Origin of the sequence: Streptomyces sp. NPDC059499 (assembly GCF_042749285.1) — a bacterium.
GTDB lineage: Bacteria > Actinomycetota > Actinomycetes > Streptomycetales > Streptomycetaceae > Streptomyces.
Window position 1 is genome coordinate 80,908 of record NZ_JBHYTT010000006.1, and the last position, 56,651, is coordinate 137,558.

53 protein-coding genes (1 of these 53 running past the window's edge) are annotated in these 56,651 nt (G+C 70.9%); 30 read left to right on the forward strand and 23 right to left on the reverse strand.

Translation table 11 applies throughout. The features are described from left to right. Positions 1-144: 144 nt before the first annotated feature. Genes ACFW9O_RS16320 through coxB form a run of 3 tightly spaced genes read right to left on the reverse strand, consistent with a single transcriptional unit; the run spans position 145 to position 3,241 of the window. Positions 145-543, reverse strand: coding sequence for a cytochrome c oxidase subunit 4 (locus ACFW9O_RS16320; RefSeq protein WP_384609790.1), 399 nt, complete (start codon positions 541-543; stop codon positions 145-147). Continuing rightward, positions 540-2,276, reverse strand: coding sequence for a cytochrome c oxidase subunit I (gene ctaD, locus ACFW9O_RS16325; RefSeq protein WP_384609793.1), 1,737 nt, complete (start codon positions 2,274-2,276; stop codon positions 540-542). Before ctaD ends, ACFW9O_RS16320 begins: the two co-directional genes overlap by 4 nt. Next, entirely contained in the window at positions 2,273-3,241 is a 969-nt protein-coding gene (gene coxB, locus ACFW9O_RS16330) for a cytochrome c oxidase subunit II (protein ID WP_351181630.1), read from the reverse strand. Before coxB ends, ctaD begins: the two co-directional genes overlap by 4 nt. A 271-nt stretch (positions 3,242-3,512) precedes the next feature. Here coxB and ACFW9O_RS16335 point away from each other — a divergent pair, with 271 nt between their 5' ends. After that, positions 3,513-4,895, forward strand: coding sequence for a cysteine desulfurase/sulfurtransferase TusA family protein (locus tag ACFW9O_RS16335; RefSeq protein WP_384609796.1), 1,383 nt, complete (start codon positions 3,513-3,515; stop codon positions 4,893-4,895). A gap of 7 nt (positions 4,896-4,902) precedes the next feature. On the opposite strand, the gene ACFW9O_RS16340 is transcribed toward ACFW9O_RS16335, so the two are convergent. Then, positions 4,903-5,877 carry a carbohydrate kinase family protein gene (locus ACFW9O_RS16340; protein ID WP_384609799.1) on the reverse strand — a complete coding sequence of 325 codons (975 nt, stop codon included), beginning with the start codon at positions 5,875-5,877 and terminating at the stop codon, positions 4,903-4,905. Positions 5,878-6,037: 160 nt separating this feature from the next. On the opposite strand from ACFW9O_RS16340, the gene ACFW9O_RS16345 reads away from it, so the two are divergent. Both ACFW9O_RS16345 and ACFW9O_RS16350 read left to right on the forward strand, forming a co-directional pair. Then, the gene (locus tag ACFW9O_RS16345) at positions 6,038-6,235 is read left to right on the forward strand and encodes a hypothetical protein (RefSeq protein WP_351181621.1); all 198 of its coding nucleotides are present in this window, start codon (positions 6,038-6,040) and stop codon (positions 6,233-6,235) included. A gap of 140 nt (positions 6,236-6,375) precedes the next feature. Further along, positions 6,376-7,845, forward strand: a complete 1,470-nt coding sequence (locus tag ACFW9O_RS16350; protein ID WP_384609802.1) for a hypothetical protein — start codon at positions 6,376-6,378, stop codon at positions 7,843-7,845. A gap of 71 nt (positions 7,846-7,916) precedes the next feature. On the opposite strand, the gene ACFW9O_RS16355 is transcribed toward ACFW9O_RS16350, so the two are convergent. After that, entirely contained in the window at positions 7,917-8,273 is a 357-nt protein-coding gene (locus ACFW9O_RS16355) for an iron-sulfur cluster assembly accessory protein (protein ID WP_056784314.1), read from the reverse strand. Between the two features lie 230 nt (positions 8,274-8,503). Here ACFW9O_RS16355 and nadA point away from each other — a divergent pair, with 230 nt between their 5' ends. Continuing rightward, positions 8,504-9,691, forward strand: a complete 1,188-nt coding sequence (gene nadA, locus ACFW9O_RS16360; RefSeq protein ID WP_351173656.1) for a quinolinate synthase NadA — start codon at positions 8,504-8,506, stop codon at positions 9,689-9,691. 139 nt (positions 9,692-9,830) lie between these two features. Here nadA and ACFW9O_RS16365 read toward each other — a convergent pair whose 3' ends face one another. From ACFW9O_RS16365 to ACFW9O_RS16385, 5 genes are all read right to left on the reverse strand, one after another. Then, entirely contained in the window at positions 9,831-12,986 is a 3,156-nt protein-coding gene (locus ACFW9O_RS16365) for an efflux RND transporter permease subunit (protein WP_384609806.1), read from the reverse strand. A gap of 176 nt (positions 12,987-13,162) precedes the next feature. Then, positions 13,163-13,855 carry a response regulator gene (locus ACFW9O_RS16370; RefSeq protein WP_384609809.1) on the reverse strand — a complete coding sequence of 231 codons (693 nt, stop codon included), beginning with the start codon at positions 13,853-13,855 and terminating at the stop codon, positions 13,163-13,165. Beyond that, a complete protein-coding gene (locus ACFW9O_RS16375) occupies positions 13,852-15,138 on the reverse strand; it encodes a histidine kinase (protein ID WP_384609812.1) in 1,287 nt (428 codons plus the stop codon). Before ACFW9O_RS16375 ends, ACFW9O_RS16370 begins: the two co-directional genes overlap by 4 nt. 205 nt (positions 15,139-15,343) lie before the next feature. Beyond that, positions 15,344-15,622 (reverse strand): hypothetical protein, encoded by a 279-nt coding sequence (locus ACFW9O_RS16380; protein ID WP_383173433.1) that lies wholly within the window; start codon positions 15,620-15,622, stop codon positions 15,344-15,346. Between the two features lie 10 nt (positions 15,623-15,632). Then, positions 15,633-16,406, reverse strand: a complete 774-nt coding sequence (locus ACFW9O_RS16385; RefSeq protein WP_384609816.1) for a PspA/IM30 family protein — start codon at positions 16,404-16,406, stop codon at positions 15,633-15,635. 296 nt (positions 16,407-16,702) lie between these two features. Between ACFW9O_RS16385 and ACFW9O_RS16390 the strand changes: the two genes are divergently transcribed. The 3 genes from ACFW9O_RS16390 (at position 16,703) to ACFW9O_RS16400 (ending at position 19,268) form a co-directional block, all read left to right on the forward strand. Continuing rightward, positions 16,703-17,302: a DUF3043 domain-containing protein gene (locus ACFW9O_RS16390; RefSeq protein ID WP_351173638.1), complete on the forward strand. Its 600-nt coding sequence runs from the start codon at positions 16,703-16,705 to the stop codon at positions 17,300-17,302. 59 nt (positions 17,303-17,361) lie between these two features. After that, a complete protein-coding gene (locus tag ACFW9O_RS16395) occupies positions 17,362-18,096 on the forward strand; it encodes a class I SAM-dependent methyltransferase (protein WP_384610394.1) in 735 nt (244 codons plus the stop codon). A 98-nt stretch (positions 18,097-18,194) separates the two neighbouring features. Further along, positions 18,195-19,268 carry a S1C family serine protease gene (locus ACFW9O_RS16400; protein ID WP_384609820.1) on the forward strand — a complete coding sequence of 358 codons (1,074 nt, stop codon included), beginning with the start codon at positions 18,195-18,197 and terminating at the stop codon, positions 19,266-19,268. Between the two features lie 72 nt (positions 19,269-19,340). Here ACFW9O_RS16400 and ACFW9O_RS16405 read toward each other — a convergent pair whose 3' ends face one another. Then, positions 19,341-19,544, reverse strand: a complete 204-nt coding sequence (locus ACFW9O_RS16405; protein ID WP_327119322.1) for a hypothetical protein — start codon at positions 19,542-19,544, stop codon at positions 19,341-19,343. A gap of 87 nt (positions 19,545-19,631) precedes the next feature. Between ACFW9O_RS16405 and ACFW9O_RS16410 the strand changes: the two genes are divergently transcribed. Both ACFW9O_RS16410 and cobT read left to right on the forward strand, forming a co-directional pair. Further along, positions 19,632-20,834, forward strand: a complete 1,203-nt coding sequence (locus ACFW9O_RS16410) for a bifunctional adenosylcobinamide kinase/adenosylcobinamide-phosphate guanylyltransferase (RefSeq protein WP_384609824.1) — start codon at positions 19,632-19,634, stop codon at positions 20,832-20,834. A gap of 148 nt (positions 20,835-20,982) precedes the next feature. Then, a complete protein-coding gene (gene cobT, locus ACFW9O_RS16415; RefSeq protein ID WP_384609827.1) occupies positions 20,983-22,113 on the forward strand; it encodes a nicotinate-nucleotide--dimethylbenzimidazole phosphoribosyltransferase in 1,131 nt (376 codons plus the stop codon). Between the two features lie 4 nt (positions 22,114-22,117). Here the strand turns inward: cobT and ACFW9O_RS16420 are convergent, their stop codons facing one another. Then, positions 22,118-22,885: a hypothetical protein gene (locus ACFW9O_RS16420; RefSeq protein ID WP_351173625.1), complete on the reverse strand. Its 768-nt coding sequence runs from the start codon at positions 22,883-22,885 to the stop codon at positions 22,118-22,120. An 87-nt stretch (positions 22,886-22,972) separates the two neighbouring features. Between ACFW9O_RS16420 and cobS the strand changes: the two genes are divergently transcribed. Next, on the forward strand, positions 22,973-23,752 hold the full coding sequence (gene cobS / locus ACFW9O_RS16425) for an adenosylcobinamide-GDP ribazoletransferase (protein WP_384609831.1): 780 nt from the start codon (positions 22,973-22,975) through the stop codon (positions 23,750-23,752). Between the two features lie 6 nt (positions 23,753-23,758). Here cobS and ACFW9O_RS16430 read toward each other — a convergent pair whose 3' ends face one another. After that, positions 23,759-24,574 carry an endo alpha-1,4 polygalactosaminidase gene (locus ACFW9O_RS16430; RefSeq protein ID WP_384610396.1) on the reverse strand — a complete coding sequence of 272 codons (816 nt, stop codon included), beginning with the start codon at positions 24,572-24,574 and terminating at the stop codon, positions 23,759-23,761. 237 nt (positions 24,575-24,811) lie between these two features. Here ACFW9O_RS16430 and ACFW9O_RS16435 point away from each other — a divergent pair, with 237 nt between their 5' ends. The 7 genes from ACFW9O_RS16435 to ACFW9O_RS16465 all read left to right on the forward strand — a co-directional run bounded on the left by ACFW9O_RS16435 (position 24,812) and on the right by ACFW9O_RS16465 (position 35,283). Continuing rightward, a complete protein-coding gene (locus ACFW9O_RS16435) occupies positions 24,812-26,365 on the forward strand; it encodes a leucyl aminopeptidase (RefSeq protein WP_384609833.1) in 1,554 nt (517 codons plus the stop codon). 325 nt (positions 26,366-26,690) lie between these two features. Further along, positions 26,691-28,079, forward strand: coding sequence for a dihydrolipoyl dehydrogenase (gene lpdA, locus ACFW9O_RS16440; protein WP_351173616.1), 1,389 nt, complete (start codon positions 26,691-26,693; stop codon positions 28,077-28,079). A 59-nt stretch (positions 28,080-28,138) separates the two neighbouring features. Then, positions 28,139-29,920: a 2-oxoglutarate dehydrogenase, E2 component, dihydrolipoamide succinyltransferase gene (gene sucB, locus ACFW9O_RS16445; RefSeq protein WP_384609837.1), complete on the forward strand. Its 1,782-nt coding sequence runs from the start codon at positions 28,139-28,141 to the stop codon at positions 29,918-29,920. A gap of 148 nt (positions 29,921-30,068) precedes the next feature. Next, entirely contained in the window at positions 30,069-30,692 is a 624-nt protein-coding gene (locus ACFW9O_RS16450; protein ID WP_329211843.1) for a GntR family transcriptional regulator, read from the forward strand. Positions 30,693-30,982: 290 nt separating this feature from the next. Next, positions 30,983-33,652: a pyruvate dehydrogenase (acetyl-transferring), homodimeric type gene (gene aceE, locus ACFW9O_RS16455; protein ID WP_384609840.1), complete on the forward strand. Its 2,670-nt coding sequence runs from the start codon at positions 30,983-30,985 to the stop codon at positions 33,650-33,652. 79 nt (positions 33,653-33,731) lie between these two features. After that, on the forward strand, positions 33,732-34,700 hold the full coding sequence (locus ACFW9O_RS16460; protein WP_351173607.1) for a YafY family protein: 969 nt from the start codon (positions 33,732-33,734) through the stop codon (positions 34,698-34,700). A 61-nt stretch (positions 34,701-34,761) separates the two neighbouring features. Further along, the gene (locus tag ACFW9O_RS16465) at positions 34,762-35,283 is read left to right on the forward strand and encodes a DUF4240 domain-containing protein (RefSeq protein ID WP_384610398.1); all 522 of its coding nucleotides are present in this window, start codon (positions 34,762-34,764) and stop codon (positions 35,281-35,283) included. 39 nt (positions 35,284-35,322) lie between these two features. Here the strand turns inward: ACFW9O_RS16465 and ACFW9O_RS16470 are convergent, their stop codons facing one another. Continuing rightward, positions 35,323-35,850, reverse strand: a complete 528-nt coding sequence (locus ACFW9O_RS16470) for a GNAT family N-acetyltransferase (RefSeq protein WP_384609843.1) — start codon at positions 35,848-35,850, stop codon at positions 35,323-35,325. Between the two features lie 62 nt (positions 35,851-35,912). Between ACFW9O_RS16470 and ACFW9O_RS16475 the strand changes: the two genes are divergently transcribed. Then, the gene (locus ACFW9O_RS16475; protein WP_384609846.1) at positions 35,913-36,812 is read left to right on the forward strand and encodes a TIGR01777 family oxidoreductase; all 900 of its coding nucleotides are present in this window, start codon (positions 35,913-35,915) and stop codon (positions 36,810-36,812) included. 277 nt (positions 36,813-37,089) lie between these two features. Next, on the forward strand, positions 37,090-38,403 hold the full coding sequence (locus tag ACFW9O_RS16480) for an NAD(P)/FAD-dependent oxidoreductase (RefSeq protein ID WP_384609849.1): 1,314 nt from the start codon (positions 37,090-37,092) through the stop codon (positions 38,401-38,403). Positions 38,404-38,409: 6 nt separating this feature from the next. On the opposite strand, the gene ACFW9O_RS16485 is transcribed toward ACFW9O_RS16480, so the two are convergent. Then, the gene (locus ACFW9O_RS16485) at positions 38,410-40,077 is read right to left on the reverse strand and encodes a regulator (RefSeq protein ID WP_384609852.1); all 1,668 of its coding nucleotides are present in this window, start codon (positions 40,075-40,077) and stop codon (positions 38,410-38,412) included. 277 nt (positions 40,078-40,354) lie between these two features. On the opposite strand from ACFW9O_RS16485, the gene lipB reads away from it, so the two are divergent. The 4 genes from lipB to ACFW9O_RS16505 all read left to right on the forward strand — a co-directional run bounded on the left by lipB (position 40,355) and on the right by ACFW9O_RS16505 (position 43,476). Further along, positions 40,355-41,158 (forward strand): lipoyl(octanoyl) transferase LipB, encoded by an 804-nt coding sequence (gene lipB / locus ACFW9O_RS16490; RefSeq protein ID WP_384609855.1) that lies wholly within the window; start codon positions 40,355-40,357, stop codon positions 41,156-41,158. Between the two features lie 122 nt (positions 41,159-41,280). Next, positions 41,281-42,234, forward strand: coding sequence for a lipoyl synthase (gene lipA / locus ACFW9O_RS16495; protein ID WP_383173484.1), 954 nt, complete (start codon positions 41,281-41,283; stop codon positions 42,232-42,234). Between the two features lie 300 nt (positions 42,235-42,534). Further along, complete coding sequence (locus tag ACFW9O_RS16500; protein WP_351173588.1) at positions 42,535-42,735, forward strand: hypothetical protein; 201 nt, start codon at positions 42,535-42,537, stop codon at positions 42,733-42,735. Positions 42,736-42,765: 30 nt separating this feature from the next. Further along, positions 42,766-43,476, forward strand: coding sequence for a DUF4191 domain-containing protein (locus tag ACFW9O_RS16505; RefSeq protein WP_329211824.1), 711 nt, complete (start codon positions 42,766-42,768; stop codon positions 43,474-43,476). 70 nt (positions 43,477-43,546) lie between these two features. Here ACFW9O_RS16505 and ACFW9O_RS16510 read toward each other — a convergent pair whose 3' ends face one another. Next, positions 43,547-44,014 carry an RDD family protein gene (locus ACFW9O_RS16510; protein WP_384609859.1) on the reverse strand — a complete coding sequence of 156 codons (468 nt, stop codon included), beginning with the start codon at positions 44,012-44,014 and terminating at the stop codon, positions 43,547-43,549. A 223-nt stretch (positions 44,015-44,237) separates the two neighbouring features. Here ACFW9O_RS16510 and glnA point away from each other — a divergent pair, with 223 nt between their 5' ends. The 3 genes from glnA to ACFW9O_RS16525 all read left to right on the forward strand — a co-directional run bounded on the left by glnA (position 44,238) and on the right by ACFW9O_RS16525 (position 47,419). Next, the gene (gene glnA / locus ACFW9O_RS16515) at positions 44,238-45,647 is read left to right on the forward strand and encodes a type I glutamate--ammonia ligase (protein WP_351173582.1); all 1,410 of its coding nucleotides are present in this window, start codon (positions 44,238-44,240) and stop codon (positions 45,645-45,647) included. Between the two features lie 155 nt (positions 45,648-45,802). Beyond that, entirely contained in the window at positions 45,803-46,594 is a 792-nt protein-coding gene (locus ACFW9O_RS16520) for a leucine-rich repeat domain-containing protein (protein WP_384609862.1), read from the forward strand. Positions 46,595-46,723: 129 nt separating this feature from the next. Then, complete coding sequence (locus tag ACFW9O_RS16525) at positions 46,724-47,419, forward strand: class I SAM-dependent methyltransferase (protein WP_384609865.1); 696 nt, start codon at positions 46,724-46,726, stop codon at positions 47,417-47,419. 31 nt (positions 47,420-47,450) lie between these two features. Here the strand turns inward: ACFW9O_RS16525 and ACFW9O_RS16530 are convergent, their stop codons facing one another. The 5 genes from ACFW9O_RS16530 to ACFW9O_RS16550 all read right to left on the reverse strand — a co-directional run bounded on the left by ACFW9O_RS16530 (position 47,451) and on the right by ACFW9O_RS16550 (position 52,412). Beyond that, complete coding sequence (locus tag ACFW9O_RS16530; protein WP_384609868.1) at positions 47,451-49,259, reverse strand: choline/carnitine O-acyltransferase; 1,809 nt, start codon at positions 49,257-49,259, stop codon at positions 47,451-47,453. A 39-nt stretch (positions 49,260-49,298) separates the two neighbouring features. Beyond that, a complete protein-coding gene (locus ACFW9O_RS16535) occupies positions 49,299-50,099 on the reverse strand; it encodes a class I SAM-dependent methyltransferase (protein ID WP_384609871.1) in 801 nt (266 codons plus the stop codon). Between the two features lie 58 nt (positions 50,100-50,157). Then, the gene (locus ACFW9O_RS16540; protein WP_384609874.1) at positions 50,158-51,021 is read right to left on the reverse strand and encodes an arpA protein; all 864 of its coding nucleotides are present in this window, start codon (positions 51,019-51,021) and stop codon (positions 50,158-50,160) included. 104 nt (positions 51,022-51,125) lie between these two features. Next, positions 51,126-51,932 carry a hypothetical protein gene (locus tag ACFW9O_RS16545; RefSeq protein WP_384609877.1) on the reverse strand — a complete coding sequence of 269 codons (807 nt, stop codon included), beginning with the start codon at positions 51,930-51,932 and terminating at the stop codon, positions 51,126-51,128. A gap of 210 nt (positions 51,933-52,142) precedes the next feature. Then, positions 52,143-52,412 carry a hypothetical protein gene (locus tag ACFW9O_RS16550; RefSeq protein ID WP_351176071.1) on the reverse strand — a complete coding sequence of 90 codons (270 nt, stop codon included), beginning with the start codon at positions 52,410-52,412 and terminating at the stop codon, positions 52,143-52,145. Between the two features lie 119 nt (positions 52,413-52,531). Here ACFW9O_RS16550 and ACFW9O_RS16555 point away from each other — a divergent pair, with 119 nt between their 5' ends. Together ACFW9O_RS16555 and ACFW9O_RS16560 are read left to right on the forward strand one after the other, a co-directional pair. Then, the gene (locus ACFW9O_RS16555) at positions 52,532-52,891 is read left to right on the forward strand and encodes an arsenate reductase family protein (protein ID WP_384609880.1); all 360 of its coding nucleotides are present in this window, start codon (positions 52,532-52,534) and stop codon (positions 52,889-52,891) included. Further along, positions 52,888-53,862, forward strand: coding sequence for a hypothetical protein (locus ACFW9O_RS16560; RefSeq protein ID WP_384609883.1), 975 nt, complete (start codon positions 52,888-52,890; stop codon positions 53,860-53,862). The genes ACFW9O_RS16555 and ACFW9O_RS16560 overlap by 4 nt, the downstream gene beginning before the upstream one ends. A gap of 5 nt (positions 53,863-53,867) precedes the next feature. Here ACFW9O_RS16560 and ACFW9O_RS16565 read toward each other — a convergent pair whose 3' ends face one another. After that, a complete protein-coding gene (locus ACFW9O_RS16565) occupies positions 53,868-54,365 on the reverse strand; it encodes a carboxymuconolactone decarboxylase family protein (protein ID WP_384609885.1) in 498 nt (165 codons plus the stop codon). Positions 54,366-54,412: 47 nt separating this feature from the next. Between ACFW9O_RS16565 and ACFW9O_RS16570 the strand changes: the two genes are divergently transcribed. Next, positions 54,413-55,822, forward strand: a complete 1,410-nt coding sequence (locus ACFW9O_RS16570) for a PLP-dependent aminotransferase family protein (RefSeq protein ID WP_384609888.1) — start codon at positions 54,413-54,415, stop codon at positions 55,820-55,822. Between the two features lie 110 nt (positions 55,823-55,932). Next, positions 55,933-56,601, forward strand: coding sequence for a hypothetical protein (locus ACFW9O_RS16575; protein WP_351176063.1), 669 nt, complete (start codon positions 55,933-55,935; stop codon positions 56,599-56,601). Between the two features lie 18 nt (positions 56,602-56,619). On the opposite strand, the gene ACFW9O_RS16580 is transcribed toward ACFW9O_RS16575, so the two are convergent. After that, positions 56,620-56,651, reverse strand: partial view of a Gfo/Idh/MocA family protein gene (locus tag ACFW9O_RS16580; RefSeq protein ID WP_384609891.1) — the 3' portion only. It continues 925 nt past the right edge of the window; 32 of the gene's 957 nt are visible here — the last part of the coding sequence; the start codon falls outside the window, past its right edge — the gene reads right to left on this strand; it ends in the stop codon at positions 56,620-56,622.

Here is a 56,651-nt window from a genome sequence, read left to right on the forward strand (position 1 = left end):
CGGGGTTTTTGTCAAATCACAACACTACAACCATATAAACACACAGCACGTTGTAGGGCCGCTCAATGGGGCGCCCCCCCCCCATCATCACTGAGCGGGGCGGGCCCCCGTAAGGGTGTAACGGGTCCTACGGTCGGCGCGGTCTCACTGGGTGCGGTTCTCACCGCGGTAGTACTCGAAGACCCAGCCGAAGAGGCCGATCAGCAGCAGCGGGGCCGAGAAGTAGGCCAGCCACCAGCCGAAGACGACGCCCAGGAAGAGCAGGGCGCCACCGACGGCCAGGGAGAGCGGCTGCCAGCTGTGCGGGGAGAAGAAGCCCACTTCACCGGCTTCGTCCGCGACATCGGCTTCCTTGTTGTCCTGGGCCATCTTGTCGACCCTGTTGGCCGTGAAGGCCAGATAGAAGCCGATCATGACGGTCAGTCCGAAGGACAGGACGAGCGCGGTGGTACCCACCGGCTCCTTGGACCAGACGCCGTACGTGATGGCCATGGCCAGCATGAAGACGCTCAGCCAGATGAACAGCTTGCCCTGGATCTTCACTTGCCGGCCTCCTTGCCGCCGACGAGGACCTTGTCACCGTCGGAGTGGTGCTCCAGCAGCTCGAGTGCCGCGATCTCCGGGTGGTGCAGGTCGAACGCCGGGGATTCGGAACGGATCCGCGGCAGCGTGAGGAAGTTGTGCCGCGGCGGCGGGCAGGACGTCGCCCATTCGAGCGAACGGCCGTAGCCCCACGGGTCGTCGACCTCGACCTTCTTGCCGTACTTGGCGGTCTTCCACACGTTGTAGAAGAACGGCAGCATCGACAGGCCGAGCACGAAGGAGGAGATCGTCGAGATCGTGTTCAGCGCGGTGAAGCCGTCCGCCGCGAGGTAGTCCGCGTAACGACGGGGCATACCTTCCGCGCCGAGCCAGTGCTGCACCAGGAACGTGCCGTGGAAGCCCACGAACAGCGTCCAGAAGGTCATCTTCCCGAGTCGCTCGTCCAGCATCTTGCCGGTGAACTTCGGCCACCAGAAGTGGAATCCGGCGAACATCGCGAAGACCACGGTGCCGAAGACGACGTAGTGGAAGTGCGCCACCACGAAGTACGAGTCGGAGACGTGGAAGTCCAGGGGCGGCGACGCCAGGATCACGCCGGTCAGACCACCGAAGGCGAAGGTGATCAGGAAGCCGACGGACCAGAGCATCGGTGTCTCGAAGGACAACGACCCCTTCCACATCGTGCCGATCCAGTTGAAGAACTTCACACCGGTCGGTACCGCGATGAGGAATGTCATGAAGGAGAAGAACGGCAGGAGTACGCCGCCCGTCACGTACATGTGGTGCGCCCACACCGTCACCGAGAGGCCCGCGATGGAGATGGTCGCCGCGATGAGACCGATGTAGCCGAACATCGGCTTCCGGCTGAAGACCGGAATGATCTCGGAGACGATTCCGAAGAATGGCAAAGCGATGATGTACACCTCTGGATGGCCGAAGAACCAGAAGAGGTGTTGCCAGAGCAATGCTCCGCCATTGGCCGAGTCGAAGATATGCGCACCGAATTTACGGTCCACCTCCAGCGCGAAGAGCGCGGCGGCCAGGACCGGGAAGGCCAGCAGGACCAGAACACCGGTCAGCAGGACGTTCCAGGTGAAGATCGGCATGCGGAACATCGTCATGCCGGGGGCGCGCATGCAGATGATCGTGGTGATGAAGTTGACCGAGCCGAGGATCGTGCCGAAGCCGGAGAAGGCCAGACCCATGATCCACATATCGGCACCGACACCCGGCGAGCGGACGGCGTCCGAGAGCGGGGAGTAGGCGAACCAGCCGAAGTCGGCCGCACCCTGCGGGGTGAGGAAGCCGGCCACGGCGATGATCGAGCCGAAGAGGTAGAGCCAGTACGCGAACATGTTCAGCCGCGGGAACGCCACATCGGGCGCGCCGATCTGCAGCGGCATGATCCAGTTCGCGAACCCGGCGAACAGCGGCGTCGCGAACATCAGCAGCATGATCGTGCCGTGCATCGTGAACGCCTGGTTGAACTGCTCGTTCGACATGATCTGCGTACCCGGCCTGGCCAGCTCGGCGCGCATGAAGAGCGCCAGGAGGCCACCGATGACGAAGAAGGCGAACGACGTGATCAGGTACATCGTGCCGATGGTCTTGTGGTCAGTGGTGGTCATCCACTTGACGACGACACTCCCCGGCTGCTTGCGCCGTACCGGCAGCTCGTCCTCGAACGAGTCGTCTGCTGCCGCGGCACCCTGGGATTCATTGAGGATGCTCACAGTTTGTTCGTCTCCGCATTCCTGGCCGGGTCCGTCTGCTCGATGCCTGCCGGCACGTAGCCCGTCTGACCCTTCTCCGCCAGCTCCTTGAGGTGCTGCTGGTAACGCTCCGGAGAGACGATCTTGACGTTGAAGAGCATCCGGGAGTGGTCGACGCCGCAGAGCTCGGCGCACTTGCCCATGTAGGTGCCCTCCTTGTTCGGAGTCACCTCGAAGGAGTTCGTGTGGCCCGGAATGACGTCCTGCTTCATGAGGAACGGCACCACCCAGAAGGAGTGGATGACGTCACGCGAAGTCAGAACGAAGCGGACCTTCTCGCCCTTCGGCAGCCACAGGGTCGGACCCGGGTTGCCGTTCTGCGGGTTCCTCGTACCGGGGATGCCCACGTCGTAGACGCCGCCGGCGTCCGCGGGGAAGTCCTTGCGGTACTTGTCGGGGATGGCGTCGAGTTCCTTCGGGATCTCGCCGTCGGTGGAGGGCGAGCCCTCCACGTTCTCGATGTAGTTGAAGCCCCAGCTCCACTGGTAGCCGACCACGTTGATGGTGTGGGCGGGCTTCGGTGTGAGCTCGAGGAGCTTCGATTCATCGCGTGCGGTGAAGTAGAAGAACACCGAGACGATGATGAGGGGTACCACTGTGTACAACGCCTCGATGGGCATGTTGTACCTGGTCTGCTGAGGTACCTCCACCTTGGTCCGGCTACGCCGGTGGAAGATGACACTCCAGATGATCAGCCCCCAGACAAGGACACCCGTGGCGAGCGCTGCCGCCCACGAGCCCTGCCAGAGGGACAGGATGATCGGGGCCTCTTCCGTTACCGGGGTGGGCATACCGAGGCGTGGGAAATCCTCCCAGTTGTATGAACAACCGGAGGCCGTCGCCAGGACCAGGCCCGCAGTCAGCACCTGCGGCAGCTTCCGCCGCATCGGGCGCCGCGACAAGCGGTCGGAGCCGTTGGGACTCACGTAGCGCCTTCCCGAGAGTCTCGCCCGCACGGTCGGCGCGCCCGTCTCACTTGGTCGGTCGCCGGCCCTGACGCGGGCAGGGGTTTGGATGTTTATGCGGACCAAACCCTACTGGACGCTATTTGGGGTCGCGCGGGGAGGGTGCCCAACGCGCCGCCCGACTCCCCGAAGGGGTGGAATCCGGCCCTCCGGCGGTCATCTGACGCCCCCTCTCCCGGCTCGGACGGCGGCCCGCCCCCAGGTGGGCGCCGGTGCGGGCTAGCGTGGCGGTGTGTCCTACTTCGATACCGCCTCCTCCGCCCCCCTGCACCCCGTCGCCCGCCAGGCGCTGCTTGCCTCGCTGGACGAGGGCTGGGCCGATCCCGCCCGCCTGTACCGCGAGGGGCGGCGGGCCGGACTGTTGCTGGACGCGGCCCGGGAGGCAGCGGCGGAGGCGGTCGGATGCCGGCCGGACGAGCTCGTCTTCACCTCCTCGGGGACCCGGGCGGTGCACACCGGGGTGGCCGGGGCCCTCCACGGACGTCGGCGTGTCGGCCGCCATCTGGTGGTCTCCGCAGTCGAACACTCGTCGGTGCTGCACTCGGCCGCGGCGCTGGAGGCGGCGGGCGGGTCGTTCACCGAGGTGGCGGTGGACCGGGCCGGTGCGGTGGATCCTTCGGCGTACGGCCGGGCGCTGCGGGCGGACACGGCGCTGGCCTGCCTGCAGTCGGCCAACCATGAGGTGGGGACCGTACAGCCGGTGGCCGAGACCGCCGAGGTCTGCGCCGCCGCGGGCGTGCCCCTGCTGGTGGACGCCGCGCAGTCCCTGGGGTGGGGGCCGGTGCCCGGAGGCTGGTCCCTGCTGACCGCCAGCGCCCACAAGTGGGGCGGACCCGCGGGGGTCGGCCTGCTCGCCGTCCGCAAGGGGGTCCGGTTCGCCCCCCAAGGCGCCGCCGACGAACGGGAGTCGGGGCGCGCCGCGGGCTTCGAGAACATCCCGGCGATCGTGGCCGCGGCGGCCTCACTGCGCGCGGTGCGCGCCGAGGCGGCGGCGGAGTCCGTACGGCTGCGCGCCCTGGTGGACCGTATCCGCACCACGGTGGCCCGCGTGGTGCCCGATGTGGAGGTGGTCGGCGATCCGGTGCGGCGGCTGCCGCACCTGGTGACGTTCTCCTGTCTCTATGTCGACGGAGAGACTCTGCTGCACGAGCTGGACCGGGCGGAATTCTCTGTTTCATCCGGTTCGTCCTGCACGAGCAGCACGCTGACTCCCAGCCATGTCCTCAAGGCCATGGGCGTGCTCACGGAGGGGAACATCCGCGTGTCGCTCCCCGCCGGGACCACCGACGCGGAGGTCGACCGTTTCCTCGAGGTGCTTCCCGGGCTGGTGGCGGGGGTACGGGAGAAGCTCGGGGCTCCCGTCGCGGCGGCCCCCTCCCCCGCCCCGCGCGCCTCGCTCGTCGTCGACGCGCTCGGCAGGCGCTGCCCGATCCCGGTGATTGAACTCGCAAAGGTGATCGGAGAGGTACCCGTGGGCGGCACGGTGACGGTCCTCGCCGACGACGAGGCCGCCCGGCTCGACATTCCCGCCTGGTGCGAGATGCGCGGGCAGGAGTACGTGGGCGAGGAGCCGGCGGACCGGGGTTCGGCCTTCGTGGTCCGCCGGCTCCTGTGAGCCCGTCCTAGGAGAGGTGCGCCCGGACCTCGGTGGCGGCCTCGTCGCCGTACGCCTTGGTGAAGCGGTCCATGAAGTGGGTGCGGCGCAGGGTGTACTCCTGGGTGCCGACCGTCTCGATGACCAGGGTCGCGAGCATGCAGCCGACCTGGGCGGCACGCTCCAGGCCCACGCCCCACGCGAGGCCGGAGAGGAATCCGGCCCGGAAGGCGTCGCCGACGCCGGTGGGGTCGGCCTTCCGCTCCTCCTCGGCGCAGCCGACCTCGATCGGGTCCTGACCGGCCCGCTCGATGCGGACGCCGCGGGCGCCGAGGGTGGTGACGCGGTGGCCGACCCGGGAGAGGATCTCCTCGTCGCTCCAGCCGGTCTTGGACTCGATGAGCCCCTTCTCGTACTCGTTGGAGAAGAGGTACGTGGCGCCGTCGAGGAGGATCCGGATGTCGTCGCCGTCCATCCGGGCGATCTGCTGCGAGAAGTCCGCGGCGAACGGAATGCTCCGCGAGCGGCACTCCTCCGTGTGGCGGAGCATCGCCTCGGGGTCGTCGGCCCCGATGGAGACGAGGTCGAGGCCGCCGACGCGGTCGGCGACGCTCTTCAGCTCGATCAGCCGCGCCTCGCTCATCGCGCCGGTGTAGAAGGAGCCGATCTGGTTGTGGTCGGCGTCCGTCGTGCAGACGAAGCGGGCCGTGTGCAGGACCTCGGAGATCCGGACCGAGTCGGTGTCGACGCCGTGCCGGTCGAGCCAGGCGCGGTACTCGTCGAAGTCGGCCCCGGCGGCGCCGACCAGGATCGGCCGGGCGCCCAGCATGCCCATGCCGAAGGCGATGTTGGCGCCGACACCTCCGCGGCGCACGTCGAGGTTGTCGACCAGGAAGGAGAGCGAGACCGTGTGCAGCTGGTCCGCGACGAGCTGGTCGGCGAATCGGCCGGGGAAGGTCATCAGGTGGTCGGTGGCGATGGAGCCGGTGACTGCAATGCGCACGGGGAGGCTGCTCCTGCGGAAGGGCGAAGGGAACGCGTGAGCGCGCCCTCCGGGACGGCGTGACAGTTCACGCTACCCGGTGGCACCACCGGACCCGAAGGGGAAAACTACCCGATAGTAGGTCTTTCTACCTGAGCTCCACCGTGCGTACGGTGCGGATATGTCGAACAACATCGTTTCGCGTGAGTCCGAGATGAGCCTGGCCGAGCTGCGGGGTGACTGCGCGCGGATGGCGCCCCACTGGGTCGTACCCGTGAAGACTGCCACCGATCCGGTGACACCCTCCCTGATTCACGGGGTCACGGTGCCGCCGTCCTCGGCCCGCCTCATCGACGCCATGTCCGAGTACGGGGACTGACCGGGGCACGTGTCCGGTAGGGGCGGCTCCCCCGCGCACCGCGGTGGAACCGCACGCTCCCCTGCTCCGTCCCACCGTTGTCCCCACTCGGGGGACAGGCGTTGAGCCAGTGGCGGCCATGCAGGCGAAGGAGCGATCCGGTGAGCACCGAGAAACCCGAGAATGATGTGACCGGCCCCCGGCGGCGGCGTTCACCGCTCGCGGTGGCCTCGGTGGCGGCGGCCGTGCTGATCGCCGGCGGCGGCGGTGCGTACTGGGCCTCGACCGCCGCGGACGGCGGCGGGGACGCGAGCAGCCCTGCCGCCGGCGACGGCTCTCCGCCCCTGCTCTCCCTGGACACGGCGGCGGACAGCCCCTCGGCGCCTCCGGAGGGCATCGCGCCGGGCGAGCCGGATCCGCATGGCAGCGGAACCGTCTACCGCGCCTCGGGAGACCTGCCCGACGGCCCCGGCAAGGCCGCCGTCCACCGCGCGACGGGGACGGTGACCTCGGCCGAGGTGGCGCGCCTCGCGAAGGCCCTCGGGGTGCAGGGAACACCGCGTGCCGAAGGCACCTCCTGGAAGGTGGGCGTCGACGGGGACGGGTCGGGACCGATCCTGCGGGTGACCAAGCAGGCTCCGGGCACCTGGACCTTCGCCCGGTACGGCTCCGGCGGCCCTGACGCGTGCGAGTCGACCACGGTCTGCTCGAAGGACACGGCACCGGGGCCCGGCACCGGCTCGCCGGTGAGCGAGAAGGCCGCCAAGGCCGCGGCTGTTCCGGTGCTCAAGGCCGTGGGGCAGGACGATGCCGCACTCGACGCGCGCCAGGTGATGGGCTCCGTACGGGTGGTGAACGCCGATCCGGTGGTCGGCGGGCTGCCGACCTACGGCTGGTCCACCGGGATCCAGGTGGGCGCCGGGGGTGAGGTGGTCGGCGGCAGCGGGCAGGTGAAGGGCCTGGCGAAGGGCGATACCTACCCGGTGATCGGTGCGGACGAGGCGCTGAAGCAGCTGAACGCGGAGAGCCCGCAGAACACGAAGCCGTCCGTCGGCGGCTGCGCGACACCCGTACCGCTGGAGGGCGACCTGTCCTCGCCGAAGACCGGCTGCGCTTCGCGGAGCGGGGCGCCGGTGACCACCACCATGACGGTCGACAAGGCCGTGCTGGGACTCGCGGCGCGGTACGTGGACGGGGAGCAGACGCTCGTCCCGTCGTGGGTCTTCTCCGTACGGCCCGAAGGGGGCGGCCCGGAAAGCACCGTCACCCAGGTGGCCGTGGACCCGGACTACCTGGCGAAGAAGAGCGGCACGGAGCCGGCGCCCGAGCCCACGAAGGACCCGGGGACGGACCCGGGTGACGCGACCGGCAGCGGGCGCCAGATCATCTCGTACAGCGCCGACGGGCGGAAGCTGGACGTGACGTTCTGGGGCGGCGTGTGCAGCACGTACGCGGCACATGCCAAGGAGAGCGGGTCCACTGTCCGGGTGACGGTCACGGAGTCGAAGCCGGAGCCCGGTAAGGCCTGCATCATGATCGCCAAGGAACTGACCCGGACGGTGACGCTGGACGCACCGCTCGACGGCCGGAAGGTGCTCGACGCGTCGGGCGCGACGGTGCCGCGCGGCTGAAGCCGCACCGCACGCGCACGACAGCGGCGGCGCTCCCGGGGCCCGGGAGCGCCGCCGCTGTCGTATCAGGCTTAGCTGAAGGAGTCACCGCAGGCACAGGAGCCGGTGGCGTTCGGGTTGTCGATCGTGAAGCCCTGCTTCTCGATCGTGTCCACGAAGTCGACCGAGGCGCCGCCCAGGTACGGGGCGCTCATCCGGTCGGTGACAACCTTGACGCCGCCGAAGTCCTTCACGACGTCCCCGTCGAGCGAGCGCTCGTCGAAGAAGAGCTGGTAGCGCAGGCCGGAGCAACCTCCGGGCTGAACGGCGACGCGCAGAGCGAGGTCGTCACGGCCCTCCTGCTCCAGCAGGGTCCTGACCTTGTCTGCGGCGGCGTCGGACAGGAGGATGCCGTCGCTCACGGTGGTGGTCTCGTCCGATACGGACATCTGCTTCTCTCCCGGGTTGTACGGAGTGCTTGCCGACGGTCCAACCATCGGGGCCTCGGATTCATTCCGGGCCGGGCGCTTGTCTGTTCCCTTCATGCTCGCACACCGCACCCTCGGCGGGATGCGTCACATCGACGCTATCGGCATCGTCAATCTGACGTGAGCCGGTTATGATAGATAGCGTCAATTAGACGAAAAGGCTTGTTCGCAGAGTTCGCAGAAAAGAAAGGGTGCGTGTCGTGACCACCGCCCAGCCCCTGGATGTCCAGCCGACACCCCTCGCCCTGCTGCTGCTCGGCCGCGAGGCCGACCCGAGGAGTGAGCGCGGCGTCGAATGCCCCGGCGACCTGCCCTCCCCGTCCGACCCGGACCTCGTGGAGCGTGCTCGCGCAGCCAAGGAGAAGCTCGGGGACAAGGTCTTCGTCCTCGGACACCACTACCAGCGCGACGAGGTCATCCAGTTCGCGGACGTCACCGGCGACTCGTTCAAGCTCGCCCGGGACGCGGCGGCGCGGCCCGAGGCGGAGTACATCGTCTTCTGCGGCGTGCACTTCATGGCGGAGTCCGCGGACATCCTGACCGGTGACGACCAGAAGGTCGTCCTGCCGGACCTGGCCGCGGGCTGCTCGATGGCCGACATGGCCACCGCGGAGCAGGTCGCCGAGTGCTGGGACGTGCTGACGGAGGCGGGCGTGGCCGACCGGGTCGTGCCGGTCTCGTACATGAACTCCTCCGCCGACATCAAGGCCTTCACCGGTCGGCACGGCGGGACGATCTGCACCTCGTCCAACGCGAAGCGGGCGCTCGAGTGGGCCTTCGAGCAGGGTGAGAAGGTGCTCTTCCTGCCGGACCAGCACCTGGGGCGCAACACGGCCGTGCGGGATATGGGGATGACCCTGGAGGACTGCGTCCTCTACAACCCGCACAAGCCGAACGGCGGCCTCACCGCCGAGGAGCTGCGGAACGCGAAGATGATCCTGTGGCGCGGGCACTGCTCGGTGCACGGCCGCTTCTCGGTGGAGTCCGTCAACGACGTGCGGGAGCGGATCCCGGGTGTCAACGTGCTGGTCCACCCGGAGTGCAAGAACGAGGTCGTGGCGGCCGCGGACTACGTGGGCTCGACGGAGTACATCATCAAGGCCCTGGAGGCGGCCCCGGCCGGTTCGAAGTGGGCCATCGGTACGGAGCTGAACCTGGTGCGCCGCCTGGCGAACCGTTTCGCCGCGGAGGACAAGGAAATCGTCTTCCTCGACAAGACGGTGTGCTTCTGCTCGACGATGAACCGGATCGACCTGCCGCACCTGGTGTGGACGCTGGAGTCGCTGGCCGAGGGGAACCTCGTCAACCGGATCCAGGTCGACCCGGAGACGGAGAAGTACGCGAAGCTGGCGCTGGAGCGGATGCTGGCGCTGCCGTAGGGGGTGGCGGGGGCGGACCCGGCCGCGGCGGGAGCGCCTGCCGACCCGGCCGTGGCCGTTCCCACGCATCACCCGAAGGGGAAGGCCCCCGATGCCGTTGTACGGCGTCGGGGGCCTTCCTGTGTCGCTACGAGGGCCGTCAGGCCTTCGCGGGCTCCGGCTCGTCGGAGGTGGCTTCCTCCGGCGCCTCGGAGGCGGCGACGCCCGCCTTCGCCTCGCGCTTGGCCGCCTTCTTCTTGGCGCGGCGCTCCTTGCGGAGCTCGACCATCGCGTACAGCGTCGGCACCAGGAGCAGCGTCAGCAGCGTGGAGGTGATCAGACCGCCGATCACCACGACCGCCAGCGGCTGGGAGATGAACCCGCCCTCGCCGGTGACGCCGAGCGCCATCGGGAGCAGGGCGAAGATCGTCGCCAGTGCCGTCATCAGGATCGGGCGCAGACGGTGGCGGCCACCCTCGACGACTGCCTCGACGACGCCCATTCCCTGCGATCGGTACTGGTTGATCAGGTCGATCAGCACGATCGCGTTCGTCACCACGATGCCGATCAGCATCAGCATGCCGATCATCGCCGGGACGCCCATCGGCGTGCCGGTGATGACGAGGAGGCCGATGGCACCGGTCGCCGCGAACGGGATGGAGACCAGCAGGATCAGCGGCTGGATGAGCGACCGGAAGGTGGCCACCAGCAGCATGAAGACGATCGCGATGGCCGCCAGCATGGCGAGGCCCAGCTTCATGAACGCGTCGTCCTGGTCCTGGGAGACGCCGCCGATGGATGCGGTGGCGCCGTCCGGGAGGTCCAGGGCGTTGATCTTCGTCTGGAGCGAGGCGCTGACCGCGCCCGTGTTGTCGCCGGTCGGCTTGGCGGTGATCGTCGCCGCGCGCTGCCCGTCGATCCGGGTCATCGTGACCGGGCCGGGGACCAGCTTCACGTCGGCGATCCGGCCGAGCTCGACCGGGCCGAGCTTCAGGGCCTTCAGCTCGGCCATGGTGGTGGCCGGGCTGGACGACTTCACGATGACGTCACGCTCGGTGTCGTCCATGATCGCCTTGCCGGACGGGGTGCCGCGCACCGCTCCGGCGACCGCCGCGCCGAGCGTGGCCTCGCTGAATCCGGCGTCCGCGGCCTTGTCGTTGGCCTTGACCGAGATGCGCGGAACGCTCTGCGCCAGGTCGCTCTGGACGTCGGTGACGTCGTCGAGCTTCGCGACCTCGGTCCGCACCGCTTCGGAGGCCTTCTTCAGGATGTCCGCGTCCGCGGCCTTCACCACGACGCTCAGGTCCTGGCTGCCGAAGCCGTCACCCGCGGCGATCGTCGTGTCGCCGATGCCGTCGAGCTTGCCGAGGGCCTCGTCGATCCGGTCCTGGGTCGCGTCGAAGTCCGCCGAGCTCTTCAGGGTGACCTGGTAGGAGGCCTGGTTGGCTCCCGTACCGCCGCCGAAGGCCGCCATGAAGCCGGAGGAGCCGACGGTGACCTGGTAGTCCTTGACGCCCTCGTCGGCCGCGAGGACCTTCTCGACCTTCTGCGCCGCGGCGTCGGCCGCCTCCAGGCTGGTGCCGGGGGTCAGCTCCTGCTTGATGGAGAGGACCTCCTGCTCACCCTGGTCGAAGAAGTTGGTCTTCAGCAGGGGCGCCATGCCGAAGGTGCCGAACAGCACGACGAAGGCGATGAGGATGCTGGTGATACGGCGCCGTGTCGCGAAGCGCAGCACGGGGACGTAGAGCCGCTGGAGCCGGCTCGCGGCTTCCTTCTCCTCGGCCTTGCGGCGCGCCTCGTCCGGGTTCTCGGCGGTGCCCTTGGGGGCGCGCAGGAACCAGTACGAGAGGACCGGGACCACGGTCAGCGAGACCAGCAGGGAGGCCAGCAGGGCCGCGGTGACGGTCAGGGAGAACGAGCCGAAGAGCTGGCCCACCATGCCGCCCACCAGACCGATGGGCAGGAAGACCGCGACGGTGGTGAGCGTGGAGGAAGTAACAGCGCCAGCCACTTCCTTGACCGCGGTGATGATCGCCGAATGGCGCTCCTCGCCGTAGCCGAGGTGCCGCTTGATGTTCTCCAGGACCACGATCGAGTCGTCGACGACCCGGCCGATCGCGATCGTGAGGGCGCCGAGCGTGAGCATGTTCAGCGAGAGGTCGCGGGTCCAGAGCACGATCAGTGCGAGGACCACGGACAGCGGGATGGAGACCGCGGTGACCAGGGTCGAGCGAATCGACGCGAGGAAGACCAGGATCACGATGACCGCGAAGAGCAGTCCGAGCGCGCCCTCGGTGGTCAGGCCGGAGATCGCCTTGGAGACGGCCGGTCCCTGGTCCGAGACGACGGTCAGCTCCGCGCCGGAACCGAGGTCCTTGCGCAGGTCGGGGAGCTTGTCCTGGACGGCGTCCGAGATGGCGACGGCGCTGCCGTCCTTGTCCATCGTGGCCATCACGGCGAGGCTCGGCTTGCCGTTCGTACGGGTGATGGAGACCGCGGTGGAGGGCTCCTGCTTCACCGTGGCGATGTCGCCGACGCGGACCGGCTTCCCGGACTTGCCGGTGGCGGGATTCTGGGCGGAGACCTTCAGGTCCTCGATCTGCTTCAGCGAGGTGAAGGAGCCGCCGACCTGGATGGTGCGGCTCTTGCCCGCCTCGGAGAAGGAACCGGCCGGGACCGTGGCGCCGCCGGCCTGGAGGGCCTGGGCCAGCGAGCCGGCGTTCAGACCGGCGGCGGCGAGCTTCCTGTCGTCGGGGACGACGGAGACCTGGAGTTCCTGGACGCCGTCGACCGCGACCTGGCCGACGCCGTCGATGTCCTCGAGGGCCGGGACGACCGTGCGGTCCAGCTGGTCGGCGAGCGCCTGCTGGTCCTTGTCGGACGTGACGGCGAGGACGACGGTCGGGATGTCGTCCGTCGAACCGGCGATGACCTGCGGGTCGACGTCCTCGGGCAGCTGGATGCGGGCGCGGTTCACGGCCTGCTGGATGTCCGCGACGAGCTGCTTGGTGCCTTCGTCACCGAAGTCGAAGCTCGCCATGATGACGGCGTTGCCCTCGCTGGCGGTCGAGGTGATGCCCTCGACGCCGTCGACGGCCTTGATGGCGTTCTCGAGCGGTTCTACGACCTGCTTCTCGACCACATCGGGGGACGCACCCTGGTAGGGGGCCAGCACCGACACCATCGGGAGTTCGATGGTGGGCAGCAGCTGCTGCTTGAGCTGCGGGATCGCGATCGCTCCGAAAACGAGCGCGACGATCGAGATCAGCCCGATAAGGGCCCGTTGCGCGAGGCTGAATCTGGACAGCCAGGACATGGGTGGGTCTCTCTTCTGTGGCTTACGCGGCAGATGGGCGGCTGCTCAGGGAGCAGAAAGGGGGACACAGCCCGCCCGTCTATACGATCGCCGATCCCGGGGACGGATTCGTCGCCCCCCGGGTTGCATTCTTATGCCGCGCATACCGCAGGTGGAGTACGCCGGATCTCCACCCGTCAGTCCGCCCTGGGACGCACCAGGCCCGATTCGTACGCAATAACAACCAGTTGGGCCCGGTCCCGGGCGCTCAGCTTCGCCATGGCCCTGTTCACATGGGTCTTCACCGTGAGCGGGCTGACCGCGAGCCGCTCGGCGATCTCGTCGTTGGAGTGCCCGCCCGCGACCAGGACGAGCACCTCGCGCTCCCGCACCGTGAGCGCGCCGAGCCGCTCGGCGTACGCCGCGGCGTCCGGGCCCTCGCCCGCGCTGCCACCCTGGGCGAGGAACGTGGCGATGAGCCCCTTGGTCGCGGCCGGGGAGAGCAGCGCCTCCCCTGCGGCGGCGATGCGGATGGCGTTGAGCAGCTCGTCCGGTTCGGCGCCCTTGCCGAGAAAGCCGGACGCACCGGCGCGCAGGGACTGCACCACGTACTCGTCCACCTCGAAGGTGGTCAGCATGACGACCCGTACACCCGCGAGATCCGGATCGGCGCTGATCATCCGGGTGGCGGCGAGCCCGTCGGTGCCGGGCATCCGGATGTCCATCAGCACCACATCGGCGCGGGTCGAGCGGGCCAGTTCGACCGCCTGGGCGCCGTCCGCGGCCTCACCGACGACCTGCATGTCGGGCTCCGAGTCGACCAGCACCCGGAACGCGCTGCGCAGCAGCGCCTGGTCGTCGGCGAGCAGCACCTTGATCGGTGTCGTCATGGGCGTCCCCCCGTGCTGTCCGCCGTGCCCGGCCTCTCCGGCTCACCCGTGCGCGTCATGACGGGCAGGATCGCATGGACGCGGAATCCGCCGCCGTAACGGGGGCCCGCGGTGAGGGTTCCGCCGAGCGCGGTGACGCGTTCGCGCATGCCGATGAGGCCGTGGCCGCCGCCGTCGCGCTCCCCGTACGGGTCCGTTCCGTCGTCCCCGGTCCCCGGCACGCCCCTGCCGTTGTCCAGCACGGTGATCTCCGCGGTGCTCCCGACCCGTACGACGCTCACCTCGGCCTTCGCGTCGGCGCCCGCGTGCTTGCGCACGTTGGTGAGCGCCTCCTGGATGACCCGGTACGCCGCGAGGTCGACGGCCGCGGGCAGCGGGCTGTCGCGGTCGGTGCAGGCCACCTCGACGGGGAGTCCGGCGTTGCGGAAGGTGTCGACGAGCTCGCCGAGGACCGCGAGGCCGGGTGCCGGCTCGGTGGGCGCCGCGGGGTCGCCGGACTGGCGCAGCAGCCCGACCGTGGTCCTGAGCTCGCCCAGTGCGGAGCGGCTGGCCTCACGGACGTGGGCGAGCGCTTCCTTGGCCTGGTCCGGGCGCTTGTCCATGACGTGGGCGGCCACTCCGGCCTGGACGTTGACCAGGGCGATGTGGTGGGCGACGACGTCGTGCAGGTCCCGGGCGATCCGCAGCCGCTCCTCGGCGACCCGTCGGCGGGCCTCCTCCTCACGGGTGCGCTCGGCCCGCTCGGCACGTTCCCTGATCGCGTCGATGAACGCGCGTCTGCTGCGGACGGCGTCGCCGGCGGCCGCGGCCATACCGGTCCAGGCGAAGACGCCGAGGTTCTCCTGGCTGTACCAGGGCGTCGAGCCGACCACCATCGCCGCCACGGTCAGCACCGCCATCGTCAGCAGTCCGACCCGCCAGGTGGTGGGGCGGTCGGTGCGGGACGCGACGGTGAAGAGCGCGATGACCGCGCTCATCACCACGGGGGCGGGCGGGTCCATGAGGATGAACTCGGCGGTGGACAGCAGACCGGTCACGGCGAGTACCGCCATGGGGTCGCGCCGCCGCAGTACGAGTGCCCCGGCGCCGAGGACCATGAGGAGCACGCTCGACGGTTCGGGGGTGCGGATGCCGAAGATCGGCCCGTGCCCCGGGTTGGGCTCGGCGAAGGACGCACAGATCATGCAGGCGAGCACGGCCAGGGCAAGCGCCGCGTCGAAGGCCAGGGGATGGCCGCGCAGCCAGCGTCGGGCGCGCACGAACCCGGTTCCGAGGGTGGTCACGTCAAGCTACGGTACGGCGTGTCGCGCACTTTCCCGTCCCTGCCGTGTGCGGATCCGACCACAGAACCGACCCGTATCACTGTGCCCCGCGCCGGTGGGACCGGGCGGGGCACAGTGCGGGAGTGTGGAGTGAAGCGCTCGGGCCCTTCGTCCGGATCGCGCCGGGCCTCGCGGGCCCGGCGTGCCCCGAACGGAAAGCCCCAGGTCAGCCGGGGATCAGCCCGTCGTCGCTGAGCATGGCGCGCACTTCTTCGAGGGTCGCGTCAGGAGACGGCAGGATCAGCTCGGACGGCTCCAGGGAGTCGTCCGGCAGCGGCGAGCCGAGCTCGCGCACCTTGTCGAGGAGCGCGTGGAGGGTGGTGCGAAAGCCGGGGCCGTCGCCGCTCTCCATCTCCGCGAGCAGTACGTCGTCGAGCTTGTTCAGCTCGGCGACATGACTGTCGGCCAGTGCTACCTGGCCCTCCCCCATGATCCGTACGATCATGACGCCGCCCTTACTGCTTGTCGAACTTGTGCGGGGACTGCGGTGCCGAGTCCTGCGCACCGCCTTCGATGGCCTGCTGGGAAGAGGAGGAGCCGCCGGCCAGTTCGGCCTTCATGCGCTGCAGCTCCAGCTCCACATCCGTACCACCGGAGATCCGGTCCAGCTCGGCGGCGATGTCGTCCTTCGCCGTCCCGGTCGGGTCGTCCAGGGCACCGGATGCCAGCAGCTCGTCGATGGCTCCGGCGCGCGCCTGCAGCTGCTGGGTCTTGTCCTCGGCCCGCTGGATCGCGAGGCCGACGTCACCCATCTCCTCCGAGATGCCGGAGAAGGCCTCACCGATCCGGGTCTGTGCCTGGGCCGCGGTGTAGGTGGCCTTGATCGTCTCCTTCTTCGTACGGAAGGCGTCGACCTTGGCCTGCAGCCGCTGGGCCGCGAGAGTGAGCTTCTCCTCCTCACCCTGCAGCGTCTGGTGCTGCGTCTCCAGGTCCGTGACCTGCTGCTGGAGGGCCGCGCGCCGGGACAGCGCCTCGCGGGCCAGGTCCTCGCGGCCGAGCGCGAGCGCCTTGCGGCCCTGGTCCTCCAGCTTCGACGACTGTCCCTGCAGCTGATTCAGCTGCAGCTCCAGCCGCTTGCGCGAGGTCGCCACATCGGCGACGCCGCGGCGTACCTTCTGAAGCAGCTCCAGCTGCTTCTGGTACGAGTAATCGAGGGTCTCGCGCGGATCCTCGGCCCGGTCAAGGGCCTTGTTTGCCTTCGCGCGGAAGATCATTCCCATACGCTTCATGACACCGCTCATGGGCTTCGCGCGCCCCCTTCTGACGGACTGAGCTCCAGCACTCCAACAGAACCCACAGTACGGGCCCTGCCTCTATTACCGCACTGTTCGGGTACGGATGTGCTCCTACCCAAGGACGACTGCCACCTGCGACCACTCCCGCCCAGGGAGTAGAGGAACATCAGGGAAACCGGTGGCGACGTCCGTTCTGCCCCTGTCGGGACACCTTTCAGGACGCAGGCCGTTGCCGGATCGTTCCCGCCCGGTCCTGACTTGCCCCGACCGACCCCGTACCCTTGGGTTTTGTGTTCCGTAGCCGTTCCAAGGAAGAGAAGGCCCCCACCGACAAGGTGACGGCGGACCTCTCCAAGCAGCCCCGCGACCCTCAGGCTCCCAAGGGTCGCCCCACCCCCAAGCGCAACGAGGCCCAGACGCAGCGCCGACGTGCTTCGAGCGGCACGCCGACCGATCGCAAGGAGGCCACAAAGCGAGCGCGCGAAGCGCGCCGCGCGGACCTGGCCAAGCAGCGTGAGGCGCTCGCGTCCGGTGACGAGCGTTATCTCCCCGCACGTGACAAGGGGCCCGTGCGGCGCTTCGTCCGTGACTTCGTGGACTCACGCTTCTGCATCGCGGAGTACTTCCTCCCGCTCGCAGTGGTGATCCTGATCCTCAGCGTGATCCAGATCCAGAACATCCAGAACATCTCGCTGCTGCTCTGGCTCGGCGTGATCGTGCTGATCGTGGTCGACTCCATCGGCCTCGCGTTCCGGCTCAAGAAGCAGCTCGCCGAGCGCTTCCCGGACACACCCAAGCGCGGCGCCGTGGCCTACGGCCTGATGCGTACGCTCCAGATGCGCCGACTGCGGCTTCCGAAGCCGCAGGTCAAGCGGGGAGAGCGGCCCTGAGCACGGAGACCTCCGGATTCACGGGGGTCTCTTCCCAATGGCTGGACGGGCTCGGCGGACTGCGCAACACGGTCCGCCAGGAGCTCGTCGCCCGCCAGCTGGACGAGCAGATAGCCGCGCGCTTCCCCGTGGGGAGGCGGCTGCGGGTGCTCGATGTCGGCATGGGCCAGGGCACACAGGCGCTGCGGCTGGCCCGGGCCGGGCACTCGGTGACCGGTCTCGAGTCCGACGGCGAGATGCTCCGGACCGCCCGGGAGTCCCTCGCCGGCGAGCCCGAGGGCATCCGGGAGCGGGTGCGCCTCATCGAGGGCGACGGCATCGACACCGGGGTCCACTTCCTGCCCGGCAGCTTCGACGTGGTGCTCTGCCACGGCGTCCTGATGTACGTCCCCGAGCCCGATCCGATGCTGGCGGGCCTGGCCCGGATGCTGGCACCCGGCGGGCTCCTCTCGCTGCTCGTGCGGAACGCGGACGCGCTGGCGATGCGGCCCGGGACGGCGGGGGACTTCGGCGGGGCCCTCGCGGCATTCGACACGGATACGTACACCAACCGGCTCGGCCTCCTCGTGCGGGCCGACCGGCTCGACGCCCTGACGTCCACGCTCGCCGGCATCGCCGCGCCGCTGCACGCCTGGTACGGCGTGCGGGTCTTCACCGACAACGTGAGCAACGAGGACGAGCTGCCGGACGCCCAGGAGCTGGAGCGGGTGCTGGCCGCCGAGGACCGGGCGGGGCGGACCGATCCGTACCGCAGGGTGGCGGCGCTGCTGCACCTGTGCGGGGTGCGCGGCTGAGGGCTCTTCCTCGATGAGCTCGGCGGGGCGCCGGTCCGTACCTCTGATCGGCCCATCAGCGCATGCCCTGTCCCGGGTCCCCTGGCGATACTCCGGGCATGGACGCATCCCCCTCACGCGGCCGGGTCCGCCGCCTGCTGCTGCCCCTGACCGCCGGTGCCTGCGCGATCGCCCTGGCGGGCGGCTGCTCCGGCGCGGGTTCCTCCCCGGTCGGCGCCCCGGTACAGCAGGGCGCGGTGGCACGGGCCCCGGGTGATCTCGAGAGCCAGTACCAGGACGTCATCAGGGATGTGCTGCCCTCGGTCGTGCAGATCGGCGCCGGGGACAGTCTCGGCTCCGGCATCGTCTACGACGACAAGGGCCACATCGTCACGAACGCGCACGTCGTGGGAAGCGCGAAGACCTTCGACGTCACCGTCGCCACCGGGGAGAAGGGGCTCAAGGCCTCTCTGGTCTTCTCCTATCCGGAGCAGGACCTTGCGGTCGTCAGGCTGGACGACATCCCCGGCGGGCTGAAGGCGGCGAGTTTCGGCGACGCCGAAAAGGTCGAGGTGGGGCAGATCGTGCTGGCGATGGGCTCGCCGCTCGGCCTGTCCAGCAGCGTCACCCAGGGCATCGTCTCCGCCCTGGGCCGGACCGTCAGTGAGAGCAGCTCGGGCGGTGGCACCGGGGCGACGCTCGCGAACATGGTGCAGACCTCGGCGGCGATCAACCCGGGCAACAGCGGCGGGGCGCTGGTGAACCTGGACAGTGAGGTGATCGGCATCCCGACGCTCGCGGCCGCGGATCCGCAGCTGGGCGGGAGCGCGGCACCCGGGATCGGATTCGCGATCCCGGTGTCCATGGTGCGGACGGTCGCGGACCAGATCATCAAGTCCGGCAAGGTCACGGACTCGGGCCGGGCGGCGCTGAACATCACGGGCCGCACCGTCGTGGACGACGACTACCAGCCGGCCGGGGTGGCCGTCGTCAGCGTGCAGGGGGGCGGAGCCGCGGAGAAGGCGGGCCTGCGCACCGGAGACGTCATCACCGCGATCGACGACACCCCGATCACGACGATCACATCGCTGTCGGAGGCCCTGGCGGGCGAGAAGCCGGGCGATCGGGTCACCGTGACGTACTCGCGCGGCGATTCGAAGGAGACGGTCGAGGCCACCCTGGGCGAGATCTGAACCGGTGCCGCGGCACCCGGCCCGGCACCCTGGCGGGTGGCGGGCCGGTTCTCGATCGCGGGGCGGGAGGCCCTAGTCGGCCTGGAGGCTCATCGGGCCGTAGATCTTCGTCGCGTCCTCGAACAGCGACACCTGGTCGGCACCGCCCTCCAGGAGCTCCTTCCAGAACTCACCGATCCATGACTCCGCATCACCCTGGGTCGTGAACTCCTCCGGCTGCAGAGCCGGCTCCGTCTCCGTACCGTCGGACTTCTCGAACCGCCACGTCCACGCCATGTCCGCCTCCTGGGTCACGTTGCTGCCCGAAGCCTAGTACGTGGCCCGGGCGCGCAGGTGAAGCATGGACGCGGGAGGATCAGGAGCGTGGAACTGACTCTGCTCGGCACCGGAGCCCCTGACGGGCTGCCGCGGCCCGACTGTCCCTGCGCCGCCTGCGCGTCCGCCCGTGGGGCGCGGGCGCGGGCCGCGACCTCGCTGCTGGTCGACGACGCGCTGCTGCTCGACCTCACTCCGGGCGCCGTGTTCGCCGCGGCCCGCGCGGGCCGTTCGCTCACCGGCGTACGCCAGGTACTGCTCACCCACCCGCATGACGGACCCGCCGTGGAACTGCCCGACTCGCTCCCGTCCGCGGGGCGCGTACCGGACGGCCAGGAGCTGACGCTGATCAGCGGGCACCGGGTGCTGGCGGTGTCGATGGACGCTCCGGGCACCGGGTACGAGGTGACCTCACCGGAAGGTGAGCGGCTGCTCTACCTGCCGCCGGGGGCCGCGCCCGCCGGTCTGGCCGACCGGGTGGCGGAGCCGTACGACATGGTCGTCGCCGATGTGGTCGCGCGGCCCGACGCCGTGGCCCGGCTGCGGGCCGTGGAGGCGATCGGGCCCACCACCGAGGTCGTCGCCGTCCACCTGGACCACGACGCACCGCCCGGCGACGAGCTGCACCGCAGACTCGCGGCCGCGGGGGCCCGGGCCGTGCCGGACGGGACGACGCTGAAGGTGGGCGAGTACCACGCGGTCCCCGAGATGCCCCGGCGCACGCTGGTGACCGGTGGCGCACGGTCGGGGAAGTCGCTGGAGGCCGAGCAGCGCCTGGAGACGTTCCCCGAGGTGGTGTACGTGGCAACGGGCGGCCGGCGGAACGGCGACGCGGAATGGGCGGCCCGCATCGGGCTGCACCGCGAGCGCAGGCCCGCCGCGTGGCGCACCGAGGAGACCTGCGAGCTGGTGGCCCTGCTGGAGGCGGACGGTCCGCCGCTGCTGATCGACTGTCTGTCGCTGTGGCTGACCGACGCGATGGACCGGGCGGGGGCGTGGGACGACGCCCGGTGGGCGGACGGTGGCGAGGAGGCACTGCGGGAACGGGTCGCGGAACTGGTCCGGGCGGTGCGCGGGACGCGCCGTACGGTCGTCGCCGTGACCAATGAGACCGGCTCCGGTGTGGTTCCCGCGACGGTGTCCGGGCGGCGCTTCCGGGACGAACTGGGCCGTCTGAACGCCGCGTTCGCCGACGAGTGCGAGCACGTGCTGCTGGTGGTGGCGGGTCGGGCGCTGGTGCTGCGGGGCTGAGCGCGGGCCGGAAGGGCGGGGCCGGGCGCGGCCGGGCCTCGGGCGGGTGCGCGGGCCCGGGGCGCGGAAAGCTGCCGGGTACTGTTCCGCACAGGAGCCCTCCGCCGGGTTCCTGCCCACCATGTGACGACCCGCGAGGCAGACCCCCGTGAATCTGGACGACTTCTCCGACCTCATCGAACGCCCCGACGGCGGCGTACGGCGCGACGCCGAGGAACGCCGGGAGCGGCTGACCGTCCCGCCCGGCGCTCTCGGCCGGCTCGACGAGCTGGGTGAGTGGCTGTCGGCCGCCCAGCAGTCCGTACCGGTCAAGCCCGTGGACCGGCCGCGTGTGGTGCTGTTCGCCGGTGATCACGGGGTGGCGGAGCTGGGGGTGTCCGGTCGGGCACCCGGCAGCGCGCACGAACTGGTGCGGGCCGCGCTGGACGGTGCGAGCCCGGTCGCGGTGCTGGCCCGCCGCTTCGCCGTCCCCGTACGGATCGTGGACGCCGGTCTCGACTGCGACCCCGCGCTGCTGCCGGAGGCGGTCGTACGGCACCGGGTGCGGCGCGGCAGCGGCCGTATCGACGTCGAGGACGCGCTGACGGCCGAGGAGGCCGAGCAGGCCGTTCGCCTCGGCATGCGGATCGCCGACGAGGAGGCCGACTCCGGCACCGATCTGGTGGTGCTCGGTGATCTGAGCGTCGGCGGTACGACGGCGGCCTCGACCCTGATCGCGGCCCTGTGCGGCACGGACGCCTCCGTGGTGACCGGGCGCGGCGGTGCGGGCATCGACGATCTTGCCTGGATGCGCAAGTGTGCCGCGATCCGGGACGCGTTGCGCCGGGCCCGGCCCGTTCTCGGCGATCAGCTGGAGCTGCTGGCCGCGGTGGGCGGCGCGGATCTGGCGGCGATGACCGGCTTCCTGCTGCAGAGCGCGGTGCGCCGGATGCCCGTGGTGCTGGACGGGGTGGTCTCGGCGGCCTGCGCACTCGTCGCCCAGCGGGTGGCCTTCAGGGCGCCGGACTGGTGGCTGGCGGGGCAGGTGAGCGGTGAGCCGGCGCAGATGAAGGCGCTGGACCGGATGGCCCTGACCCCGCTGCTCGATCACGGGGTGACCGTCGGCGGGGGCAGCGGGGCGCTGCTCGCGCTGCCGCTCGTCCAGGCCGCGGCCGCGCTGGCGGCCGAGCTGCCCGAACGTGCGGAGGAACCTGCGGAGAAGACCGCCGAGGACACCTCCGAGGACACCGCGGAGGATGCCTCCGGGGACGGCGAGCCCGCGGGGACCACCACGGCCTGAACCCTCAGCCTCCCGGACCGGGCCCCGGCAGCGGTGTCCGGTCGGGGGCCCCTCCGATCAGGTCCTGGAACCTGCGGCGCGGCCCCGCCCAGCGCACATCGTGGTGGTACGCCCGCAGCACCGCCCGTGCGCGCGCCCGGTGCCGCTTGCGGTAGAAGCGTCTGGCCCACGGCGAGGCCGGCCTGGCCAGCCGGAGCGCGGCGACCAGCGCGATGAACGGGATGAGGGTCCCGATCACCGCCATGCGGGCCTTCCCCTTGAACAGGGCGATCAGTACGAAGCCGAAGTTGCCGGCGTACGTGAGGACGACGCCCAGTCGGTTCTGCTGCTGATCGCCGCTCAGTTCGTCCACTCCCAGCGGCGAGAACCCGGCCAGGACGAGCACGACGAGCGAGGCGGTGAGGACCACGACCTCCACGCTCTGGCGGCCCTCCTCGGTCCAGTACACGTCGTCGAGGTGCAGGATCAGCGCGAACTCGTCGAGTACCAGACCGGCCCCCACCCCGAAGACGACCGCGCAGATCCCGGCGGCGGCGCCGTGCTGTCCGGAGGCGACCGCGCCGAAGCCGCCGACCACCGAGAGGACGACGCCCGGCACCACGTGGTGGATGTGCACGCCGCCCGGTGTGATGTTGCGGAACGGCCCCTTCCCGGCCCTGATCATGCGGGTGATGACACGGGTGATGGTGAAGGTGAGCACGAAGGAGGCCAGCGCGAGCAGGAGCGGGAGCTTGCCCGGCTCGACGATGTTCTGCTGAAACCAGTGACCCATGCCACCCACTCCCGATGATCCGCATATACGGCTTCTGGTGTGTTTTGCCCAATCTAGCGCCGCGCGGCACCGGCTAGCCTGCGCGCCGTGACCTCCCTGAACAGCCACGGCCTGCGTTTCGCCTTCGGCACCCTGACCGTGCTCCCCGTCCGTGTCTCCCGCTGGGACCGCGAGGTCGCCCGCGCCGGCATGCTCTGCGCCCCGCTCGCCGGACTCGTCGTGGGACTGCTCGCGGCCGTGCCCGGGGTGCTGTTCCTGCTCGCCGGATCGGGTCCCCTGCCGGCGGCGGTCGCCTCCGCCGCCGTGCCCGCCGCCCTGACCCGGGGCCTGCATCTGGACGGGCTCGCGGACACCGCCGACGGGCTCGGCAGCGCCAGGCCGGCCGAGGACGCACTACGGATCATGAAGCAGTCGGACATTGGTCCGTTCGGTGTCATCACCCTGCTGTTCGTCCTGCTGGCACAGGTCGCGGTGCTCTTCGAGCTGTACGGACAGGGCTGGGCCCACGGCGCCCTGGGCGCGGTCGTCGCCGCGGTCACCGCCCGGCTCGCCCTCACCCTGGCCGCGCGCCGTGGCGTCCCGCCCGCCCGTCCCGAGGGGCTCGGCGCGGCGGTGGCGGGCACGGTCACGCCCCGTACCGCACTGGCGGTCGCCGTCGTGGTGGTGGCGGGCTGCGCGGGTGCCGGTGCGCTCCTCGGGGGGTACGGCGCGGTGCACCACGCCGTCGCGGCGCTGGCCGGCCTCGGGGCCGCGCAGCTGATGCTGCGCCACTGCGTGCGGCGCTTCGGCGGGGTGACGGGCGATGTGTTCGGCGCCCTGGAGGAGACCGCGGTCACCGTCGCCCTCGTGGCGCTCGTCCTCGGCTGAGGGCTCTCAGCAGGTCCGGCGCCAGACCCCGAGTTCGTACTTCTTGAGCAGCGAGCTCAGCCGGAGCTTGCGGGACGCGGGGCAGAAGTCCGCCACCGGCACTTCGTACTCCGCGTGGAGGACGGCCTTGCCCGCCTCGATGAACGGTGTCAGGGTCTCGCATTCGTCGTACTGCGCGCACTGTTCGTTGACCGCGAAGTCGAAGTCGTCCACCAGCTGGGGGATCTGGGGCAGGTCGTTCTTCAGGCCGACGGCGAGGTGGTGGCGGTGGGCGAGGCGGGCGATCAGCCGGTTGTAGCGCAGCTGGTCGTCCGCGGTGAGCGGGAAGCCCGTGGTGTTGAGGTAGCCGTCCATGTTGTCCGGCTCCACGGCGTCGAAGCCCTTCTTCGCGCACATGGCGATCCGGGCTTCCATCAGCGGCTCCAGGATGTCGGCGCGGCGGATGTCGAGCCACCACTCCCCCTCCCAGCCGTTGCTCTTCCCGCGTACGGAGGCGGGGAACTTCCCGGCGTCCGGGCGGAAGTCCTCCCACGCGCCGGTGGAGAGGTAGCAGATGACCTTGCGGCCCTTGCGGTGCAGCTCGGCCACCGTCTTCGCGTCCTGGTCGAACCCGTCGATGTCGTAGACGGGCGCGTCCACGCTCGTGTCCACCCGGCCGGAGAGCTGCCACTGCCAGTCCACGCCCGGTTCCGGCTGCCAGCGCTGTACGGCCGTCGGCCGCGCGGGGGCCGCCGGCTCGGCGGCCGGGGCGCAGCCGGCCGCCAGGGCCGACAGCACCAGCAGGGCACAGGCCGCCGGCCCTCGTGTCCTCGCGCCCCGCATGTCGTCTCCCCCGCTCACGTGCCCAGGTCAACGACCCTATCCCCGTGGTTCGTTCCGTCGTACGGGGCCTGCCGGCCCGGGCGGCGTACGGCCGGACGGCCCCGCCCCTGTGAGCCGGAAGCAAAGGCGCGCGTAGGCTCATTCCCGGCGCATTGCGGCGGCATCTACGATGCGCCGGGCGCGGTCGGCCCACCCCTCGACCGGCACACAACTCAACGGAAGCGAGATTTCACCACCGTGACTGCTCTCACTCTCAGCACCGCAGGTGCGGCGACGCTGCGCGCCGACGCACTCGTCGTCGGCATCGCCAAGGGCACTGGGTCCAAGGCCGGGGCCCTGGTCGTCGCACCGGGCGCCGAGGCCGTGGACAAGGCGTTCGACGGAAAGCTCGCCACCGTCCTGGAGACCCTGGGCGCCTCCGGTGCCGAGGGCGAAGTGACCAAGCTTCCCGCACCGTCCGGTCTCAAGGTCCCCGTCGTCCTCGCGGTCGGGCTCGGCCCGGTCCCGGAGAAGGACGACGCGTACGACGCGGAGGCGCTGCGCCGCGCCGCCGGCAGCGCCGCCCGTGCGCTGACCGGTTCGAAGAAGGCCGGTTTCGCACTGCCGACGGAGTCCTCCGAGGACGCCGAGGCCATCGCCGAGGGCGCCCTGCTCGGCGCGTACGCCTTCACCACCTACCAGGGCGGCGAGAACAAGCTCGCCCCCAAGGGCAAGAAGGACAACGGCGCGAAGCTGCCGCTCGCCGAGGTCGTCCTGCTCGGCGCCAAGCCGCGCGACAAGGCGTTCAAGGCCGCCGCGGAGCGCGCCACCGCGGTCGTCGAGGAGATCAACCGCGCCCGCGACCTGATCAACACCCCGCCGAACGACCTGTACCCCGAGTCCTTCGCCGCGATCGCCACCGCCGCCGGCAAGGAGCACGGCATCAAGGTCCAGGTCCTCGACGAGAAGGCCCTCGTCAAGGGCGGCTTCGGCGGCCTGCTGGGCGTCGGCCAGGGCTCGGTGCACGGCCCCCGCCTCGTCCGGCTCGGCTACACCCACCCGAAGGCGGAGAAGACCCTCGCCCTGGTCGGCAAGGGCATCACCTACGACTCGGGCGGCATCTCGCTCAAGCCGGCCGGCCACAACGAGACGATGAAGTGCGACATGAGCGGCGCCGCCGCCGTGTTCGCCGCCGTCGTCGCGGCCTCCCGCCTCGGCCTCCAGGTCAATGTCACCGGCTGGCTGGCCCTCGCCGAGAACATGCCGTCGGGCAACGCCACCCGCCCGGGTGACGTGCTGCACATGTACAGCGGCAAGACCGTCGAGGTCCTCAACACCGACGCCGAGGGCCGGCTCGTCCTCGGTGACGCGCTGACCCGCGCCTCGGAGGAGAACCCCGACGCGATCGTCGACGTGGCGACCCTGACGGGCGCGATGGTCGTCGCCCTCGGCAACCGCACCTTCGGCGTGATGGCCAACGACGACGCCTTCCGTACCGCCATCCACGAGATCGCCGAGGAGGTCGGCGAGGCGTCCTGGCCGATGCCGCTCCCCGCCGACCTGCGCAAGGGCATGGACTCCCCGACCGCCGACATCGCCAACATCGGCGAGCGGATGGGCGGCGGCCTGGTGGCCGGTGTGTTCCTGCAGGAGTTCGTGGGCGAGGGCATCGCCTGGGCCCACCTGGACATCGCGGGGCCCGCCTTCCACGAGGGCGCGCCGTACGGCTACACGCCCAAGGGCGGCACCGGATCCGCGGTCCGCACCCTGGTCAAGCTGGCGGAGCGCACGGCCGCCGGCGATCTCGGCTGAGTTCCACGGTTTCGCTCGCGCCGTTCGCGCGCAGCGATACGGCCCCGGGCATACGTCCGGGGCCGTACGTGTTCACCTCAGTGGCTCTGACCGGCCCCTTTCCGAAACTTTGTACGTATCACCAACGGCCCGAGCCGGACCTCCGTCCGACTCGGACCAGGGGCCCGCGTCCCGCTCGCCCTCAACAAGTGCGAAGATGGGTTCTCGGCAGGACAGGGCCCCCACCACAGGGCCGAACAACACAAGCGGCCGAACACCAGCCGACCGGCCGGTCACACCCCAGCTTGGGGCCCGGCGTACGGCGCACATGCATGGAGGACGTGACGTGGCGAACGACGCCAGCACCGTTTTCGACCTAGTGATCCTCGGCGGTGGTAGCGGCGGGTACGCCGCGGCCCTGCGCGGAGCGCAGCTGGGCCTGGACGTCGCACTGATCGAGAAGGGCAAGGTCGGCGGCACCTGCCTGCACAACGGCTGCATTCCCACCAAGGCGCTGCTGCACGCCGGAGAGATCGCCGACCAGGCCCGCGAGGCCGGTCAGTTCGGTGTCAAGGCCACCTTCGAGGGCATCGACATCGCGGCCGTCCACGCGTACAAGGACGAGGTGATCTCGGGTCTGTACAAGGGCCTGCAGGGTCTCATCGCCTCGCGCAAGGTGCACTACATCGAGGGTGAGGGCCGGCTCTCGTCGCCCACCTCGGTGGATGTCAACGGCCAGCGCATCCAGGGCCGCCACGTCGTGCTCGCGACCGGCTCCGTGCCGAAGTCGCTGCCCGGCCTGGAGATCGACGGCAACCGCATCATCTCCTCGGACCACGCGCTGAAGCTGGACCGCGTCCCGAAGTCCGCCATCGTCCTGGGCGGCGGCGTCATCGGCGTCGAGTTCGCCTCGGCGTGGAAGTCCTTCGGCACCGAGGTCACCATCGTCGAGGGCCTGAAGCACCTGGTCCCCGTCGAGGACGAGAACAGCTCGAAGCTCCTTGAGCGCGCGTTCCGCAAGCGCGGCATCAAGTTCAACCTCGGCACCTTCTTCGACAAGGCCGAGTACACGCAGGACGGCGTGCGCGTCACCCTCGCCGACGGCAAGACCTTCGAGGCGGAGGTGCTGCTGGTCGCGATCGGCCGCGGCCCGGTGTCGCAGGGTCTCGGCTACGAGGAGGCCGGCGTCGCGATGGACCGCGGCTACGTCCTCGTCGACGAGTACATGCAGACCAACGTCCCGACGATCTCGGCCGTGGGCGACCTCGCCCCGACCCTCCAGCTCGCCCACGTCGGCTTCGCCGAGGGCATCCTGGTGGCGGAGCGGCTGGCCGGTCTCAAGACCGTGCCGATCGACTACGACGGCGTGCCGAAGGTGACGTACTGCCACCCCGAGGTCGCCTCCGTCGGTATCTCCGAGGCCAAGGCCAAGGACATCTACGGTGCGGACAAGGTCGTCGTCCTCAAGTACAACCTCGCGGGCAACGGCAAGAGCAAGATCCTGAAGACCGCGGGCGAGATCAAGCTCGTCCAGGTCAAGGACGGTGCCGTGGTCGGCGTCCACATGGTCGGTGACCGTATGGGCGAGCAGGTCGGCGAAGCCCAGCTGATCTACAACTGGGAGGCGCTGCCGGCCGAGGTCGCGCAGCTCATCCACGCCCACCCGACGCAGAACGAAGCGATGGGCGAGGCGCACCTGGCTCTGGCCGGCAAGCCTCTCCACTCCCACGACTGATCCAGTCCCGGGCGCGACGACCGACCACTTCCGCACTTTCGTAAGGAGCAACTGAAACCATGTCGGTTTCCGTAACCCTTCCGGCGCTCGGCGAGAGCGTCACCGAGGGCACTGTCACCCGTTGGCTGAAGGCCGAGGGCGAGCACGTCGAGGCCGACGAGCCGTTGCTCGAGGTCTCGACCGACAAGGTCGACACCGAGATCCCGGCCCCCGTATCCGGTGTCCTGGCGTCCATCAAGGTCGCCGAGGACGAGACCGTCGAGGTCGGCGCCGAGCTGGCCGTCATCGACGACGGCTCGGGCGCGCCCGCGGCGGCTCCGGCCGCCGAGCCCGCCGCTGCCCCGGCTCCCGCCGCCGAGGCTCCGGCGCCCGCCGCCGAGGCCCCCGCCGCTCCGGCCCCCGCGGCGGCTCCGGCTGCTGCCGGTGGCGCCGAAGGCACCGACGTCACCCTCCCCGCGCTCGGTGAGAGCGTCACCGAGGGCACGGTCACCCGCTGGCTGAAGGAGGTCGGCGAGGAGGTCACGGAGGACGAGCCCCTGCTCGAGGTCTCCACGGACAAGGTCGACACCGAGATCCCCGCACCGGTCTCCGGTGTGCTGCTGGAGATCGTGGTCGCCGAGGACGAGACCGCCGAGGTCGGCGCGAAGCTCGCCGTCATCGGTGCTCCGGGTGCCGCCCCGGCCGCTGCTCCCGCAGAGGCCGCTCCGGCTCCCGCCGCCGCTCCGGCTCCCGCCGCCGCTCCGGCTCCGGCAGCTCCGGCCCCCGCCGCTCCCGCGCCTGCCGCTCCGGCAGCCCCGGCTCCGGTGGCGCCCGCCGCCCCGGTCGCGGCCCCGGCCGCTCCGGCTCCCGCGCCCGCCGCTGCGGCACCCGTCACCCCGGCACCGGTCGCTCCGGCCGCGCCTTCCGGTGACGACGGCGCGTACGTCACGCCGCTGGTCCGCAAGCTCGCCGCCGAGAACGGCGTCGACCTGGGCGCGGTCAAGGGCACCGGCGTCGGTGGCCGTATCCGCAAGCAGGACGTCGTCGCCGCCGCGGAGGCCGCCAGGGCCGCCGCTGCCGCTCCGGCTCCGGTCGCCGCCGCCCCGGCGGCGAAGGCCGCGCCGAAGCTCGAGGCGTCCCCGCTGCGCGGTCAGACGGTCAAGATGACCCGCATGCGCAAGGTCATCGGCGACAACATGATGAAGGCGCTGCACTCGCAGGCCCAGCTGACCTCGGTCCTCGAGGTCGACATCACCAAGCTGATGAAGCTGCGCAACCGTGCGAAGGAGTCCTTCGCCGCCCGTGAGGGCGTCAAGCTGTCCCCGATGCCGTTCTTCGTGAAGGCGGCGGCCCAGGCGCTGAAGGCCCACCCGGTCGTCAACGCCCGGATCAACGAGGACGAGGGCACCATCACGTACTTCGACTCGGAGAACATCGGCATCGCCGTGGACGCCGAGAAGGGTCTGATGACCCCGGTCATCAAGGGTGCGGGCGACCTGAACATCGCCGGTATCGCGAAGAAGACCGCCGAGCTGGCCGGCAAGGCCCGCGGTGGCGGCCTCACCCCGGACGACATGTCGGGTGCGACCTTCACCGTCAGCAACACCGGTTCGCGCGGTGCGCTGTTCGACACCGTCATCGTGCCGCCGAACCAGGCAGCCATCCTGGGTATCGGTGCCACCGTCAAGCGTCCGGCAGTCATCGAGACCGCCGAGGGCACCGTCATCGGTGTCCGCGACATGACGTACCTCTCGCTCTCCTACGACCACCGTCTGGTGGACGGCGCGGATGCCGCCCGTTACCTGACGACGGTCAAGGCGATCCTCGAAGCGGGCGAGTTCGAGGTCGAGCTCGGCCTCTGAGGCACGCGGTTGTAACCAGCCTCACCAGCGGCGCCCCCGTCCGGAACACTCCCGGGCGGGGGCGCCGCCGTATTGTCTAGACACCACCGGTCGCCCCTGGTCGCCGTGTTGGTGGAGAGCAGCACCGGTTCGCCCGAAGGAGCCCGTCATGACCCCGCCCGTCGTCCACTCGCTGCGCGAGCAGATCCGCGAGCACATCGTGGACGGGATCGTCAGCGGGCGCTGGAAGCCGGGCGAGCGGATCGTGGAGCGCCGTATCGCGACCGAGCTGGAGGTCAGCCAGACGCCCGTGCGCGAGGCGCTGCGCGAGCTGGAGACCCTGCGGCTGATCGAGTCGGCCCCCAACAAGGGCGTACGCGTACGCAATCTGACCGCGGCCGATCTGGAGGAGAGCTATCCGGTACGGGCCGGGCTCGAGCAGATCGCCGCGGAGCTGGCGGCTCCGGCCCTCGGCGAGGACTGCTCGGCACTGACCCCGCACGTGGCGGCCCTGTACGAGGCGGACCGGCTGGCCGACGGCGAGGCGCAGGTGCGGCACACGGTGGCCTTCCACCGGGAGATGGTGCGGGCCGCGGGGAACGCCGTCCTGCTGCACACCTGGGAGGGGCTGGGCATCGAGGTGTTCACGGCCCTGTCGATCCGCTGGCTGGGCACGGTGCAGAAGTCGTACGCGGAGGAGCACGAGGCCCTCATCGACGCGTTCCTGCGGAGGGACCCGCGGATCGCCGTGCTCGTGAAGGAGCATGTCCTGGGGTGCGCGCCGCGAGCGTGAGCCAGATGCGCGCCCCCGGCGCGAACCCGCGCGACGCCGTGTACCCATCTGCGGTACCGGGCGCTCGACTGTGCAGCTCAGAGCCCGTTTCACCCTAAAAATCCCGTCACTCCGTGCCCCGTTTCGAGGCACCCCATGCCACTTTCTTCATATCGAGAAGTTTTGCCTTTCATCCTTTGATCGATCATCGATCGGCGACTTACAGTTCAGTCGCGGGCCCACCGGCCCCATCGCCCTGTCCTGCCAGCCAGGGCCTTCTCCACCCCCCTCCACTCCGGAAGGCGGCGATCATGACCGACCCCGTAGCAAAACATCCGAGCGAGCTCGACCAGCTCCCGGACCGCGACCCCGAGGAGACCGCCGAATGGGCGGCCTCCCTGGACGCCGTCACCAAGGCCGCGGGCCCGCACCGCGCCGCATACCTGATGCGTCGTTCGCTCCAGCACGCGGAGGGCGCCGGTATCGCGCTGCCCAAGCTGCTGGAGACCGATTACGTCAACACCATCCCCACCTCCGCGGAGCCCGCCTTCGACGGCGACCTGGAGATGGAATCGAGGATCACCGCCTGGAACCGCTGGAACGCGGCTGCGATGGTCACCCGCGGCGCCCGTTTCGGCGTGGGCGGCCACATAGCCACGTTCGCCTCGGCAGCCTGGCTGTACGAGACCGGCTTCAACCACTTCTTCCGCGGCAAGGAGGGGGACGGCTCCGGCGACCAGCTCTACATCCAGGGCCACGCCTCCCCCGGTATCTACGCCCGCGCCTTCCTCGACGGCCGGATCAGCGAGCAGCAGCTCGACAACTTCCGCCAGGAGTCGGGCGGCGAGGGCCTGCCGTCCTACCCGCACCCGCGGCGGCTGCCCTGGCTGTGGGAGTTCCCCACCGTGTCGATGGGCCTCGGCCCGCTCTCGGCCATCTACCAGGCGCGCTTCAACCGCTACCTGGCCAACCGCAACATCAAGGACACGTCGAACTCGCACGTCTGGGCCTTCCTGGGTGACGGCGAGATGGACGAGCCCGAGTCGACCGCCGCCCTCGCCCTCGCGGCCCGTGAGCAGCTCGACAACCTGACCTTCGTCATCAACTGCAACCTGCAGCGCCTCGACGGCCCGGTCCGCGCCAACTTCCGCGTGGTCCAGGAGCTGGAGGGCGCGTTCCGCGGAGCCGGCTGGAACGTCATCAAGACGCTCTGGGGCAACGCCTGGGACGAGCTGTTCCAGCTGGACACCACGGGCGCCCTGATCCGCCGCCTCCGCGAGGTGCCGGACGCGCAGTTCCAGACGTACGCGACCCGCGACGTGGCCTACATCCGCGAGCACTTCTTCGGCACCGAGCCCGCGCTCGCCGAGCTGGCGAAGCTGCTGAGCGACGCCAAGATCGCCGAGTGCTTCTACAGCTCCCGCGGCGGCCACGAGGCCCGCAAGGTGTACGCGGCCTACCGCGCCGCGGTGGAGCACAAGGGCGCGCCGACCGTGATCCTGGCCCAGACGGTCAAGGGCTACACGCTCGGCAAGGGCTTCGAGTCCAAGAACGCCAACCACCAGATGAAGAAGCTGTCGATCGACGAGTTCAAGAGCATGCGCGAGCTGCTCGGCCTCCCGATCCCGGACAGCGCCTTCCAGGACGGGCTGGTCCCCTACGGCCACCCGGGCGCCGACTCCCCCGAGGTCCGTTACCTCCAGGAGCGCCGTGCCGCCCTCGGTGGTCCGGCCCCCGCCCGCCGGGTGCACGCGGCGGCTCTGCCGCAGCCGGAGGAGCGTGCCTTCAAGGCCCTGTACAAGGGGTCCGGCAAGCAGGAGATGGCCACCACCATGGCGTTCGTCCGCCTGGTGAAGGACCTGATGCGGGACAAGGAGACCGGCAGGCGCTGGGTGCCGATCGTCCCGGACGAGGCCCGCACCTTCGGCATGGAGTCGCTGTTCCCGTCGGCCGGCATCTACTCGCCGCTGGGCCAGACGTACGACCCGGTCGACCGCGACCAGCTGATGTACTACAAGGAGGCCAAGGACGGCCAGATCCTCAACGAGGGGATCACCGAGGCCGGCGCCATGGCCGACTTCATCGCCGCCGCCACGTCGTACGCGACGCACGGCGAGACGATGATCCCGTTCTACATCTTCTACTCGATGTTCGGCTGGCAGCGGACCGGCGACCAGATGTGGCAGCTCGCCGACCAGCTCGGCAAGGGCTTCATCGTCGGCGCCACGGCGGGCCGTACGACACTGACGGGTGAGGGCCTGCAGCACGCGGACGGCCACTCGCACCTGATCGCGTCCACGAACCCGGCGTCGCTCAACTACGACCCGGCGTTCGCGTACGAGGTCGCGGTGATCGTCAAGGACGGTCTGCGGAGGATGTACGGCCCCGAGGCCGAGAACGTCTTCTACTACCTGACGGTCTACAACGAGCCGAAGCAGCAGCCCGCGATGCCGGAAGGCGTCGAGGAGGGCATCGTCAAGGGCCTGTACCGCTTCAAGGAGGGCACGCCCACCACGGCGGACGCGCCCCGCGTGCAGCTCCTCGGCTCCGGTACGGCTATCCACTGGGTGCTCAAGGCCCAGGAACTCCTGTCCGCCGACTGGGGTGTCACGGCCGACGTCTGGTCCGCCACCTCGTGGGGCGAGCTGCGCCGTGACGCGCTGGAGGCCGACGAGGCGCTGCTCCGCGGTGAGCAGCAGGTGCCGTACGTGACCCAGGTGCTCTCCGGTGCGCCGGGCCCGGTCCTCGCGGTGAGCGACTGGATGCGCGCGGTACCGGACTCGATCAGCCAGTGGGTCGAGCAGGACTGGTCCTCGCTGGGCACGGACGGCTTCGGCCTCTCCGACACCCGCGACGCGGCCCGTCGCCACTTCGGTGTGGACGCGCAGTCGATCGTGGTCGCGGCCCTGGCCCAGCTGGCCCGCCGCGGCGAGGTCCCGGCCTCGACGATCAAGGAGGCCCGGGAGCGGTACGGGCTGTAGGCAGCAGGAGGGCGGGGCAGGTGCCGGGCAAGGTCCGGCACCTGCCCCGCCGTCGTCGTGCGGCGCACACAATGGCTCCATGCGTGCTGCCCGGCTCATCAAGATGGTTCTGCTCCTGCAGTCCCGGCCCTCCATGACCGCCGCCGAGCTGGCGAAGGAGCTGGAGGTCTCGGAGCGCACCGTGACCAGGGACGCCCAGGCCCTGTCCGAGGCTGGCGTGCCCGTGTACGCGGACCGGGGGCGGGCGGGCGGGTACCGGCTCGTCGGCGGTTACCGGACCCGGCTCACCGGCCTGGCCCGTCACGAGGCCGAGGCGCTCTTCCTGTCCGGACTGCCCTCGGCCCTGCGTGAGATGGGGCTCGACGACGCCGCGTCCGCAGCGCGGCTGAAGGTCTCGGCCGCGCTGCTCCCCTCGCTCCGGGACGCCTCGCAGAGCGCCGCCCAGCGCTTCCACCTCGATGCCCCCGGCTGGTACCACGAGCCGGTCACCCCCGAACTGCTGCCCGCCGTCGCGGAGGCGGTCTGGGACGACCGCGTGGTCCGGGCGAGCTACCGCCGCGGCCCCACGAGCGAGGTGGAGCGGGAGATGTCCCCGTACGGGCTCGTCCTGAAGGCCGGGGTCTGGTACCTCTGCGCCCGGGTGGCGGACGACTTCCGGGTGTACCGGATCGACCGGTTCACGGCGGTCGCCGTGTCCGCGACCCGGTTCGAACGGGACGAGGACTTCGACCTGCCCCGGTTCTGGGAGGAGCGCGCCGCACAGTTCGCCCGGTCGATCCTGCGTACCGAGGTGACGGTACGGCTGTCCGAGGCGGGGGTGCGGCGACTGCCGTACGCCGTGGACAGGGCGGCCGCGGAGGAGGCGCTGGCCGCGGCCGCCCCGCCGGACGCGGCCGGCCGGCGCACCCTCACCCTGCCGGTCGAGTCCGAGGACGTCGCGTACGGCCAGCTGCTCTCCCTCGGGCCGGAGTTGGAGGTCCTGGCACCCGCCGCCCTGCGCGAACGTGTTGTCGATGCCGCCGAACGCATGCGCGACCTCTACGGCTGAAGGCTTCATTTCGGTGTCTCCGCGTGCGTCGCCCGCCGCCAAGGCCGATGCTGGACCAGTGATGGACGAGACGGAGTTCTGGGAGATCATCGACAACACCCGCGAGGCCGCCGACGGCGACCCCGAGGACCATGCCGACCTGCTCGTCGAACGGCTGGTGCAGCTCGATCCCGACTCCGTGCTGGATTTCGCCAGGCACTTCGAGGCCCGCTACAACCGCGCGTACCGCTGGGACCTGTGGGGCGCGGCCGCCGTGCTGCTCGGCGGGGCGAGCGACGACGCGTTCGACTTCTTCAGGTGCTGGCTGATCGGGCAGGGCCGGGAGGTCTTCGAGGGCGCGGTGCACGAACCCGACAGTCTCGCCGAGCTGCTCGACGACTTCGACGACGAGCTCGACGGCGACGGCGAGGATCTCGGCTATGCGGCCGACGAGGCGTACGAGCAGCTCACGGGCGTGGTCGCGCCGGACCTGGGCCTGCCGCCGCAGGCCACCGAGCCGGCCGGCACGCCCGTCGACTTCGAGGACGACACGGCGCTGGCGGAACGGCTCCCCGCGCTCTGGAGCCGCTTCGGCCCCATCTGAAGGGGCACAGCCCACGCCGGACCCGGTGGGGGCGACCGCTCAGGGCAGCAGCGAACGCCCCATCAGGACGTCGTCGGCGTACCGCCCGTTCAGGAAGAACTCCCCGGGCAGTACGCCTTCGACGGCGAAGCCCTCCGATGCGTACAGCTTCCGCGCAGGGGTGTTGTGCCCGAGCACGCGCAGGGTGAGCCGCCCCGCTCCCTGCCGCCGCGCCTCCGCGTACGAGGCGCGCAGCAGCTCCCGCGCGACACCGTGGCCCCGCGCCCACTCGGCCACGGCGAGGCCCTGTATCTGGCGCACGTGCGCGTTGCAGGCCAGCGGCGTCGCCGGAGCGAGCCGGATGTACCCGGCGACGCACTCCTCGCCCGCGTCGGAGAGAGCCGCGGCCACCAGGAACTCCCCCGGCCGGTGCCGCTCGTCGAAGAACGGCTCGTAAGGGGGCCGGGGCCTGGGCTGCACGGCGTGCAGCGTCGACCAGGTGGCGCGGTCGAGCTCTCCGAGCGCGCTCTCGTCCGCCTGCACGGCAGGGCGGACGGGCAGGAGGGCACGGAACCGCGGCTCGGACATGCGTGCCACTGTGCCACGCCGTGTTCCGCGTGAGCGACGGCCCATGGGGCAGGATGGAGGCCATGCAGCGCTCCCGTATCGCCGTCACAGGATCGACCGGCCTCATCGGAGCGGCGCTCGTGCGCTCGCTGCGGGCCGACGGACACGAGGTGGTGCGCCTGGTACGCCGCCCCGCCGCCACCGGCGACGAGGTGGAGTGGGACCCGAAGCGCCAGTACGTGGACGTGGCGGGCCTCGTCGGATGCGACGCGGTCGTCCACCTCGCGGGGGCCGGGGTCGGCGACCACCGGTGGACCCCTGCGTACAAGCGGGAGATCCGCGACAGTCGCGTCCTGGGCACGGCAGCGATCGCCGAGGCCGTCGCCTCACTCGACGAACCGCCGAAGGTACTCCTGTGCGGGTCCGCCATCGGTTACTACGGGGACACCGGGGACCGTGCGGTCGACGAGAGCGCACCGCCCGGCGAGGGCTTCCTGCCGTCGGTGTGCGTGGAGTGGGAGGAGGCCTCGGCCCCTGCCGAGGAAGCGGGCGTACGGACGGTGCACGCCCGGACCGGTCTGGTCGTCGCCCGGGAGGGCGGGGCCTGGGGCCGTCTCTTTCCGCTGTTCAGGGCGGGGCTCGGCGGACGACTCGGGAGCGGGCGGCAGTACTGGAGCTTCATCGCCCTGCACGACCACATCGCGGCGATGCGGCACATCCTGGACACCGGGTCGCTGTCCGGCCCGGTGAACCTGACCGGGCCCTCCCCCGCCACCAACGGCCAGGTGACGGCCGCGATGGGGCGGGTGCTGCGCCGCCCGACCCTGTTCACCGCCCCGGCGCCCGCGCTGCGCGTCGCTCTCGGGGAGTTCGCCGAGGACGTACTGGGCAGCCAGCGGGTGCTACCCGGCCAACTTCTCGACTCGGGTTTCTCGTTCGCCTTCCCCGGAATCGACGCCGCCGTCCGCGCAGCACTGCGCTGAGTACGCGCGCCCGGCCGCACGGCCGGGCCGGCCTTCCCGCGCAGCGGCGCAGCTCAGCGTCGCGGCCGGCCTCCTCGGCGCCTCCGGCAGGCCGGGCCGGCCGCCGCTCCGGCACCGCCCGTCGGGGGTCCGTGCGACCCCGTGCACCGGTGCCCCCAGGCGCGCGCGACTGCGCCTGCACCGGCCATCCATCTAGCCTCGACCCGAACTCCGGCATTCCGGGGGCCTGTTGGGGGCAAGAGCCTCCCACCAGTCGCGCCGACTCGGGGAGGGGTACGTGTTTACGGCACACACGGCACACCACGCGGATGTGGTCATCATCGGGGCCGGGATCGCCGGCCTGTCAGCGGCTCATCAACTGACCAGCGCAGGAGTGAACGTCAGCGTCCTGGAAGCCGCTCCGCACGTCGGCGGCCGGATGATCACCCACGACGTGGACGGGTTCCGGCTCGACCACATCGGTCCACTGCTCAGCTCCGCCTACCCGGAGCTGGGCACCACCCCGGGGCTCGACGGCCTGGTGCTGCGGGACTTCGCCCCCGGGGTGCTCGTCCACAGCGGAGGCCGCCGGTACCGCGCCGGTGATGTACGGAGCGCAAGGGGCGCACTCAAAGCGGTGCGCACTCGATCGAGCGCCCCCCTCGCGCCCCTGGGCGGGGCGATCGAACAGGCCCGGCTGGGTTCCTGGCTCGGCCGCCTCGCCGCCGCACCGGCGGCCCGGATCCTGGCCAGGCCGGACCGGACCGCACGCGCGGCCCTGTCGGCACGTGGCCCCTCCCCGCGGATGGTCAGCGGTTTCCTGCACCCCCTGCTCACCGCGCTGCTCAGCGATCCCACGCTCACCACATCGAGCCGCTGCGCCGAGCTCGCCCTGCGCAGCTACGCGCGCGGCAGGCTCTGCGTGCCGTCGGGCGGTTCCGCGGAGCTGCCCCGGCTGCTTGCGGCCGCCCTGCCACCCGGCACCGTACGCACCGGGGTGCACGTCACGGCCGCCGACATCACATCCGTACGCACCAAGGAACACGGCGAGCTGGGCTGTCGCTCCCTGCTGCTGGCCACCGGAGCGGGCGCGGCCGCGGAGTTGCTGCCCGGCCTGCGGATGCCGGCCTTCCACCCGGTGACGGTGCTTCACCACACCGCGCCCGCACCCCCGCCGACGGGAGCGCACCTGCTGCTGGACGCGGACCGCTCGGGTCCGGTCGCGCACACCGCCGTGATGAGCGAGGTCGACCCGTCGCGCGCGCCGCACGGCCGGACGCTGATCACCTCCACGGTGCTCGGTCCTCCGCCACCGGACCTCGACCGCACGGTCCGCGAGCACCTCGCCGTGCTCTACGGCACTCCCACGCACGACTGGGAACTCCTGGCGGCCCATCACGACCCGGAGGCGGTGCCCACGATGCCGCCCCCGCACGATCTGCACCGGCCGGTCCGGGTCCTGGCCGGCCTGTACGTGTGCGGGGACCACCGCGACACGAGCACGGTCCAGGGCGCCCTGCACTCGGGGCACCGCGCGGCCTCGGCGATCCTCGCGGACCTGGGCGTGCGGCAGGAACCCGGCGGCGGGGCCGCGCTGCCCGCCGCCGCGTAGGCCGGCTCAGCCGAGTGCGGCGACCCGGTCGCGGTAGCCCCGCACGGCTACCGCGTCCCGGTACGGCTCGAGTCGGCGCTCGAAGTCCCGCACGTACTCCGTGGCGCGCACCGACCGCATCTCCGAAGCCTGCTGGGCCGCCTCGGCGCCCAGCAGGCAGGCCTGGTCCAGCTCGCCGAGTCCGAGCCGTGCGGAAGCGAGCACCACACGGCAGAACAGCCTGCTGCGGGCGTACGCCGGAGCGCGCAGCTGGAGCGACCGCTCGGCGTGCTGCACGGCGACCCGGTACTGCTGCAGATCGCGGTGGCAGTGGCCGAACTCGTCGGCGAGCTGCGCCTCGTCGAAGTAGCGGGCCCAGTGCGGCACGTCGTCCCCGGGGCGCTCGGACTGCAGGGCCCGTTCCGCGCGTACGAGTGCGGCGATGCACGCCCGAGTCTCGCCGAGCACCCCGTGTCCGCGCGCCTCGACGGCGTGCAGCAGTGCCATGACCACGGGCGGCGCCGAGGATCCGATCCCCTGCTGGGCGACCCGGGCGAGCTGCACCGCTTCCCTGCCGTGCCCGAGGTACACCGCCTGCCGGCTCATCGTGATCAGGACGAACGAGCCGTACCCCCGGTCACCGGCCGCCTGCGCGAGCCTCAGCGCCTGCACGAAGTAGCGCTGGGCCAGGCCGTGCGCGGCGATGTCGTACGAGGTCCAGCCCGCCAGCCGGGTCAGATCGGCCGCCGCGGAGAACAGCCGCCTGCCGACGGTCTCGCCGTAGCTTCCCCGGAGCATGGGCTCGGCCTCGTGCTCCAGGTACCTGACGAGGGCCTGCCGGGCGTGACCGCCGCCGTAGGCGTTGTCCAGGGTGCGGAAGAGCTCCCCGACCGACCGCAGGGCCGCGACGTCGCCGTTGCCGACCCGCTGGCCGGGGCCGCGGTCGGTCTGCCGCTGACGGGGCACGCCGAGGGGCGGCTGCGCCGGTGCGGGCGGGCGGGCCGAACCGGGGCCCCGGCTGCCGGCCCGGCCACCGTGGGCCGACGCCCCGGGTGCGCCCCCGGGGCCGTGATGGGTGTGGGCGCCGCCGGACGCGTGGAAGCCGTTCGTGCGGACGGCGCCCGCGTCGCCGGGTGCGCGCGGGGCGGGCAGGCCCGCCATGCCGTGCGCCGCTCCGTTCGCACCGCTCGCGGGGCCGGCACCGCCGGCGCCGCGGGAAGCGGCCGCCGTCGCCGGTTCTCCGCGTCCGACCCATTCGTCGGCCCGCCCGATCAGCCAGTCCCGGCTGGGCACGACGAGTCCGGCCGGGGTGAACGCGATCTTGCGCAGCTCCGCATGGCTGCCGGAGTCCTTCCGCCACAGCCCGCTGACGATGTCGACGGCTTCGGCGGGCGTGGCCGCGAACTCCAGCCCGGCGTAGACGGGGGCGCACGCGTCCAGCCCCAGGTCCTGCGCGGAGAGCCGGCGCCCCAGTCGCCGGGTGAAGACCTCCGCGATCAGCGCGGGGGTGGTTCCCCTCGGTTGCTGGCCACGCAGCCAGCGGGTCACCGAGGTCTTGTCGTACCGCAGATCGAGCCCGTGTTCGAGGCCCAGCTGATCCACCCTGCGGGCCAGACCCGCGTGGGAGAATCCGGCTTCCGCGATGAGCGCAGCGAGCCGCCTGTTGGGGGTGCGCTGCGGAGGTCGTTCCGACATCAGCTGTACGGTCTCCTGCCTTCGGGGCCGGGCGGGGAGCCCTTATGGAACGGCGCGAATTTAGCTGTCCCGGCAGCCGCCCCAACGACCTTCGCTCCACATTCATCCGATCGTGTGAGGATTGTGGACATCGCTGACAGGACGGCCGGGAGCGAACCTGCCGGACGTCCGTCCCCCGAACGGTCGTACAGTGGCTCAGGGCGCATATCAGTGCATGGTGCCGTGGTCCCGGGGACACCCCCCGGCCTCCCGACACCCGAACAGGGAGGCATCCGAAGTGAGTGAGCTGCGGTTCGTCCGTCTGGGATTCGGCGAGGAAGCGGTCGACTACCAGGAGGCCTGGCAGAAGCAGCGGGAGGTGCACGCGGCCCGGTTCGAGGACTCCGTACCCGACACCTGCCTGCTCCTCGAGCACCCGCCCGTCTACACGGCGGGGCGGCGCACGACCGACAGTGAGCGCCCCCTGGACGGCACGCCCGTCATCGATGTGGACCGCGGCGGAAAGATCACCTGGCACGGTCCGGGCCAGCTCGTCGGCTATCCCATCCAGAAGCTGCCGCGGCCGGTCGACGTCGTCGCCCATGTGCGACGGCTGGAGGACGCCCTGATCCGTACGGCCGCCGACTTCGGCGTGGAGACCTCCCGGGTCGAGGGCCGCAGTGGTGTCTGGGTCCTCGGCGACCCGGTCGAGGAGCGCCCCGCGCTCGGCGGACTCTCCCTGGACTTCGACCCCCGTCTGCACGACGAGGAGTTCGACCCCCGGCTGAACGGCCCGGAGTACGCGCCGTCCAACGCCGGCCAGCGCCGCGAGGACCGCAAGCTGGCCGCGATCGGCATCCGGGTCGCCAAGGGTGTGACCATGCACGGCTTCGCGCTGAACGTGAACCCGGACAACACGTGGTTCGACAGGATCGTGCCGTGCGGCATCCGTGACGCGGGCGTCACCTCGCTCTCGTACGAGCTGGGCCGGGAGGTCACGATCGCGGAGGTGCTGCCGGTCGCCGAGAGGCACCTCAGGGACATCCTGGAGAACGCGGAGCTCGCGCCCCGGACCGTCGGGGCCGCGGCCACCCCCGCCTGACCACGGGGCCGGGAATAGGCCCTGTCGGCCACAGGTTGGGCAGACGTAAGGCCGTTCTAACCACGGGCGTACCCTGGTGTTCGCCGAAGAATCCAATGCAGCGAAAGCAAAGGGGTGCCGGAGTGTCCGGTGTCGCACCCGACGGGCGCAAGATGCTGCGCCTGGAGGTCCGAAACAGCCAGACCCCCATCGAGCGCAAGCCGGAGTGGATCAAAACCCGGGCGAAGATGGGCCCCGAGTACACGAAGATGCAGAAGCTCGTGAAGAGCGAGGGTCTGCACACCGTGTGCCAGGAAGCCGGCTGTCCGAACATCTACGAATGCTGGGAAGACCGCGAGGCGACCTTCCTCATCGGCGGCGACCAGTGCACCCGGCGCTGCGACTTCTGCCAGATCGACACGGGCAAGCCCGAGGCCCTGGACCGCGACGAGCCCCGCCGCGTGGGCGAGTCCGTGGTCACGATGGACCTGAACTACGCCACGATCACCGGCGTCGCACGTGACGACCTGGAGGACGGTGGCGCCTGGCTGTACGCGGAGACCGTGCGCCAGATCCACGCCCAGACCGCCGAGCGGGCGACCGGCGCCACCAAGGTGGAGCTGCTGATCCCCGACTTCAACGCGGTCCCCGAGCAGCTCGCCGAGGTCTTCTCCTCGCGCCCCGAGGTGCTCGCGCACAACGTCGAGACGGTGCCGCGGATCTTCAAGCGGATCCGCCCCGGTTTCCGTTACGAGCGCTCCCTCGAGGTCATCACCCGGGCCCGTGAGGCCGGTCTGGTGACCAAGTCCAACCTGATCCTCGGCATGGGCGAGACCCGCGAGGAAGTCAGCGAGGCGCTCCAGGACCTGCACGACGCGGGTTGCGAGCTCATCACGATTACGCAGTACCTGCGGCCCACTCCGCGGCACCACCCGGTCGAGCGCTGGGTGAAGCCGCAGGAGTTCGTGGAGCTGAAGGACGAGGCCGACGCGATCGGCTACTCCGGCGTGATGTCGGGGCCGCTGGTGCGCTCCTCGTACCGCGCCGGCCGTCTCTTCAAGCAGGCGATGGAGGCCCGGGGCGCGACCGTCGCGTGAGCGACCGCGGCCGCCGAGGCCGTGTGAATCCGCGCACAAGAAGCTACTGAGCAGTAATGGCTGATTCGACGCGGCCCGTACGCTCCCCGCAGGTCGGGGGCCCGTATGGGCCGCGTCGGCGTGCGCGGCGCCGAAATCAGGGTTTCATTGGTGTTTGACCGACCGGTCATGCACTGGTAACACCAAGCAGTGACCCTAGGTACACATACAGCGGCAGCCCCCGGGGCCGCCGCAGTCACTGCTTCCCGCTACCCAGTGCGCGCCGGGTGCGCGCATCCGCTCCGAGGGGGAACGACCACGATGCACGCCGCGCCGGTACGAGCCAACGCGATCCCGTCCGTCACCACCGCACTCCGCGCCGTCGAGTCGCTGCTGATGAGCAGCGGCCAGCGCACCGCCCGCCAGAACGCCTGGACGGCGGTCCTCGAGGACCGCCGCAGGGCCAAGGACCGGGTCGAGGCACAGCATGTGCTGGAGGCTGTGGCCGACCGCCGTTCCTAGGCCGGTCCGAGGCCACGTAAACTTCAGTACATGGCGAGGAAGGCAAACACCACTGAAGGCGCGGACAGCGCCGAGAACGCGGGGCGACTCAAGCAGATCGCCCTGACCTACAAGATGACCAGGCGGACCGACCCCAAGATCGGTCTTGTCGTCGCGGGTGTGGGAATCGTCACCTTCGGTGTCCTCCTCGCGATCGGTTTCTTGATCGATCACCCGGTCTACGCGGGCATCCTGGGCTTCGTACTGGCCCTCCTCGCAATGGCGATCATCTTCGGACGACGTGCCGAGCGCGCGGCCTTCGGGCAGATGGAGGGACAGCCGGGCGCTGCGGCGGCCGTGCTGGACCGTGTCGGCCGCGGCTGGAGCACGACTCCGGCGGTCGCGATGAACCGCAGTCAGGACGTCGTCCACCGGGCCGTCGGCAAGGCGGGCATCGTGCTGGTCGCCGAGGGCAACCCGAACCGGGTGAAGAGCCTGCTGGCCGCGGAGAAGAAGAAGATGGCCCGGATCGTGGTGGACGTGCCGGTGCACGACATCATCGTCGGCGACGGCGAGGGCCAGGTGCCGCTCAAGAAGGTGCGCACCAAAATGCTGAAGCTCCCGCGGGTGCTGACGGGCGCGCAGGTCACCGCTGCCAACGACCGGCTGCGGGCCATGGGCGACCTGATGAGCAACATGCCGCTGCCGAAGGGCCCGATGCCGAAGGGCATGCGGATGCCGCGCGGCGGAAAGATGCGCTGACGTACTTCGTACGGAACGAGGGCGGCCCCGGACGTTATCGTCCGGGGCCGCCCTCGTTGCTCCGCGCCTTCTAGATGCGTACCTGGACAGCACGGGCCAGCCGGTCGTGGAGACCGCGGCTGTCGCGGTCCCAGACCAGGGCGGGGATGACCAGGAGCAGCAGTACGGTCCGTACGATCACCCGCCCGGTGCCGAGCCGCCCGCCGCCCTCGGCGACGACCCGCAGGCCCAGGATGCGCTTGCCCGGGGTGGAACCGATGGTTCCGACCGTCAGCAGGCTCAGTACGAGGAAGACGGCCAGCGCCCAGTTCCCGGCCGCCTGTTGGTCACCTTGAGCGAGCAGCCCGTATGCGATCACCATGCACACGGTCCAGTCGATGAAGAGTGCCCCGAAGCGCCGGCCGAGCGGGGCCACGGCCCCCGGGCCTTCCTGGGGCAGACCGAGGCGCTCGCCCCGGTAACCGAAGTCGGCGCCCATCTCCTCGGCCGCCGCGCGTGGCCCCGAGAGCCACGATCCGATTGCTTGCCTGTTGTCCACCCGTCCACGGTACTGCGCCCGTGTTTGCACCTGGCCGGGCGGGGCACTGATAAACGTCGCTGAGGTGCCGCTGCCGCCCGGGCTGGTTAACTTGGGCGAAACAAATGGGTCATGCTTGAGAAATCCTGCCTGCCTATGGTCGGGTCCAGCGTGTGCCACCGCACTGGCCGCACGAAAGAGCTGCAACCCCGCCCTTCTCCGGGTCGGGAGTAGGAGGAGTTGGATGTTCCAGAACGCCGACGACGTGAAGAAGTACATCGCCGACGAAGACGTCAAGTTCATCGACGTCCGGTTCTGCGACCTGCCCGGTGTGATGCAGCACTTCACCATCCCGGCGGCAGTCTTCGACCCGAACGAGGAGCTTGCGTTCGACGGCTCGTCGATCCGCGGTTTCCAGGCCATCCACGAGTCCGACATGGCGCTCCGCGCGGACATCTCGACCGCCCGCGTCGACCCGTTCCGCCGCGACAAGACCGTCAACATCAACTTCTTCATCCACGACCCGATCACGGGCGAGCAGTACAGCCGTGACCCGCGGAACGTGGCCAAGAAGGCCGAGGCCTACCTCGCCTCGACCGGTGTCGCCGACACCGCGTACTTCGGTCCCGAGGCCGAGTTCTACGTCTTCGACAACGTCCGCTTCCAGACGTCGGCGAACGAGAGCTTCTACCACATCGACTCCGAGGCCGGCGCCTGGAACACCGGGTCCGAGGACAACAACCGCGGCTACAAGGTCCGCTACAAGGGCGGCTACTTCCCGACCCCGCCGGTCGACCACTTCGCCGACCTGCGTGCCGAGATCTCCCTGGAGCTGGACAAGAACGGCCTCCAGGTCGAGCGCCAGCACCACGAGGTCGGCACCGCCGGCCAGGCGGAGATCAACTACAAGTTCAACACGCTGCTCGCCGCGGCCGACGACCTGATGCTCTTCAAGTACATCGTGAAGAACGTCTCCTGGCGCAACGGCAAGACCGCGACCTTCATGCCGAAGCCGATCTTCGGTGACAACGGCTCGGGCATGCACGTCCACCAGTCGCTGTGGCAGGGCGGCACGCCGCTCTTCTACGACGAGCAGGGTTACGCCGGTCTGTCGGACATGGCCCGCTACTACATCGGCGGCATCCTGAAGCACGCCCCGTCGCTGCTGGCCTTCACCAACCCGACGGTGAACTCCTACCACCGCCTGGTCCCGGGCTTCGAGGCCCCGGTCAACATGGTGTACTCGCAGCGCAACCGCTCCGCCGCGATGCGTATCCCGATCACGGGCTCCAACCCGAAGGCCAAGCGCGTCGAGTTCCGCGCCCCGGACCCGTCCTCGAACCCGTACCTGGCGTTCTCGGCCCTGCTGATGGCCGGCCTGGACGGCGTGAAGAACAAGATCGAGCCCCCGGAGCCGATCGACAAGGACCTGTACGAGCTGGCCCCCGAGGAGCACGCGGGCGTCCAGCAGGTCCCGACCTCGCTCCCGGCGGTCCTCGACGCCCTCGAGGCGGACCACGACTACCTCCAGGCCGGCGGCGTCTTCACGCCCGACCTGATCGAGACGTGGATCGACTACAAGCGCACGAACGAGATCGCCCCGATCCAGCTGCGCCCGCACCCGCACGAGTTCGAGCTGTACTTCGACATCTAGGAAGGCCGCAGGTCAGAGCGGGTTCCGCTCGCCTGAGCCGTCCGTGGGCCGTCGGCCGTGTCTTCCCCGCCCGGGAGGACACGGCCGACGGCCTTTTCCACGTCCGCGCACAAAACCCCTCGTCGCACGCCCCGGCGGTTCCGTAGGTTGGCGCCATGGGTGAGGAAGATCAGCCGAAGCTGTTCAGCAACCGATGGGCCGACGCGGTGGGGCCGGGTGGGGACGAGCCCGCCCGTGACCGGTGTCATTGCCTCGACAGGCGCGGGGAGCACAGCGGGAAGCCGGTCGGCTTCCATCCCGACCGGCAGGACACCTCGGCCCCGGGCTGGTTGCGTCTGCTGGAACTGATCGACGAGGCGGCGGCCGACGGCCGGGAGGTGTTCAAGCCGCTGGTCGAGCTGAGCCCGGGCGAGCGGCGCCAGATCGTCACGCTGCCGCGGGCCGTCGCCAAGCTGACCGCGGTGAAGCACTTCGTCCTCTACGGCAGCAACCTGGTGCGCGTCCCGCCCGAGATCGGGGCGATGACGAGCCTGGAGGAGTTCAGCCCGTACACCTCGCACCGGCTGCACTGGTTCCCGTACGAGATCACCCGCTGCCGCGAGCTGCGGCGGAGCACGGTGAGTACGCGGGCCCTGTACGGCAACTTCAAGTACCGGCCGCCCTTTCCCCCGCTCCGGCAGGCGGACGAGTGGGACCTCGGGGTGGCGGAGCCCCATCGGTGGGGTGCGGAGGCGATCCGCAACTGCAGCGTCTGCGACGGCCCGCTGGAGGACGGACGGCTCCGGCAGGTCTGGATATCGCGTGTCGTGGCGACCGATGTCCTGCCGCTGCTCGTCAACGCGTGCTCTGCGGAGTGCGTCGGTGCGCTGCCGGCTCCGGCGGAGGGCTACGTCACCACGCCTCACCGCGGCGGGCCGGATGTCGACCCGCCGTCGACGCGCTGCTGACGTTGCCGCCGGGCGTGGTTGAGGCCCGCCAACCCGTTCCGGCCGTTGCGCCGCCGGCGAAACCGGCAGCAGGGGGCCCTCGACGGGGCAGTACTGGGGCGACGGGCTCCCCGACGAACGGACCACCCCATGACGCGGACAGCGGCGTACGACCGGATCGCGGACTGGTACGAACGGGATTTCCTCGGCGGCCCGGCGGCCGGAGCGAATGCGGGCAACCCCCGCGGCCTCGGTCATCTCCTGGGTGAGCTTCTCGGCGTGGGAGCAGGGGCCGCCTGTCTGGAGATCGGCTGTGGCACCGGTGTCCACGCCGCACGGCTTCGCGAGCTCGGCTGGGCTCCTGTCGGCATCGACCTGTCCGCCGGGATGCTGGGCCATGCGCGCGGGCGCCTGCCGGTCGCGCAGGCAGACGCCGCGCGGCTGCCGATCCGCGACGGATCCGTGGCCGCCGTCGTCGCCGTGATGGTGCACACCGACATGCCCGACTATCCGACCGTGCTCCACGAGGCGGCCCGGGTGCTACGGCCCGGTGGGGTGTTCGTGCACATCGGTGTCCATCCCTGTTTCTGCGGCGGGTTCGCCGACCGTTCGGATGCCGATGCCGTCGTGGTCCGCCCCGGATATCTCGATGCGGACCGGACCACGGCCTCGTGGACGGACCAGGGCCTGCGCGACAAGGTCGGAGCGTGGCATCTGCCTCTGCCCGGCCTCCTCCATGGCTTCTTCGATGCCGGTCTCACGCTCGAGCGGTTCGCCGAGCACGGTGGGCCCACACCGATCGTCATGGCGGTGAAGGCCCGCCGGGGTGGGCAGGCGGCGGGCTGAGCCGGAACGGCCGCTCGCCGCCTGCCCGTTGTCAGCCCGCCAGCAGCTCCCGCAGTTCCGCGACCGCCTCGCGGAGGCGGTCCGCGAAGGCGTGCATCTGGGCGGCCACGGGGAGCGGCGTGCTCAGGTAGAGGTTGAAGCGGTCGGGCAGCAGGACGTAGGCGATGCCGATGCACTTGCTGCTCGTGGAGCCGAAGCCGAAGTACTGGATGTTCTCCGACGGGGCCGAGCTGGTGCTGAGGTAGTCGTCCCGCATCGTGAGCCAGCCCGGTGAGCGGTACAGGGCGGGCTGTTCGGTGATCCCGAGCTCGGCGCCGCGGCGGCGCTGGATGAGTTCCAGCTCCCACAGGTGCTGCTCGGGGGCGTCCCCGGCCTGGCATTCCTTCGCACGGGTCACATGCGCGGTCGCGGCGGCGCGGAAGGCGGCGCGGCGGGTGTCGCGGTCGGTGGCGGGGTCGTCCATCGCCGCCACGAAGGCCGGCATCTCCGGGGTGACGACGCGCATCGCCTCGGTGCGGCCGTGCCGGAACTGGCGGGTCGCGATCGACTCGTACGTGGCTCCGAGGTGCCCCTTGGCGCGCTGGTGGGCCAGCTGGTAGGCGGCCTGGACGAACGCGTCGGGCGATACGCCGAGCGCCTTGGCCGCGGTGCTGCCGAAGTCGTCGAAGGAGACCGTGCTGGTAGCGGTGGCGGCGCCGTACGCGGCGAACGACTCGGCGGCGGAACGCACCTGGGCCCGCTGGGCGTCGTCCAGCTCGAACACGAGGGGCTGCGGGACCGGCTGGCCCTGAGCGCGGGCGCCGGACCGGTCGGCGTGCTCCTCGGGCGGGGTGCTGAGCAGCGCGTCGGTGAAGCTGAGGATGGTCGTCCCGTCGAGCTCGCAGTGCTCCACGTTGATGCCGGCCCGGCCGTCGGTGTAGACGACGAAGGAGACGGCCTTGTCGAACCAGCGGTTGCCCCGGTCCCCGTACAGCAGCTCGTCGCAGGTGGCCTTGGTGTCCCCGGGGGCGAAGTCCTCCAGGCAGACGCAGAACAGCGCCGTCTCGATGTCGTCCAGGGTCTCGGCGTTGCGCGGGTGGGCGAGGAGGGTGTCCCGGGCCGCCGCCCATTCCGCGCGGGCCATGCTGGTGAGGTGACCGGCCCTATCCGCCTCGTCCGTGTGCACGTCGGCCTTGGTCACGGCTCGCAGTCCGGCTTCGATCTCGTCGAGGCTGTGCGGGGTGCCGTCCTCACCGAGTACGTCCAGCCGGAACATGCTGCCCCGGAAGAACACCACGATGTGCCGGGCCGTGGAGGGGCCGGGCGCGCTGTCGCTGTACGGGGCGCGGACCGTGTCCAGCGGGACGCCGGGGATGCGGGTCGTGGAGAACAGGTACTTGTTCTGCACCATCGACTGCGGCACTCCGCGCTGCTCCACCGGCGCGATGAGGCCCTCGTCCAGCTGCCGCTTGTAGTTGAGCGCCCCGGCGACGAGTCCGGCCGCCCGGTCGAGCTGCCCCTGGCCGGTGTCCTGGAACAGGAAGAAGAAGTTGGCGTTGAGCGCGATCCGGTCCCGGCGGCCGAGGTAGCGGTACGGCCAGAAGGTGTCGAGCCAGCTGTGCACACCCTCCGTGCCGTCGTACTCCTCCAAGGCCGCGTGCAGGACCCGGCCGGGTCCGTCGGGCCGCAGGAAGGCGGCGACCTCGGCCTCGGTCGCCGCCCGCTCCTCGGCGGTCAGGAGCGGTGCGCTCCAGGCGAGGAACCTTTCGCAGGTCGCCTCGAGCGTGGGCAGCGGCACACGCGGAAGGTCGCCCTCCCTGGCGAAGGTGGCGCTGACCGCAATTTCCTGGCTGACGTTCAATTCGGCTCTGCTTTCGGTTGGTGGGAAGGGTGGCGGGTGTCAGTTGGGGCGGGAGAGGTAGAGCTGTGCGTACATCCAGCCTTCCTCCTCCAGGCCGCGCGCATCCACTCCGGCCGCCGCCATGCTGTCCAGCACGCGTGTCTGTTCCTGCGGGTCGGCGAACTTCCGCTGCTTGAAGACGTCGTCGACCCGGACGGTGCGGTATCCGAGCCCGGCCAGGGCTTCCTCGACCGGGTCGAAGGGGAACATCCGCAGGACGAAGTGCGCCATCCAGGGGCGCCGTTCGCCCTGCGCCCGCACGACGCGGGTGAGGGTCCGCTCGGTGACGTAGCCGATGCAGCCCGTCGAGATCACGATGTCCGTCCCGGCGAGCCGGGCGTGCTGCTCCGGTGTGGGGTCGTCCCTCTCCAGGTCGGCGTGGACCGTTTCGTCGAGGAAACCGGCCGCGCGGGCGTAGGCGAGCGCGCTGGTGGAGGCGTCCAGGCCGGTGAAGCGGAGGCCGTGCGCGGGGCTGCGGGAGCGGGAGAGGTCACGGTCGCGGGCCAGGAGCTCCTCGTGTGACATCCCGGCGGCCTCGCCGTAGCGCGTGTACAACTCGTCCATCGTCGCGTCGTACTTCAGCAGGGCGGCATTGATCCCGTAGGAGCAGCCGATGTCCAGGACGGTCGGGACGGACACCTCCTCGGCCTCCCGGTACTCCTTGATGAGCTTCTCGAAGTACGGCTTGGCCTGTTGGGGGACGCAGTAGCCGAGAGGGCGGAGCACCTGGAAGTACGTGCGCGGGTCGGGCGCGGTGTAGATGTGGTCGAGCGACACTTTTCCGTTCGCGTCGAAACGCAAGGGGTTACTCCTCCGTGGATCGCGGGGCGGGGCAGGAACGGTCTGCGCGGGCCGCCCGCTAGTCCAGCAGCTTGTCGCCCCGTACGGCCCGGCCTTCGGCGGCCAGGTGCGCGGGCAGGACACGGCCGAAGAGCTGCCGGGTGCGTGCCACGCTCCCGATGACGCCGGGGCGCTCGCTGTAGGCGAAGATCGCGGAGTGGCGTGCCACGTCGCCCCCTACGGGGCTGACGCGGTGCAGGGAGTAGCGGCCCTTGAAGAGCTGCAGGTCGCCCGGCCGCAGGGGCAGCCGGTCGCCCTCGGTGCTGCCGTCCAGTACGTCGCGGACGGCGTCGAAGTGCTCGTCCTCGGCGGTCCTGATGTTCGGGCAGTACTCGAAGTCACCGCCGGACCGGGCCTGCTGGGTCAGCATGCTCACCGTGTACTCGTTGGTGTCGAAGTGCCACGGGTGCTCCATGCCCGGCCGTACGACGTTGAGGACGAGCCCGGAGAGCGGGTCGGCGAGCTCGTGCAGCCCCGGCAGTCCGAAGCAGTCGGCCACGAAGCGCTGGAACACCTCGTGCGTGTAGAGCCGGCTGATGAGGGCGTCCTCGGGGACGCGGTCGCGCGCGACGAACGCGTTGCCCCTCTGGAAGGTGCGCCGGCCCGGGTGGTCCTCGGGCAGGTCCGCGTCCACGGAGATGTTGTAGACGTTGACGGTCTCGACGTCGAAGTACGCCTGGGGTGCGATGGCCGCGCACTCCTGGCGCAGGACGTCGTGGAGCGACGGGCGGATGAAGTCCGGCAGTACGGTGCAGCCGACCGTGGCCAGTTCGTGCCGGGCCCTGTCGATCACCGCCCGCCTCTCGACGCTTCCGGGGTCGGACAGGGGGTAGCGGTCCGTGTCGACCACCTGGTCGAGCGTGATGGCTTGCAGAGTGCTCAATTCGACCCTCTCCACGCGCGTCGATAACTCAACTGGGGAGTAACAGAGTTGAAGTTCCCACAGCGCCGTCACGTTGTCTGTGACACGCCACACCTTGACGCTCGTCAGCCGAGATCGATCACCGGGCGGGCATGGAAGTCCTCGAACATGTCCTCTCCCTCGGGGCCGTTGAGGAAGTCCGCCAGGGACGGGTTGTGGTTGGCGGTCGCCAGCGGCAGCCACTCCAGGAAGGTGCCGTATCCCCCGCAGACCGCTTCCCCGCCGTCCCCGCCGTATACGGACCCGGGATCGGCTGTCATCTCCGCCGTGTCGTAGACGTCGAAGGCGATACGCAGACCGAAGGCGTGGGGCCGGTGCTGGGGCCCTGGCCCGCTGCCGTACGGCAGCGTGTCCGACGGGCAGTCGTTCCCCCAGCGGAACAGCGTCCGCGCGCCCGCCCCGCAGGCGTGCTCCCACTCGTCGGGAGCGGGCAGCCGCAGACCGCGCCCGGCGAGCAGCGCCGGTACCAGGCCGGGGACTTCGGGGAGCTTCGCGGGCTCCACCGCCATCAGCACGGTGGGCAGCGTGACCGTGCGCCGCGGCGTCATCACGCGCGCCAGGTGGGCCCGTGGGTCCTCGTCGAAGCCGAAGCCGCCGTCGAGGCTCTCCTCCCTGTACGAGGCGAGCTGCTCGGGCATCGGCTGCCAGGTGTCCGGATCGAAACCGACGGTCACCCGGCCCCCGGGTATCAACGCGTATTCCTCACCCGCCCGTTCGACGACGGCGTGGTGCAGGACACCACCGAGGTGCGGGGTGCTGTCCAGCCGGACGAGCCGGCCGTCCACCCGGCGGGCGGCTTCCCCGGCGTAGCGCGCGGCCGTGTCCCGGTCCAGGGTGCGCCAGTGGTCGAAGGTCAGGTCGGCGAGTGACATGGCGTGCAGTCTGGCATCTGCGCGGTCGGCACCCCGCGCCCGAGGACCAGGTGCGGCGACGGCACCGGTGCGGGGTGTGGGGGCCGCCCGGTGGCGGACCTGAGCGGCGGAAGTGGCCCTGGGTCCTCCTGGTCGTCGTGCTGCTGATGGCGGGGGGGCTGCGCCGCCGATACCTGTGCCCCCGGTCTCCCGGGGGCACAGGTGCCGGTGTCAGCGGCCGTAGCGGATCAGGGCGCGGACCATGCGGCAGGTGGTGTCGGACGGCGGGTGGATGGCGAGGCGTTCGGCTGTCGCACGGATCCTGTCGTTGTCGGCGCTCGACGGCTGGTAGACGCCCGTGTCGAGCAGGGCTATCGCCAGACGCATGGCCTTGAGGCGGCGGTTGTGGGAGACGTACCACTCGCGGGGCCTGCCCGCGGGGAGCGGCTTCTTCCGCAGCGGCTTGTTCAGCGGCTCGGTCGTGACTGTGGCAACGGCCATCGGCAACCTCCTGGCACGGTGGTGGAACCCTCACGAACTCCCTCCATTTTACTGCCCGCCACTGACAATCGCCCCTGGCCAGAGGCCTTTTCGAGGATCCCTCCCGTACCCTTGGCCCCATGGAGATCTGGATCAATCCCGCCTGTTCCAAGTGCCGCAGCGCAGTCGATCTGCTCGACGCCGAGGGCGCCGACTACACCGTCCGGCGCTACCTGGAGGACGTGCCCACCCCCGACGAGATCCGGGCGGTCCTCGACCGGCTCGGGCTGGAGCCGTGGGACATCACCCGGACCCAGGAGGCCGTCGCGAAGGAGCTCGGGCTCAAGGATTGGCCGAAGGAAGCCGGTTCGCGCGAGCGGTGGATCGAGGCGCTGGCGGAGCACCCGAAGCTGATCCAGCGGCCGATCATCACCGCCGACGACGGGACCGCCGTGGTGGCGCGGTCGGAGGACGCCGTACGGGACGCGCTCGGGCGGTGAGCGGACGCATCCCGGGCCCTCCCGGCATGGGTGTCTGTACCGGCTTCGTCATCAGCGGCACCGTGGACGGCGCGGATGCCACCTCCACCCCGGACGAGGTCACCGCGCTCCTCGGGGACGGGTACGCGGAGACCCGCAGCACGGATCAGTTGCTGCGCTCCTACCGCCTCGCCGAGTTCGCCTGGCAACGGGAGTCGCCGAAGGCGCCGTGGCAGGGGCTTTACGTCATGGTGCAGGCACACCGGCTCGAAGTGCCCCTGCTCATCGACGACCTGGCGGCGGCTGTGGACCGGCTGGGGTTCCCGCTCGTGGAGGTGGCCCCGGACGGGCTGGGGTGCCGGCGCTTCGTACGTGAGGACAGCGGGGTCGGGTTGCTGGTCGACGAGGAGGACGGGACGGTACTCAAGCTCTCGGCGCCGGCGTGGTTCGCTCCGGGGCCCCGGAGCGAGCGGTCCCGGTGGTCACCGGAGACCCTCCGGGACCGGGTGGCGCATCTGGCGGGGCTCGACCAGGACGCGCGGGAGCGGTGGGCCGTGCGGCGTTGTCCGGAGGAACCCAGGGAGCGTGCGGCATGGTGGTGGTTCCTGTGGGTGGCCTCCGGCCGGAGGAACACCGGGGGCACGGACGAGGAGCGGGCCCGCCGGGCCGGGCTCGGGCTCTGGCTGCTCCGGGAGTGCGAGGCGGCCGGGGCCGTCGGCCGTGCCGAGGCTCTTCTCCAGATGGCCCGGTCCGGGCTGCTGCCGCCGGAGGAGACGGTACGCGCCTGCCTCGACGGCATCCCGGTGTCCCGGGCCGACGTGGCCACCCGGGACACGACGGCGTACTCGCGCGAGAACATCACGGTGATCAACCTCTCCCGGCAGGCCAAGCGCCTCTCGCTCGCGACCCGTGAGCACCTGCCCCACGTCCGCGACCCGGAGCTGCGGGCCGAGGCGGAGGCGTGGCTGGCACTCAGGGCCCGGCTGATGTAGCCGGATCAGCGTTCGTCCGTGCCCGCGCGCTTGGCCGTTGCGAGGGCGATGCGGTTCCAGGTGTTGATCGTGAGGATCAGGGCCAGGAGCTGGGCCAGTTCCTGCTCCTCGAAGTGCGTGGCGGCGCGCTCGTACACCGAGTCGGGCACTCCGGCGTCCGCGACGCGGGTGACCGCGTCCGTGAGGGCGAGCGCCGCCTGCTCCTTCGCCGTGAAGAAGTGCTCCGCCTCCTGCCACACGGCGACCATGTGCAGCCGCTCCTCGCTCTCGCCCGCCCTGCGGGCGTCACAGGTGTGCATGTGGAGGCAGTATGCGCAGTGGTTGAGGTGCGAGGAGCGGATCTGGACCAGCTCCACCAGGGTCGGGTCCAGGCCCTCGCGGGCCGCCGCGTCGAGGCCGATCACGGCACGGAACACCTTGGGGGCGGCCTTGGCGAAATTGAGCCGGACGGTGGAGGCGGTGAGGGAGGCGTCGGTGGCGGGCTTGATCTCCGTGGTCGTCATGGGTACGAATCTAGGAGGTTCGTTGACTGGTTACGGGGTGCATTTCGATGAAGGATTCATGGGTCAATTCTGCGGAGATCCTGGGCAGTGATCTGCCGCTCGAGCTGTCGGGGACCGGCAACCGGCGGGCCGTTCTGATGCGGGCGCTGCGCGAGGCGATCCGGAGCGGGCGGCTCGCCCCGGGGACCCGGCTGCCGCCGTACCGTTCGCTCGCCGTGGATCTCGGGCTGGCCCGCAACACCGTGGCCGACGCCTACGCCGAACTCGTCGCCGAGGGCTGGCTCGCCGCCCGCCAGGGTTCGGGGACCAGGGTCGCCGAGAGGGCGGTGCCCCTCACCCGGACGTACCGGCAGCGAACCCGCGAGCGGCCCGCCCGGCCGGTCCACGATCTCGTCCAGGGGAAGCCTGACCCCTCGGTCTTCCCTCGGACCGCCTGGCTGGCCTCGGCCCGTCGGGCACTGGACCGCGCCCCGCACGACGCCTTCGGGCCCGGTGATCCGCACGGGCGGCCCGAGCTGCGCGAGGCCCTGACCGCCTATCTCGCCCGGGTACGCGGCGTGCGGACCTCGCCCGAGCGGATCGTGCTCTGTTCGGGCGCCGCCCACGGCTTGCGGCTGCTGGCGGACGTGGTGGGCGGGCCGTGGGCGGTCGAGGCCTACGGGCTGCCGTTCCATCGTGAGCTGCTCGCCGGACACGGGGTACGGACCCGGCCGGTCGCCGTCGACGAACACGGCGCGCGGATCGGGGAGTTGGGGCGGGGGGAGCGGGCGGTACTGCTCACCCCGGCACATCAGTTCCCGACCGGCGGCCCGCTGCATCCGGAGCGCCGTGCCGCCGCGGTCGACTGGGCGCGGGCGACCGGCGGCCTGGTCGTGGAGGACGACTACGACGGGGAGTTCCGCTACGACCGGCAGCCGGTGGGCGCGGTGCAGGGACTCGATCCCGAGCGTGTGGTGCTGCTCGGGTCCGTGAGCAAGAGCCTCTCCCCCACGCTGCGGATCGGCTGGATGGTGCTGCCCGAACGGCTGGTGGACGGTGTCCTCGCGGCGAAGGGCGAGCGGGAGCAGTGGTCGAGCGCCACGGAGCAGCTGACGCTGGCGGATTTCGTCGAGTCGGGTTCGTACGACCGTCAGGTGCGCCGGATGCGCCGGCGCCACCGGCGGCGCCGCGATCAGCTGGTGGCGGCCCTGGAGCGGCGTGCCCCGCAGGTACGGGTGTCCGGGATCGCCGCGGGGCTGCACGCGGTGCTGGAACTGCCGCGCGGCACGGAGCGTTCGGTGGTGCGGGCCGCGGCCTGGCAGGGGCTGGCGGTGGACGGGCTCTCCTCGTACCTGCACCCGGCCGCCGTCGGCGCGACGGCACGGCGGGACGGGCTGGTCGTGGGCTATGCGACACCGCCCGAGCACGCGTACGAGGAGGCGCTCGCTGCGTTGTGCCGGGCACTGCCCCCGGAGTGAACCGCGACGCCCGTTGAAACGAAGGGGCCGGTTACCCGTACGTAGGGACACACACGCACCGCACCGGCCGGAGTGCAGCTCGCGCCCCGGGCCGAGGACAGGAGCCCTACGTGTCACGCAAGAAGACCATCGGCCGGAAGAAGAAGCTCGCCCTGCTCGCCGGGGCCGTCGCGCTCGCCGGAGGGACCGCGGCCGTGCTGGCCGGGACGAGTCAGGCGTCGCAGTCGCCCTCGGCGGACTCGTCGGTCGTCTGTTCGGGGCTGGCCACGGCCCTGAGCAACAACGAGCAGTTCATCGCCGGTCAGCGGGCGAATCCGGACGCCCTGTCGGCGGCCCGGATCGAGAACCGGGAGGCGGTCCTCGCGCAGATCCGGCGCCAGCAGGCCGCCTCGGGATGCGGGGGCGAGGCCGCTCCGCCCGCCGCTCCCCCGGCGGAGCCCCCTGCCGCCTCGCAGCCCGGGGAAGCGCCGGAGGCACCGGCCGAGGAACCGACGGACGCCGCGCCGCCCGGCGGAGGGGACCAGGCGGCCGGAGAGGTCGTCTGTGCCGGATCCACCGTGACGCTCTCGGGCGAGGGCGGCGCCCCTGCCGCGTCCAGCAGCCAGTTCCCCGTCGGCACCGAGCTCAAGGTGACCAACCTCGACAACGACAAGGCGACGACCGTGAAGGTCACCTCCGTGTCGGGCAGCTGCGCGCTGCTCAACAACGCCGCGTTCGAGCAGGTCCGCGAGCCCGGCAAGTTCCTGATCCGCAACGCCCGCATCGAGCGCGTGGGCTGAGCGAGGAGGGGCCGGGCCTCAGGGGCGCGCGGGCACCGGCCCCAGTCCCG

Bases quoted from the DNA above. Each gene is read 5' to 3' on its own strand.
- ACFW9O_RS16345 (WP_351181621.1), top strand. From the start codon at position 6,038: ATGTCGAACAACATCGTTTCGCGTGAGTCCGAGATGAGCCTGGCCGAG.
- ACFW9O_RS16355 (WP_056784314.1), bottom strand. From the start codon at position 8,273: ATGTCCGTATCGGACGAGACCACCACCGTGAGCGACGGCATCCTCCTG.
- ACFW9O_RS16365 (WP_384609806.1), bottom strand. From the start codon at position 12,986: ATGTCCTGGCTGTCCAGATTCAGCCTCGCGCAACGGGCCCTTATCGGG.
- ACFW9O_RS16370 (WP_384609809.1), bottom strand. From the start codon at position 13,855: ATGACGACACCGATCAAGGTGCTGCTCGCCGACGACCAGGCGCTGCTG.
- ACFW9O_RS16380 (WP_383173433.1), bottom strand. From the start codon at position 15,622: ATGATCGTACGGATCATGGGGGAGGGCCAGGTAGCACTGGCCGACAGT.
- ACFW9O_RS16385 (WP_384609816.1), bottom strand. From the start codon at position 16,406: ATGAAGCGTATGGGAATGATCTTCCGCGCGAAGGCAAACAAGGCCCTT.
- ACFW9O_RS16400 (WP_384609820.1), top strand. From the start codon at position 18,195: ATGGACGCATCCCCCTCACGCGGCCGGGTCCGCCGCCTGCTGCTGCCC.
- ACFW9O_RS16405 (WP_327119322.1), bottom strand. From the start codon at position 19,544: ATGGCGTGGACGTGGCGGTTCGAGAAGTCCGACGGTACGGAGACGGAG.
- ACFW9O_RS16420 (WP_351173625.1), bottom strand. From the start codon at position 22,885: ATGGGTCACTGGTTTCAGCAGAACATCGTCGAGCCGGGCAAGCTCCCG.
- ACFW9O_RS16430 (WP_384610396.1), bottom strand. From the start codon at position 24,574: ATGCGGGGCGCGAGGACACGAGGGCCGGCGGCCTGTGCCCTGCTGGTG.
- sucB (WP_384609837.1), top strand. From the start codon at position 28,139: ATGTCGGTTTCCGTAACCCTTCCGGCGCTCGGCGAGAGCGTCACCGAG.
- ACFW9O_RS16450 (WP_329211843.1), top strand. From the start codon at position 30,069: ATGACCCCGCCCGTCGTCCACTCGCTGCGCGAGCAGATCCGCGAGCAC.
- aceE (WP_384609840.1), top strand. From the start codon at position 30,983: ATGACCGACCCCGTAGCAAAACATCCGAGCGAGCTCGACCAGCTCCCG.
- ACFW9O_RS16460 (WP_351173607.1), top strand. From the start codon at position 33,732: ATGCGTGCTGCCCGGCTCATCAAGATGGTTCTGCTCCTGCAGTCCCGG.
- ACFW9O_RS16465 (WP_384610398.1), top strand. From the start codon at position 34,762: ATGGACGAGACGGAGTTCTGGGAGATCATCGACAACACCCGCGAGGCC.
- ACFW9O_RS16470 (WP_384609843.1), bottom strand. From the start codon at position 35,850: ATGTCCGAGCCGCGGTTCCGTGCCCTCCTGCCCGTCCGCCCTGCCGTG.
- ACFW9O_RS16475 (WP_384609846.1), top strand. From the start codon at position 35,913: ATGCAGCGCTCCCGTATCGCCGTCACAGGATCGACCGGCCTCATCGGA.
- ACFW9O_RS16485 (WP_384609852.1), bottom strand. From the start codon at position 40,077: ATGTCGGAACGACCTCCGCAGCGCACCCCCAACAGGCGGCTCGCTGCG.
- ACFW9O_RS16500 (WP_351173588.1), top strand. From the start codon at position 42,535: ATGCACGCCGCGCCGGTACGAGCCAACGCGATCCCGTCCGTCACCACC.
- ACFW9O_RS16505 (WP_329211824.1), top strand. From the start codon at position 42,766: ATGGCGAGGAAGGCAAACACCACTGAAGGCGCGGACAGCGCCGAGAAC.
- glnA (WP_351173582.1), top strand. From the start codon at position 44,238: ATGTTCCAGAACGCCGACGACGTGAAGAAGTACATCGCCGACGAAGAC.
- ACFW9O_RS16520 (WP_384609862.1), top strand. From the start codon at position 45,803: ATGGGTGAGGAAGATCAGCCGAAGCTGTTCAGCAACCGATGGGCCGAC.
- ACFW9O_RS16525 (WP_384609865.1), top strand. From the start codon at position 46,724: ATGACGCGGACAGCGGCGTACGACCGGATCGCGGACTGGTACGAACGG.
- ACFW9O_RS16545 (WP_384609877.1), bottom strand. From the start codon at position 51,932: ATGTCACTCGCCGACCTGACCTTCGACCACTGGCGCACCCTGGACCGG.
- ACFW9O_RS16550 (WP_351176071.1), bottom strand. From the start codon at position 52,412: ATGGCCGTTGCCACAGTCACGACCGAGCCGCTGAACAAGCCGCTGCGG.
- ACFW9O_RS16555 (WP_384609880.1), top strand. From the start codon at position 52,532: ATGGAGATCTGGATCAATCCCGCCTGTTCCAAGTGCCGCAGCGCAGTC.
- ACFW9O_RS16565 (WP_384609885.1), bottom strand. From the start codon at position 54,365: ATGACGACCACGGAGATCAAGCCCGCCACCGACGCCTCCCTCACCGCC.
- ACFW9O_RS16570 (WP_384609888.1), top strand. From the start codon at position 54,413: ATGAAGGATTCATGGGTCAATTCTGCGGAGATCCTGGGCAGTGATCTG.